Source organism: Methylotenera sp., assembly GCF_036401095.1.
Lineage (GTDB): Bacteria > Pseudomonadota > Gammaproteobacteria > Burkholderiales > Methylophilaceae > Methylotenera.
Genome location: NZ_DASWWA010000003.1, coordinates 519,043 through 576,713, shown reverse-complemented (window position 1 = coordinate 576,713; position 57,671 = coordinate 519,043). Strand labels below are relative to the sequence as shown.

The 57,671-nt window shown below is 43.1% G+C and carries 46 protein-coding genes and 3 tRNA genes (1 of these 49 running past the window's edge); 11 read left to right on the top strand and 38 right to left on the bottom strand.

Translation table 11 applies throughout. The features are described 5' to 3' along the window. Positions 1-5: 5 nt before the first annotated feature. Positions 6-81, top strand: a tRNA-Lys gene (locus tag VGD82_RS04485). A 20-nt stretch (positions 82-101) separates the two neighbouring features. On the opposite strand, the gene VGD82_RS04480 is transcribed toward VGD82_RS04485, so the two are convergent. From VGD82_RS04480 to VGD82_RS04425, 12 genes are all read right to left on the bottom strand, one after another. Next, positions 102-1,118: a site-specific integrase gene (locus tag VGD82_RS04480; protein ID WP_331019285.1), complete on the bottom strand. Its 1,017-nt coding sequence runs from the start codon at positions 1,116-1,118 to the stop codon at positions 102-104. After that, entirely contained in the window at positions 1,037-1,384 is a 348-nt protein-coding gene (locus tag VGD82_RS04475; RefSeq protein WP_331019247.1) for a helix-turn-helix domain-containing protein, read from the bottom strand. Before VGD82_RS04475 ends, VGD82_RS04480 begins: the two co-directional genes overlap by 82 nt. A gap of 2 nt (positions 1,385-1,386) precedes the next feature. Further along, on the bottom strand, positions 1,387-2,718 hold the full coding sequence (locus VGD82_RS04470; RefSeq protein WP_331019246.1) for a replication initiation factor: 1,332 nt from the start codon (positions 2,716-2,718) through the stop codon (positions 1,387-1,389). A 92-nt stretch (positions 2,719-2,810) separates the two neighbouring features. Continuing rightward, on the bottom strand, positions 2,811-3,584 hold the full coding sequence (locus VGD82_RS04465) for a hypothetical protein (RefSeq protein WP_331019245.1): 774 nt from the start codon (positions 3,582-3,584) through the stop codon (positions 2,811-2,813). A 68-nt stretch (positions 3,585-3,652) separates the two neighbouring features. Beyond that, the gene (locus tag VGD82_RS04460) at positions 3,653-5,083 is read right to left on the bottom strand and encodes a KAP family P-loop NTPase fold protein (RefSeq protein ID WP_331019244.1); all 1,431 of its coding nucleotides are present in this window, start codon (positions 5,081-5,083) and stop codon (positions 3,653-3,655) included. Positions 5,084-5,263: 180 nt separating this feature from the next. Further along, positions 5,264-6,427 (bottom strand): His-Xaa-Ser system radical SAM maturase HxsC, encoded by a 1,164-nt coding sequence (gene hxsC / locus VGD82_RS04455; protein WP_331019243.1) that lies wholly within the window; start codon positions 6,425-6,427, stop codon positions 5,264-5,266. Further along, positions 6,421-7,914, bottom strand: a complete 1,494-nt coding sequence (hxsB, locus tag VGD82_RS04450; RefSeq protein ID WP_331019242.1) for a His-Xaa-Ser system radical SAM maturase HxsB — start codon at positions 7,912-7,914, stop codon at positions 6,421-6,423. The genes hxsC and hxsB overlap by 7 nt, the downstream gene beginning before the upstream one ends. After that, entirely contained in the window at positions 7,874-8,176 is a 303-nt protein-coding gene (gene hxsD, locus VGD82_RS04445) for a His-Xaa-Ser system protein HxsD (protein ID WP_331019241.1), read from the bottom strand. Before hxsD ends, hxsB begins: the two co-directional genes overlap by 41 nt. Beyond that, positions 8,177-8,464 carry a His-Xaa-Ser repeat protein HxsA2 gene (hxsA2, locus tag VGD82_RS04440; protein ID WP_331019240.1) on the bottom strand — a complete coding sequence of 96 codons (288 nt, stop codon included), beginning with the start codon at positions 8,462-8,464 and terminating at the stop codon, positions 8,177-8,179. A gap of 548 nt (positions 8,465-9,012) precedes the next feature. Further along, positions 9,013-10,884 (bottom strand): two-component system response regulator, encoded by a 1,872-nt coding sequence (locus VGD82_RS04435; RefSeq protein WP_331019239.1) that lies wholly within the window; start codon positions 10,882-10,884, stop codon positions 9,013-9,015. Positions 10,885-10,904: 20 nt separating this feature from the next. Then, a complete protein-coding gene (locus tag VGD82_RS04430; RefSeq protein ID WP_331019238.1) occupies positions 10,905-11,273 on the bottom strand; it encodes a response regulator in 369 nt (122 codons plus the stop codon). After that, complete coding sequence (locus VGD82_RS04425; protein ID WP_331019237.1) at positions 11,270-13,807, bottom strand: PAS domain S-box protein; 2,538 nt, start codon at positions 13,805-13,807, stop codon at positions 11,270-11,272. The genes VGD82_RS04430 and VGD82_RS04425 overlap by 4 nt, the downstream gene beginning before the upstream one ends. A 527-nt stretch (positions 13,808-14,334) precedes the next feature. On the opposite strand from VGD82_RS04425, the gene VGD82_RS04420 reads away from it, so the two are divergent. Further along, positions 14,335-15,429 carry a diguanylate cyclase domain-containing protein gene (locus VGD82_RS04420; protein ID WP_331019236.1) on the top strand — a complete coding sequence of 365 codons (1,095 nt, stop codon included), beginning with the start codon at positions 14,335-14,337 and terminating at the stop codon, positions 15,427-15,429. Positions 15,430-15,836: 407 nt separating this feature from the next. Further along, positions 15,837-17,615, top strand: coding sequence for a monovalent cation:proton antiporter-2 (CPA2) family protein (locus VGD82_RS04415; RefSeq protein ID WP_331019235.1), 1,779 nt, complete (start codon positions 15,837-15,839; stop codon positions 17,613-17,615). Between the two features lie 6 nt (positions 17,616-17,621). Here the strand turns inward: VGD82_RS04415 and VGD82_RS04410 are convergent, their stop codons facing one another. Continuing rightward, a complete protein-coding gene (locus VGD82_RS04410; RefSeq protein WP_331019234.1) occupies positions 17,622-18,554 on the bottom strand; it encodes a LysR family transcriptional regulator in 933 nt (310 codons plus the stop codon). A gap of 121 nt (positions 18,555-18,675) precedes the next feature. On the opposite strand from VGD82_RS04410, the gene VGD82_RS04405 reads away from it, so the two are divergent. Both VGD82_RS04405 and VGD82_RS04400 read left to right on the top strand, forming a co-directional pair. After that, positions 18,676-18,909 (top strand): DUF2798 domain-containing protein, encoded by a 234-nt coding sequence (locus tag VGD82_RS04405; RefSeq protein ID WP_331019233.1) that lies wholly within the window; start codon positions 18,676-18,678, stop codon positions 18,907-18,909. 337 nt (positions 18,910-19,246) lie between these two features. Further along, positions 19,247-21,832: a chemotaxis protein CheW gene (locus VGD82_RS04400; RefSeq protein WP_331019232.1), complete on the top strand. Its 2,586-nt coding sequence runs from the start codon at positions 19,247-19,249 to the stop codon at positions 21,830-21,832. A 36-nt stretch (positions 21,833-21,868) separates the two neighbouring features. On the opposite strand, the gene VGD82_RS04395 is transcribed toward VGD82_RS04400, so the two are convergent. Further along, a complete protein-coding gene (locus VGD82_RS04395; RefSeq protein ID WP_331019231.1) occupies positions 21,869-25,036 on the bottom strand; it encodes an EAL domain-containing protein in 3,168 nt (1,055 codons plus the stop codon). A 208-nt stretch (positions 25,037-25,244) separates the two neighbouring features. Between VGD82_RS04395 and hrpA the strand changes: the two genes are divergently transcribed. Continuing rightward, positions 25,245-29,330, top strand: a complete 4,086-nt coding sequence (gene hrpA / locus VGD82_RS04390; protein ID WP_414684455.1) for an ATP-dependent RNA helicase HrpA — start codon at positions 25,245-25,247, stop codon at positions 29,328-29,330. Between the two features lie 5 nt (positions 29,331-29,335). Continuing rightward, positions 29,336-30,271: a hypothetical protein gene (locus VGD82_RS04385; RefSeq protein WP_331019230.1), complete on the top strand. Its 936-nt coding sequence runs from the start codon at positions 29,336-29,338 to the stop codon at positions 30,269-30,271. A gap of 77 nt (positions 30,272-30,348) precedes the next feature. Here VGD82_RS04385 and VGD82_RS04380 read toward each other — a convergent pair whose 3' ends face one another. Next, on the bottom strand, positions 30,349-30,939 hold the full coding sequence (locus VGD82_RS04380; protein WP_331019229.1) for a hypothetical protein: 591 nt from the start codon (positions 30,937-30,939) through the stop codon (positions 30,349-30,351). A gap of 194 nt (positions 30,940-31,133) precedes the next feature. On the opposite strand from VGD82_RS04380, the gene VGD82_RS04375 reads away from it, so the two are divergent. Together VGD82_RS04375 and VGD82_RS04370 are read left to right on the top strand one after the other, a co-directional pair. Further along, a complete protein-coding gene (locus tag VGD82_RS04375; RefSeq protein ID WP_331019228.1) occupies positions 31,134-32,936 on the top strand; it encodes a pyrroloquinoline quinone-dependent dehydrogenase in 1,803 nt (600 codons plus the stop codon). 15 nt (positions 32,937-32,951) lie between these two features. Further along, positions 32,952-33,593 carry an arylesterase gene (locus VGD82_RS04370; protein ID WP_331019227.1) on the top strand — a complete coding sequence of 214 codons (642 nt, stop codon included), beginning with the start codon at positions 32,952-32,954 and terminating at the stop codon, positions 33,591-33,593. A gap of 9 nt (positions 33,594-33,602) precedes the next feature. Here the strand turns inward: VGD82_RS04370 and VGD82_RS04365 are convergent, their stop codons facing one another. Both VGD82_RS04365 and VGD82_RS04360 read right to left on the bottom strand, forming a co-directional pair. Continuing rightward, on the bottom strand, positions 33,603-33,863 hold the full coding sequence (locus VGD82_RS04365; RefSeq protein WP_331019226.1) for a SemiSWEET transporter: 261 nt from the start codon (positions 33,861-33,863) through the stop codon (positions 33,603-33,605). Further along, the gene (locus tag VGD82_RS04360) at positions 33,863-34,795 is read right to left on the bottom strand and encodes a DUF808 domain-containing protein (protein WP_331019225.1); all 933 of its coding nucleotides are present in this window, start codon (positions 34,793-34,795) and stop codon (positions 33,863-33,865) included. The genes VGD82_RS04365 and VGD82_RS04360 overlap by 1 nt, the downstream gene beginning before the upstream one ends. A gap of 97 nt (positions 34,796-34,892) precedes the next feature. Between VGD82_RS04360 and VGD82_RS04355 the strand changes: the two genes are divergently transcribed. After that, positions 34,893-37,115, top strand: a complete 2,223-nt coding sequence (locus VGD82_RS04355; RefSeq protein ID WP_331019224.1) for a heavy metal translocating P-type ATPase — start codon at positions 34,893-34,895, stop codon at positions 37,113-37,115. A gap of 56 nt (positions 37,116-37,171) precedes the next feature. Here VGD82_RS04355 and VGD82_RS04350 read toward each other — a convergent pair whose 3' ends face one another. The 21 genes from VGD82_RS04350 to VGD82_RS04250 form a co-directional block, all read right to left on the bottom strand. After that, positions 37,172-38,515: a tetratricopeptide repeat protein gene (locus VGD82_RS04350; protein WP_331019223.1), complete on the bottom strand. Its 1,344-nt coding sequence runs from the start codon at positions 38,513-38,515 to the stop codon at positions 37,172-37,174. A 22-nt stretch (positions 38,516-38,537) separates the two neighbouring features. Continuing rightward, positions 38,538-39,458, bottom strand: a complete 921-nt coding sequence (locus tag VGD82_RS04345) for an ExeA family protein (RefSeq protein ID WP_331019222.1) — start codon at positions 39,456-39,458, stop codon at positions 38,538-38,540. Positions 39,459-39,461: 3 nt separating this feature from the next. Continuing rightward, on the bottom strand, positions 39,462-41,213 hold the full coding sequence (mshL, locus tag VGD82_RS04340) for a pilus (MSHA type) biogenesis protein MshL (protein WP_331019221.1): 1,752 nt from the start codon (positions 41,211-41,213) through the stop codon (positions 39,462-39,464). 44 nt (positions 41,214-41,257) lie between these two features. Continuing rightward, positions 41,258-41,653, bottom strand: a complete 396-nt coding sequence (locus VGD82_RS04335) for a hypothetical protein (RefSeq protein ID WP_331019220.1) — start codon at positions 41,651-41,653, stop codon at positions 41,258-41,260. A 2-nt stretch (positions 41,654-41,655) separates the two neighbouring features. Next, positions 41,656-42,363 carry an MSHA biogenesis protein MshJ gene (locus VGD82_RS04330; protein ID WP_331019219.1) on the bottom strand — a complete coding sequence of 236 codons (708 nt, stop codon included), beginning with the start codon at positions 42,361-42,363 and terminating at the stop codon, positions 41,656-41,658. A gap of 11 nt (positions 42,364-42,374) precedes the next feature. Next, positions 42,375-43,133, bottom strand: a complete 759-nt coding sequence (locus VGD82_RS04325) for a PilN domain-containing protein (RefSeq protein ID WP_331019218.1) — start codon at positions 43,131-43,133, stop codon at positions 42,375-42,377. Beyond that, positions 43,130-44,080 carry an agglutinin biogenesis protein MshI gene (locus VGD82_RS04320; protein ID WP_331019217.1) on the bottom strand — a complete coding sequence of 317 codons (951 nt, stop codon included), beginning with the start codon at positions 44,078-44,080 and terminating at the stop codon, positions 43,130-43,132. The genes VGD82_RS04325 and VGD82_RS04320 overlap by 4 nt, the downstream gene beginning before the upstream one ends. A gap of 162 nt (positions 44,081-44,242) precedes the next feature. Further along, positions 44,243-47,713 (bottom strand): DUF6701 domain-containing protein, encoded by a 3,471-nt coding sequence (locus VGD82_RS04315; RefSeq protein WP_331019216.1) that lies wholly within the window; start codon positions 47,711-47,713, stop codon positions 44,243-44,245. A 37-nt stretch (positions 47,714-47,750) separates the two neighbouring features. After that, positions 47,751-48,200, bottom strand: coding sequence for a hypothetical protein (locus VGD82_RS04310; RefSeq protein WP_331019215.1), 450 nt, complete (start codon positions 48,198-48,200; stop codon positions 47,751-47,753). After that, entirely contained in the window at positions 48,197-49,180 is a 984-nt protein-coding gene (locus VGD82_RS04305) for a type II secretion system protein (protein WP_331019214.1), read from the bottom strand. The genes VGD82_RS04310 and VGD82_RS04305 overlap by 4 nt, the downstream gene beginning before the upstream one ends. Further along, complete coding sequence (locus VGD82_RS04300) at positions 49,164-49,838, bottom strand: type IV pilus modification PilV family protein (protein ID WP_331019213.1); 675 nt, start codon at positions 49,836-49,838, stop codon at positions 49,164-49,166. Before VGD82_RS04300 ends, VGD82_RS04305 begins: the two co-directional genes overlap by 17 nt. Beyond that, complete coding sequence (locus VGD82_RS04295; RefSeq protein ID WP_331019212.1) at positions 49,828-50,286, bottom strand: pilus assembly FimT family protein; 459 nt, start codon at positions 50,284-50,286, stop codon at positions 49,828-49,830. Before VGD82_RS04295 ends, VGD82_RS04300 begins: the two co-directional genes overlap by 11 nt. A 66-nt stretch (positions 50,287-50,352) precedes the next feature. Beyond that, positions 50,353-50,802 carry a prepilin-type N-terminal cleavage/methylation domain-containing protein gene (locus VGD82_RS04290; RefSeq protein WP_331019211.1) on the bottom strand — a complete coding sequence of 150 codons (450 nt, stop codon included), beginning with the start codon at positions 50,800-50,802 and terminating at the stop codon, positions 50,353-50,355. A gap of 159 nt (positions 50,803-50,961) precedes the next feature. Next, positions 50,962-51,504: a prepilin-type N-terminal cleavage/methylation domain-containing protein gene (locus VGD82_RS04285; protein ID WP_331019210.1), complete on the bottom strand. Its 543-nt coding sequence runs from the start codon at positions 51,502-51,504 to the stop codon at positions 50,962-50,964. A 29-nt stretch (positions 51,505-51,533) separates the two neighbouring features. Beyond that, the gene (locus VGD82_RS04280) at positions 51,534-52,001 is read right to left on the bottom strand and encodes a hypothetical protein (RefSeq protein WP_331019209.1); all 468 of its coding nucleotides are present in this window, start codon (positions 51,999-52,001) and stop codon (positions 51,534-51,536) included. Positions 52,002-52,007: 6 nt separating this feature from the next. Next, a complete protein-coding gene (locus VGD82_RS04275) occupies positions 52,008-53,234 on the bottom strand; it encodes a type II secretion system F family protein (RefSeq protein WP_331019208.1) in 1,227 nt (408 codons plus the stop codon). 6 nt (positions 53,235-53,240) lie between these two features. Then, a complete protein-coding gene (locus VGD82_RS04270; protein ID WP_331019207.1) occupies positions 53,241-54,944 on the bottom strand; it encodes a GspE/PulE family protein in 1,704 nt (567 codons plus the stop codon). Positions 54,945-55,243: 299 nt separating this feature from the next. Then, positions 55,244-55,708 carry a YhcH/YjgK/YiaL family protein gene (locus tag VGD82_RS04265; protein WP_331019206.1) on the bottom strand — a complete coding sequence of 155 codons (465 nt, stop codon included), beginning with the start codon at positions 55,706-55,708 and terminating at the stop codon, positions 55,244-55,246. A 13-nt stretch (positions 55,709-55,721) separates the two neighbouring features. Continuing rightward, positions 55,722-57,077 carry a leucine-rich repeat-containing protein kinase family protein gene (locus VGD82_RS04260; RefSeq protein WP_331019205.1) on the bottom strand — a complete coding sequence of 452 codons (1,356 nt, stop codon included), beginning with the start codon at positions 57,075-57,077 and terminating at the stop codon, positions 55,722-55,724. Between the two features lie 120 nt (positions 57,078-57,197). Beyond that, positions 57,198-57,273: transfer RNA gene (locus tag VGD82_RS04255), tRNA-Asn, on the bottom strand. 52 nt (positions 57,274-57,325) lie between these two features. Then, positions 57,326-57,401 (bottom strand) — tRNA-Asn (locus VGD82_RS04250). Between the two features lie 74 nt (positions 57,402-57,475). On the opposite strand from VGD82_RS04250, the gene VGD82_RS04245 reads away from it, so the two are divergent. Continuing rightward, positions 57,476-57,671, top strand: partial view of an AsmA-like C-terminal region-containing protein gene (locus VGD82_RS04245; RefSeq protein ID WP_331019204.1) — the beginning only. It continues 1,139 nt past the right edge of the window; 196 of the gene's 1,335 nt are visible here — the first part of the coding sequence; the start codon lies at positions 57,476-57,478; its stop codon lies beyond the right edge, outside the window.

Genomic DNA, 57,671 nt, shown 5'->3' with positions numbered 1-57,671 from the left:
TATTTGGGAGATTAGCTCAGTTGGTAGAGCAGCGGACTCTTAATCCGTTTGTCGCGAGTTCGAGCCTCGCATCTCCTACCAATTAAATCAAAGGCTTATGCCTAAGCGCAGACCTTTTGATTCTCTTGACGTGACATAAACGTGACCAAATTCACCACGTTAGCCACACGCCCAGATTCAATCCTAGACGCAGCGACGGTTAATTGCTCCGTTGCAAACTTAGCATAACGATCCACCATCGAGCGTGACTTCCATCCGCCTAAGTCTTTCAACTCATCGCATGAAGTGCCAGCCTGACGATGCCATGATGCCCATGTATGCCTGAGATCGTGAAACCTTAAATCAGACAATCCTGCTTTTTCGATTGCAGCATACCAAGCATGATTCGTTATTGCCGTTTTAATCGGTTGTTTTTGATAGGTGAAGCAGTATTGGGGATGGTTTCCCTGTACTGACAACAATACTTCAATCGCATCCGAATTTAGCGGTACACCTCGCGGTGTTCCATTTTTAGTCTTGTCCAGCCAAGCCGTTTTACGTTCTAAATCGACCCGATGCCATTCAAGACTGGTAATCTCCCTAGCACGGCAACCAGTCGCTAAAGCAAAGCGAATTAAAGAAGTTAAGTGAGGAGGGGAGGCCGAAATCAATCGATCGGCTTCCTCACGCGTCAACCATCGATCGCGCTCTACCTCACCCGACAACAAACGGATTTTTGGCATTGAGTCGATCCACTGCCATTCATCCCTTGCCATACGCAATATTGCACGTGTGACGGCTAAATGGCGGTTGATGGTTGCAACTGCATTTCCGCGCTTCATTTCACCTTGTATGATGTTCCAGATCACGTCACCATTAATCTGGTTTAAAGAAAAGTCGCCTAAATATTCATGTAACCGACGACAAATCCCTTGGTAACCCTTTACATCACGCAAAGTTGCTTTAACTGCTAAAAACCTGACAACAGCTTCTTGCCATGAACGCTGGGGCTTAATGCCAAAGTGAAGTTCCCGATAACTATCTAGCTTTAATTTAGCTAAAAATGCTTCGGCTTCACTTCTTTGTTCAGTCCCAGTGCTTTGGCGTAATCTCTTGCCGTTAGGGAGCGTTGTACTAATCCACCAGTAGCGCGAGTCTTGCCGCCGATAGATTCCTTCTTGGGGTTGGTGCATATTAAATCCTTTCCAACCCGCCCTCGCTCGCTGCGCTTATATTCCTCCAACCAAAGATCCAAGTCAACTTTGTCATAAACGGTACGGCGACCAAATTTCACCGCTGGAATATCTAGTTCAGCTAAAAGTGTCATTCCAATACCAAGATAAGAGGCAGCTTCATCTTTAGAAAGACAACGCACAGCAGGTAAGGGCAGGTTGTTATCTTTCATTGTTATTCACCGTCCGAATATCTTCTATATTCATCGCTGGTTAGCTGATCTTCAACAAGCTGCTTGTTTAGGATGGAATTAAATCGCTTTGCTTTAACTGCAACACGCTCTTCCAGATAATCCTCAAAACTTGCCCCTGCATTCATTGCACGATTGTTTAAGTGATCAGATAAGCCGCGATAATAAGCCTCTACCCCTTCAAGCAAATCGGTAATGCCTTCACGTGCCATAAATGAAGAGATTGCACTAAACCCATAATCAAATAGGCGTTGGTTAGAAGGTATCCGCTGCTCAGTAAAGTGACGCGATAGCTCACCACCTTGAGTAGCAAAATCAACAGAAGAAAAATAAGCCCATAACGGATGAATAGGCCATCGTGATCGATTAGTATCACCAGCGCTAGGGATTGTGAGTTTTAGCCAGTCGGTTGTGGCATAACTCCAAAGTCCGTTTAAATTATCCAAAGTAACATTCAGGGCTTGCACATCAAATTGCACAAGTACATCACGCTTAATCTCAAACTCCAGACGCCATACTGGATTGTTTTTATTCCAGCCAGCTTCAACCCACAAAGGGATCAAATAGCCTTTATTACTTGTAATAATCTCTAGTGTCTTGTTATACAGCCGCGCAGACATACCGCTACCCATCCCGATAGACCACCCTGAGAACTCACCTTTAATCGCGTACTGATGGATTTTCTCAGATCGTGTGACCCAATCATCACGATGCCATGAATCCATATCTTCATTCGATGCGAAGTCCAGAAACAGATCAATACGGCTGGTTTTAGGTATGGACTCAAGGACACCCATCACATCTAGAACAGAAGTTAAATCATTAACCACATCATCAATAGACTTATGGGTTAAATACTCGCTGGAGATCTTAACGTAAGCCATAGGCATTGACTTTGCACGTTGGCGGGATAGTTGAATGCGAAAACAGTTATCTTCAAGAATGTAAGGAAACATGCCAGTTCCTTTATCCTTTACTTCAAAGATGTGATTGTTGACTGGGAATTGAGCTTGAGCCTGATCGGTAAGCTGGTCTGATTGTGCTAACTTTTTAAGGCGATCCAGTTTGTTTTCTTGATCCGTATGCAGGCTTCCCGCAAAAGATAGATAAAGACTATCAATACCCCATCTTAAGGGCTGAAAGTATTCATGATTGTATTTATTAGATACTCTGTTAGTAAGCGCCGTATCTAATCCAAGTTCATCGCTTGATCCGTCCGCCGCTGCGCGTGCGGGCGTGTCAGGCGAAGATCCTTGGATTTCCTCGTTAAAACTAACTGAGCTATTACCAGACTCTGACTGGTGATTCGGTTGCATATAAATTCCTTATCCATCGGCAGCCATGCAATTGCTTGCTGCAACGGATATGAACTTTATGCATGATGAAGTGCTTATGCAGCCATCTCATTTTAGGATTTGAAATGGTTCTTTGTTTTCTTATACTTACGAATTAGTTCGCTAACATTATGTTGCGCGTCACCTGTGTTTTTATAAATGCCAAGCGTTAAAACTAACTCATTAATTTGGCTATCAAGTAGATCTGGTGTTTCACTTTCACTCAAGATCTGCATTAACAATCTAAAATCATTTAAATATTTCGCTTGAGAGCCTGTTTTACCACTTAAGGCTAATTGGAGTTCGTGAATGAATTCTCGATCATCTAGAAGAATTGCTCTACAAAGTCGATCTTGAGTAGTGTCACAAGTAATAACATTAGGATCGATGCGAATAGCCTTGAACAACCACTCCTCAGAACCAGCAACTCTAGCTTTAACATCAGCAATAATGTCATTGATATATCGGCCGTAAATCACAACACACTCGAGTGAGCATGCTAAAGCCTCTAGAAGCGCTAATATTGGTTGAGGGTTCTCTGGTACAGGTGAGGGATCACTTTTAGCTTTCATGTCATCGAGGAAAGCTTGCTGAGGATCGTCTGTAGTAGTAAGTGCAACAAGATGTTCGCCTACATCACACTCAATGGCGAGTTTGGCAAGATGCTCAGCTATGGGTAGCTCATAAGCCCAAGACCATTTAAAAGGCTCAGCCATCTTTTCATTTAGCTTGTGTGGGTTATTCCGAAGGCCTGCAAGATACTTAGAGCGATCTTCCAGAACTTGTGGGAGAACGTTAATAAGCTCGTATACTTGCTCTGCGGTGAACTTACCGAATTCTTTTTGCATGATTCTTTGTTATTAAGATAATGGGTATTGAGTGAGAGTCCGATTTTATCTAACACAAGCAACATAACTTAAGTGATATGACCAGCTTGCTGTACAAGAATGGGGTATTTTGAAATGGAGGGAGATGTTAACCCTAGGTTTATTTCGCTGTTTATTGGGTGCATTATGAATTCCTCATGCGCATTTAGGCTTCTATTATAAAACTGACTCACTTCCTTCATCGGGCTAGCTGCAATCTCCCTATAAAAACTAATAATAGAATTGAAATCAACTGGATTTGGGTTTCTGTTGCTATAGTAGTCTGTCGACTCCTTAATCAGGCATATAAGACTAAAATTTTTAAAGTTATCAAAATTAAATAGATAAAGGTTTTTGTTTTTAAACATATACATAAGAACAAAAATTAAATACGGATAGTGTATTTTTTCATAAGAGGTTGTGAGTAATATAGACTTTAACTGGGTGCATATTTGATCCATATCTCGTAAGCCAAGACCAAAAGCCGTTGACACTTTTTCAAATAGGAATACATCCATACGATCAGTGTTATTCAGTTTAGCGTCAAAAGGAATAATAAATTTGTCTGAATTAATTCGATGATCAACAAAAAGCTGCTCTATATATTTAGATCGATCGGGTATGTTTAACGTATATTCTTGGGTAAAAAACCGCCTTAAATAATTAAGTGAATCAAAAGAGGATCCGTACACTGCATTTATTGAATTAGCTAGCTCATTTTTATTGGTAGCAACAATAAAAAAAACGCCGCTGGAATTAAAGATGTGTTTTATATTTTCTAGCAATTCAATCGCATATGTAGGTCGGCATCGGTCAAGTTCATCTACCAGAATATACATAGGTAATGAGTATTTTCCCGTTGCTTGCAATGATTTAGTTATTGCTTCTAGATTTTCTCTGAAAGTATCTATCAGTAGTTTTACCTGCTGGTGCTCATCTAATGATTTTTGAACAATTTTATCTAATAGAATTTCACTCTTATCACCTAACGGTTTGGCAATATCATCAGAATCTATATCTAAACCGCTAGCCAGTTTATCTTTAAATTCCTCAACTCCAAATCCTGAGATCTTTTTCACTAGTACATTCATTCCAATCCCAGCAATAACAGCTAATAATTTCTTACTGTTTGACAGGAAGTTACCTACTAGCTCTTCGCCTCTAGGGATGTCAGCTTGGTAACCTTTTAAAGACTGTTCTATTTCAGAGATAAAGCCTAGGAGTGGATTTTTTGAGTAGTCGTTTTTCCAAGCATCAAAATATAAAACTGGGTGATGGCTTTTGCTCAAGTCAGCCTTTAAATTCGCTAAAAAGAAAGTTTTTCCATACCCCCATGGTGCATTCAAGTTCAGAACAAAAGAGCCCTCATATTCGTCCTTACTACCTTCTGCATATAAAGCATTCAAGTAACTTCTTATGTAATCGGCTTCCTTTTTACGATCAAGCTTATCGGCAGGCCATACTGTGGTGTCTTGGTTCATTTATTGTGCCTTATTCTTTTTTTTAACATAGCAGGGGATAGGTAGATGGGTTCTGCATAGATTAGTAAATATTAATTAATGTCAAAACTAAACTGAATATTAGTAAATGAGAGGTGCAGGATATATAGCAGAATTTGATGTCTAAACAATACAAATGCTTACACAAAGAGAGTAGCCTATTTATAAGAACGGTTTTAAGTTGCTACTATATCCGTGTTTAATACCTGAAGAAAAAAAGCCACCGCATTCTGATTGTTTCTTGCACCCGTTGCACTCGATAGCATATTCATTTTTCCAATCAGATATTGATTTGCGATAGAACGGTAATACATCTTTATTGACTAGGCAAAGTTGATGGTTGTAAACAGATGTCGTAATACCGTATGTATTTAAAAGCTTCACAGCTTCACTTAGTGTGTCTTTGTAATCGTATGGGTCAATCCAAAGAGTTTCCAAGTTGGCTCGCGTGAATCCCATCATTTCTAACCCCATTAGCGCTACATGGTCTACAAATAAAAGATTTCGTCCAATGAATTCACATAGTTCAACCAGTCCATCAATTGATTGCTTATGAATTACAACCCTAATTTCAACTTTTTGATTAAATCGTTTTAAATTTAATATTCCTCTTATAGTCTCATCAAATGCTCCTTTAGCCTGCACTATGTAATCGTGTTTCGCTGGGTCTGACGAGTAAATTGGAATCCCAACCATCATGTCAAAGTGACTAATTTCAGCATATTGTTTAGCATAATGAATATCTTTAAAAGTTCTACCGTTTGATAGTATGTGTATGCCAGTGTTAGGAAGTTGGCTTTGCGTATGTCTTAACAGCTCAAGAAAGCGTTGCCCAAATAGTGTTGGCTCACCCCCAGTAAAGCCGATTTCTTTAGTCCACTTAGGCAATAAAGTGATTAGCTCAAAAGTTTCTTCAATTATGTATGAGTCATCTATGACTTTAGGTGGTTGGGAGCACATGAGGCAATAATGATTGCATTGCTCTGTAATTAAAAAGCTATTATTTGATGCTTTTGCTCTGAATAAGACCCTAGCATTGTTCTTTGTTGAAGAAATTCTAATAACATCGTCATGCCCTAAGTAACTAAAGTCATCAGTTAGGACTGTGTAAGTTGAATTACTTGGTGTTTTGTTTGTTAAGCTTGATGTTGAATCAAAAAATATATAGTGGGAAAAGCCTTCTGGTATATCTTCTGACTGAATGAGAAATGCTTTTTGCTTTCTCAAAACCAATGGTAAATTTGGATTGGTAGATACCGAATACAGCTTCGAGTTCGGACTGTTATCATTTTGAATCTCAATAACTTTTCCACCGAGCTTTAGCATTTGTTAGCCCAATCGATAAAAAGTGATTTTCTTTCTGAGTCATCTTCCATTATGTTGATTAAATGCTTGAACGTTGTCATGTTTCTTTTACAGAACTCGGATTCAGGTTTCCTCGCTAAGAAGTCTTTATGAATCGCATGATGGTAGACAGGTTCGGCACCACAATAGATTTCAAACGCACATTCAGAGCACATTGGAGCACTTAATGTAAAAGACTCGTCTAATGCATCTAACAATTTGTCAGATAAAATGATTTCTTCATAAGTATTAGTTAGAACGTTACCAAGTAAAAAAGTGGAGTCGCCCATTTCTGCAAGCATTCGACTTTCATCGGATGCATAGACGTTTCCATCGTAATTAAAGACAATTGCAGCTATGCCAATCCCCGCAGGATTCATTAAATCGACATAGCCAGGATCAGAAGAGGTCATCATCTTTTTAAGAACTAGGGCAGAGTAGTATTCAGAAAATTCAATCCCATTTTTATTAAGCTGGATAATATAGTCTAAGCCCTCTTTATAGAATTCTAGCCAACGCTCAGTGTTGTAAGACATGAATTTTCTTGTCTTAATTGCAAAGCCGTAAGGAGACAATGGTCTTAAAAATATTCCTTTAAAGCCCAGTTTGAGATACTCGTCGATAATGTCTTTAACTCTAGGTAAACTTTTATCTGTTGTAGTCATTAAAGCTGAAACTTGGTTGTAACCAAGAATAGCTCTTGTTTTTTGTAACCCATCTATAAAACGTTGATAGCTATCTTTATTGGGCCTTGGACGATTTGCATTGTGCAAGTCTTCTGGACCATCCAAAGAGGTGGAAATTACTATATTGTGTTCTTTGCAAAACACCAAAATTTCTTCTGTTATTAAAGATAGAGTGGTGGCAATTACAAAAGCTAGATTTCGTTGATGAACGGCATTAAGTTTTTTTGCGGTTGTAACTACATACTTAATCATTTCAAAATTTAATAGAGGTTCACCACCCTGAAACTCAATTTTTATTGCAGGTGAAGGTGACCTAAATACCATTGCCAATGATTTGTCTGCCATTTCAGTAGTCATGTCAAAGCTGGCTTTGTCCTCAGATTGCCGAGATACCTGACAATATGGGCAACTATGGTCGCATCTCAGAGTAACAACAAATATGTGTAGATTTGTGAAGTTAGCTAGTCTTGCGAATCTTGTGCGTAACTTTAATGCTAATAACTCGATCGGATAAGCTTCGTCAGGCTCTCTTATAAATTGTTTTGAGCGAAGTTTAGAATATAGGTTGTTAGTTGGAGATAGTTCATGATTAACAATATCTTGAAGCGACTTACTATCTATCGTCAGATATTCTCCAACTAAATTAGTAATTACATAACGGTCGTCTGATACTTTGTCGAAATTGAATGGCAGTAACTCATAGGTTCCTGATTCATTATTGTAAAATTGTATTGGTTGAAATTTACTCAACTTTTTGCAGGCCAGTGCTTGAGAATGCCACACTCAGGATAAGGTTGCGGATATCGTCAGTTTCAACTCTAATTTTTTCGCGAAGATGCTGGTCAAGCACCTCTTTTTTGAAATCATGTACTTTAGCGTTAAAGGCTTCTAGTGTCATATTGCCAGTAGACTCGATTTCACACTGAATTTGATTTTCAGTTAACGAAAAATTACATGCAAAATAACTAATGAAACGATAAGCTGCTTTCTGTAGTGTCAATACAGAGTAGATTCGCTCGTCAAAAATTACTACTAGATTATGCAACTAGTAACCCGATGAATGTGAACGATGTGAGCTGTGTGAACTATGTGACGAGTGTGAAGAGTGGTACGCGTACATTAAGCCTTGATCATTTTTTTGTAGGATAAAAGATAAAGCGTTTTTATCTTCAAAATTAAGGATATTTGGCGAACTTTTGGTGAGGTTTGGTTCAGTTACTGTATTCTTTGCCAGCAAAGGGTCTTTGTTTTCATTGACTGATGCTAACGCACTTTTTGAACCTAAAGCACTGGCTAGAACAGCTAATGGAACTAAAAATTTACGATTTTTCATAGTCGATCTCCCTTATTGCTATTGAACGTTGTGCCAATCTAACTATTTATATATATCATGTCAATAGTGTGTGAGAAATGTGCAGTGTCGGCCTATGCTTATGCGGTAGTAAATTCAAAAATACGTGACCGTTAAAATAAACCTTGGGCGAGTGCAAGCGATTGTTGGCGGGTTAATTTATATATATATCAATTGGTTATAACAACTCTTAATCCGTTTGTCGCGAGTTCGAGCCTCGCATCTCCTACCAATTAAATCAAAGGTTTGTGCTTATGTGCATGCCTTTTGACTTTTTGGATATGGTATAAACGTGTCCAAATTCACCTCGTTAGTCAGGTATCCAGACTCAACTCTAGCCTATGAGCGGCTAATTATTGCTCCGCTGTAAGTTTTAGTATGAGAGTTTCTGTTGAGCATGACTCGCATCTGCTTAACTCAATAGATTCATAAAAAGTGCGGCACGAATTGAGTTACTGATGAACTGGTCGGTGGGTGAGAAGTTACGCACAGACAACTCAGCTATCCTTCAATTAAATCTATGTTGTTTGTTAGGGCTGTGTTAAGTATGCCGTGTGCATCTGCTTTAATTTGTTTTCAAAAGAGTCCACAGGCAGAGGTTGGCTAAACAAGTAGCCCTGGCACAAATTGCATTTATTCTGCTCTAGAAATTTACGTTGAATTTCTGACTCTACGCCTTCTGCAATAACTTCAATGCCAAGATTGTTAGCCATGCCAATAATGGTTTGCACGACTACGGCATCTCTATTATTCATACACATATTGCGTATAAAAGACTGGTCGATTTTTAGCTGATCCAACGGAAGTTTGGTTAAGTAAGACAGTGATGAAAACCCAGTGCCAAAGTCATCCATCGAGAAAAGTACGCCATAAGATTTGAGTGCCTGCATCTTCATAATGGCTTCTTCTACATTGTCCAATACTAGACTTTCCGTGAGTTCTAGCTTGAGATTGCCTGGTTTAATTTGATGGCGACTTAGCATTTCAACCACACGCTCGACAAAACTTGGGTCGTGGAATTGGCATGCGCTCACGTTTACAGCCACTTGCAAATCTCTGGTCATAGGGTCGCTTTCCCAGCGCTTAATTTGGGCGCATGCTGTTTCCATTACCCAGTGACCGATTGGAATAATGAGCCCTGTTTCTTCAGTGAGTGGGATAAACTGTAACGGAGGTACCAGCCCTTTTTGAGGGTGTTGCCAACGAATAAGTGCCTCCGCACCATGCACATTGCCAGAGTGGTCAATTTGCATCTGATAATAGAGCCTGAACTGATTCCTCTTGATTGCTAGCCGTAAGTCGCTCTCTAGTGCGGCGCGAGCTTCTAAGGCCGCCTGCATGGTGGGGTCGTAAAAGCGTTGTGTGTTGCGTCCCGCGTTTTTTGCCTGATACATGGCGATGTCGGCTCTTTTTAGCAACTCATCTACCGTAAACTCTTGGTTGCGAAACAGGCAAACGCCAACACTGGTCGAGCTGTGATATAGATAGCTATCTAGGTAATAGGGCAGGTTAATAGTAGAGATTATTTTGGCGCAAACTGTCTCCGCTTGAACTGCGGCTTGGGATGAATCCTCGCTGAGGTCTTGCAGTATCACTACAAACTCATCACCACCTAATCTTGCCAAGGTGTCGCCTTCACGCATGCAGGTTTGCAGTCGCTTAGCAACCTCAACCAGTAATAAGTCGCCAACACTATGGCCTTTGGTATCGTTTAGTGTTTTAAAATGGTCTAAGTCAATAAAGAGCAAGGCGCCATGGTTATGGTGCCTGGCGCTCATTGCTAACGTGTGCTGTAGACGATCAATCAGCAGCAGTCTATTGGGCAGGTTCGTTAATAAATCATAATAGGCTAAATGTTGAATCTTATCTTCAGCTTCTTTTCTTCTGGCAATGTCTTGCTGCAAAATTTGATTAGCTTCTTCTAGTTGCAGCGTTTTCTCTTCTAGCTTACGAATCAGTATAACGCTGTAATCTTTTAGCGTATAGCTCTGGTCGCTATTCGCTGTGCTGGAGATGTCAGGCGTGGCCACTACGCCTTTGGTTTGAACCTCAATAAATCGCGCAATAAAATCTTCAGGCTCACAAGGCTTAAGAATAAAAGCATCCGCCCCAAGACTGAGCGCTAGCTTTTCATCTTCAGGCTCTGTGTATGTTGCGGTGTAAACGATAAACGGGATTTTTTTGAGCTTAGAGTCACTCTTCCAGTGGCGTAGCAGAGTGTAGCCATCCATAACCGGCATAAGTAAATCTGAGACAATAATCTGAGGTGGGTTCTGACGTGCTTTGACGAGTGCTTCAGCACCGTGGCGTGCCAGCTCAACAACGTACCCATTACCCGTTAGCAGTGCCTGTAGGTAATAAAGGTTCTCCTCCTTGTCGTCAACAATCAAAATATGCGTCATAAACTTCCTTGGACAACTCATCAAACGGTTAGATAAAGGGAAATCTCAGCTACAAAAGTTTCAGGGTTGATTGGTTTTTCAATATACCCATTACAGCCGGCGGCTAAGCATTTTTCACGGTCGCCAACCATAGCGTATGATGTGACAGCAATAATGGGAACTTGGTTTAATGATTCTATTTTTCGCAAAGCACTAGCAACAGCGTACCCATCCATCATTGGTAGTTGTATATCCAGCAGTATCAAGTCAGGTAATATTTTTTTTGTTAAATCAATGCCAGTTGCACCGTCAGCAGCGGTCACTACATTCATGCCATGCGTTTCTAAAAGAAAAGTGGTCAGGTAGCTATTCTGTTCATTATCTTCAATGAGTAGGATGGTTTTTTTCATGATTTGATCGCACCCCCCATTGGCAATAAAACAGTAAATTTGCTACCTACTGACCACTCACTCACAGCGGAGATTTGCCCCCCCATGAGCTCTAGCAGGCGCCTGCAGATGGCAAGCCCTAAACCAGTACCTTCGTGCAGGCGCGAAAGTCCACTGTCTATTTGGTGAAACGGCTGGAATAGCAAATCCAGATCGTCAGGCTTAATGCCTATGCCTGTATCAATGACACTTAGCTTTAAAAATGGAGCAGGGGCAGCGTCTGATGAGTCTTTGATGTCACTGACTAACTCCGCCTTAATGGTGATGCTGCCTTTTTCTGTGAATTTTGCAGCGTTGTTAACTAAATTGATTAGTATCTGTTCAAGTCGTCTGCGGTCGCTCACAATTTCACCTAGCTCATTACTAATTGAAGTACGAAGGAGTAAACCTTTCTTTTCTATCATTGGTGTTAGTGAGTTAACTACTCGTTCAATCAGTGCCACCAGATCAAAGGCTTCGGTACTCACCTCTAATTGACCAGCTTCAATTTTAGAAATATCTAGCACATCATTAATTAACTCAAGTAGATGTCTGGCACTACCTCTCACCATGCCTAGCTGCTTAGTTTGTTCAACATTTAATGGGCCAGCCATGCCTTGTAAAATAATACCGGTAAACCCGATAATTGAATTCAATGGTGTTCTTAGCTCATGCGACATCGTTGCTAAAAACGCTGATTTGATTTTATCTGCTGCTTCTGCTCGAACCAACGCAGTTTGTAATTCCTCTGTGCGTTCTTTAACGCGTTTTTCTAGGCTGGCATTCAGCTCGCGAATCTCTTGTTCGGCGAGCAGTCTCTCGGTAATGTCATTACCAATGCTAAGTATTTCCACCACTTGGCCTTCTGCATCCAGCACCACCTTATTTGTCCAGGAAACCCACACGCTTTCACCGTTGCTGCGTATGTTTTCGTTGATGTTCTGTTCAAATACTTTTGTATCTAAGCAGATCTGTTGCATCAAGTCTTGTAGATCACGCCCGGCGCTATCCGTATTAGGCACTATCGTCCCAATCACATGCTTACCGATGATTTCATCAAAACTATATCCAAAAAAATTCAGGCCAAACGAATTAAGGAAAGTGATATAGCCTTGCGCGTTCCAGCGCAAGATGATGCTGTTTGCTGACTCTACCAGCTCACCATATTTTTGCTCACTAGCATTGAGCCTTGACTCTGCATTTTTACGCTCACTAATGTCTATGCCCATGCCAACAAGACAGTCAGAACCCTTAAATGTAACGTTCCTACCTGTAAATAAATAAGGTGTTTTTTTACCGTCTTTTGATAATAGCGAAGCTTCTACAAATGCCTGTCCCTGGGTAAATACTTCAGATATTTTATGGGCAACGAGAGATTTTTCTTCAGGTGCAAAAAAATCTAGCGGATGCATTTTGGTGATTTCTTTATTGGAGTAGCCAGACACAGTCTGAAAGTTGTGGTTCCATCGTAAGAATCTACCTTCGTGATTGTAGAAGTAGAGGATGCCAGGCATGCTTTCAATCATCATGTCTGAAAATAATGATTCATTTTTAGCATTAAGCTCTGCTTCTTTACGCCTTTCCTCACGTGCTAAGTTTTCTAAAGAAAAAGAAATGTTGCCGGCAGCCTCTGCCAATAATGCAATTTCTTTATCGTGAAAGAACATGCTTTGATTGGTGTAAACGCTTAGGATGCCACTTACTTTGTCATTTGCTTGAATCGGAAATGCGGCAGAAGCACGAAAGCCTAAACGCACTAAATCTTCACACCAAATCTGCGTTGCCGGATCCTCAAGCATATTATTGCAAATATAGGGTTCATCGGAGCTAAAGGCTAAGTTAATTGGCCTTTTAACTGCACGTTTATGGTCTGCATAAATTTTGATGTTATTAAAGTAATCGCAATGTTCACCCCAAGATGCTACCGGAGTAAGTTGATGAGTTTTGCTATCATGCCAGCCAATCCATGCCATGTGAAAACCGCCTTCATCCACCAGCGTTTGGCATACTCTTTTAAATAACTCTTCTCTGGTGGGTAGCCAAATGATCGCCTGATTGATTTTAGTGAGAGCAGCATAAAGCCGGGATAGTTGAGATATTTCCCGTTGCTGCTCTTTTAGCACCGTAATATCTCGAATCAAACCGAGCAGGTTGCCATCTGGCATGGTGGTTGCCATGATTTCAGCACTGAAAACGGAACCATCTTTACGTCTTAGTAGCCATTCTCGCATGTAGTCTGATTGTGTTTGAATGGTATCCAGTGCGGACTGGATATGAGGAACTTCACTTTGTACTACGATATCTGTGGCATGCAGACCAATCAGTTCATCCCGGGTGTAGCCTAACATGTTACAGATGCTTGGGTTCGCATCCAGATAATAACTTTGGGCATCAGCAATAAGAATGCCGTCGGGCGCATATTCAAAGAGTGCCCGATAGCTCGCTTCACCAATCTGATGCGCTGATTGGCTACTGATTTCTCCGGTTGGTTCATTCTTAACACTATGTTTTGTCAAGATATTTCACTCTTTAGAGTTTTTTGTTTTTCAATTTTATAATCATCAAGAAAATAAAACCGTGCATGAGTAATAATCTACACGTAATTTTATTTAAGTGGAATAAGAAAACAGCATATATGCTTAATTATTATTAAGTTTTTTTCATACAGAAATGAATGTGAGTTGATTTAATCTGCATTAAACAAGCAGTGAACCATAAGAAATGGCGACACTCGAATAGTTAAATACAAACAACTTAAATATAAACAAGTAAACTTACTGCCAGACTTTAATTAAACTAATCCATAATGATCTGATGGTGCAAATGAATAATTGAGCGTAGCCTACATATACATTTTGCACATGTTTGGTGCGTTATGTATACTGTAATAGGTTGAATATTTTGATATTTTGTACGTTCTAACGTAATTTAGGCTGTTGTAGCTGCAGGTTTTCGTGCTTTCAGAAAGGGAGTCTCTATTCTAAATTACCGAAAACAGATTCTACTGCCACCGATTGTTGCATCAATCATACTGTTGATTGCAATGTCATGGGTCTTTTTTAGTGCGCAGAGCTTGTTAGTGTTAAGTGACCGCAAAGTTAAAGTTGCAGACACACGCTACGAAGTAGTCAAACTCATGAATACAATTGTGAATGCTGAAACCGGATTGCGAGGTTACCTCCTTACCGGTAGCGTGCAATTTCTCGAGCCGTACAATCGTGCAGCTAAAGATACGGCCTTGATATTCTCTCAAATCAAAAGCCGTGAAAAAAACTTTGCCGAATTCCCGCCAATCCTAATCACGCTCGATAAACTGATTAAGGAAAAATTCAGCGCTATCGAGTCTACGCTCCAAGTTCAACTCACAGCAGGGTCATACTCTCCTCATTTAAAATTTTCGACAGGTGCAAGCAATGTGCTTACTGATGAAATTGCCAACGAGGTGAATAAGCTTGATAAGATTTTGCGCGATGAAAATGATCGCATAGAAGTAACGCTGTCTTTAACCATTAATCGTTTGAAATTAGCTTCGCTAGTGGTTGTGTTCTTAATTATCAGCATACTGCTGGTTAATTATAAAAGGACTATCTCGCTGTTTGAGCATGCATCGTCTAGCCAGGAGTTGGCTGAGGAATTTGGTTATCTTGCCATGCATGATGCATTAACTCATTTGCCGAATAGAAGAAATTTTGAGCAATATCTCAAAAAATCTATTTCACAGACAGGGCGCAGTAAGCAAAAAATTGGTTTGTTATATATGGATCTTGATGGGTTTAAATTAATTAATGATCAATATGGGCATGATGCAGGTGATGATGCGTTGATTGGGGCTGTGGTCAAGATTAGTCACGTGTTGCGTGATTCTGATTTTATTGCACGGGTGGGCGGGGATGAGTTTGCGCTAGTGGCACATAACTTTAATGATGCGGATGAATTGTTAATTCTTGCTAATCGTATTATTAATGCACTCAAAGAACCGGTAATTTCAATAGCTGGCAATGATATTTTTATGGGGGTCAGCATAGGTGTTGCGATTTACCCTGACCAAGTTAAAAGTATTAAATCTTTAATTTCTGCCGCAGATGAGGCGATGTATAAAGCAAAATCAACAGGCAAAAACCAGGCAGTTCTCCATTAGTAACAGGCTTTTTTAAAACGCGACGCTTTTTTCTTTGTTAATCTCAAATTGTTGTTGGCTTTTACGCACTAATTGATAGCGTTATTTAGCATATCTTTAATCATGCTATTCCTTTTATGCCATGGGTTAGTTGGTATGAATTCTTACGACATTTCCAGTGTTTTATAATTTTATTTATCATTAATATTCATTATGTTAATAAATTTTATTAAAGTTAAATGCTAATATAATTTTAGTGATTTTTTATTACTTTGTTTAGCGGCCTTGATGCAGACTCATGAGGATTCATGTAACCTTGCGGAGCAGCGGTTTATTTAACGATTACAATCCAACTGATGCTGATACTGCATGGCAAATACCATGAACGTAGATGGATTCACATTTATTATAAAAAACGATTACTTCATATGGGCACTTCTAACTTTCTGATTCAAACGATGATTTATTTATCATCAGCCATACTGCTCGTGCCAATTTTTAAAAGATTAGGCTTGGGTTCTGTGCTGGGTTATTTAATCGCCGGTATTTTAATTGGGCCTTACGCTTTAAAGCTAATTCCTGATCCTGAGCATGTGCTGCATTTTGCTGAATTTGGTGTCGTGCTTATGCTGTTTCTGATTGGGCTGGAGCTAGAGTCTCAAAAGGTTTGGGAGCTGCGTAAGATATTATTCGGGCTAGGTGGGCTGCAAGTCGTTGGCACAATAGGTCTGGTCGCAATCGTTGCGCATATGATGCATTTTTCATGGCCTGTGGCTATCGTGATTGGTATGGGTGTGGCGATGTCATCTACTGCAATTGGGCTCACTGCACTGGCAGAGAAAAAACAGTTAAGCACTCCTGGCGGGCAGGCATCATTTGCAACATTATTATTCCAGGATTTGTCAGTCATTCCACTGTTTATGGTGCTTGCGTTTATTGCACCTGACAGTGGCCAATCTGGTTTTGATGTTTGGGCAGTGGCGAAAGCATTGGCTGTAATTGCCGCCATTATTATCGCTAGCAGAACCTTACTGCGGCCCATAATGCGCATAGTAGCGCAGACGGAAATTCGCGAGATTTTTGTAGCTTTCTCATTGCTCTTGGTGATTGGTGTATCACTAGCTATGCAGTCTGTGGGCTTATCTATGGCGCTAGGTACCTTCTTGGCGGGTGTACTGTTAGCAGATTCTGAGTACCGTTATGAGCTTAGGCTGGATATTGAACCGGTAAAAGGTTTGCTGCTAGGTTTGTTTTTTATTGCAGTTGGTATGTCTGTGGATTTATCGTTATTGGCAAACTCGCCATTGATGATACTTGGATTGGCTTTGCTAGTTGTAGTGGTAAAGATGGCTATATTGTTAGGCCTAGCGTATGTATTTAAATACTCGTTGAGAGATGGCTTGTTATATGGTGCTGCGCTCTCGCAAATTGGTGAGTTTGCGTTTGTGATATTTGGCATCGCCTTCACGCAAAACACTATTCCACGTGAGATTTACAATGTGCTGAATGCGATAGTCGCCGTATCCATGCTCATTACCCCCATCTTGTTATTGCTATATGATCGATTTTTAACACTGCAATGTGGCGAGCGCCCTAAAGATAGTATTGAGGAAAATAACACTGTAATCATTGCTGGGTTTGGTCGGTTTGGACAAATCGTTGGTAGGGTGTTGCTTGCAAAGGGAATTGCGGCGACCTTAATTGATAATGACCCGAATCAGGTTGACCTGATGCGTAAGTTTAAATGGCGCTGTTATTATGGCGATGCCTCCAGATTAGATTTGCTAGAGGAGGCGGGGATTGCTACCGCGAAGTTATTGGTGATTTCGGTGAATGACCCCGTGGCTGCAGTGCAAATTGGTAAGTTAGTCAAAGAGCGGTGGCCTAACCTTGCAGTCGTTACAAGAGCGCGTAGCAGAACCGATGCTTTTGATCTGCTTGATATCGGGCTTGATCCTATACGCGAGACTTTTTATTCATCATTAGTCGCTGCCAAGCAAGCTTTGTTAGCCCTGGGGGAAACGCCAGCCTCTGCTACAAAAATTATTAAACACTTTGAACGCCATGACACAGAGCAGCTTGAGGCTGCCCGCAACGTAAAGCACGATATGAATGCACTGCTGAGCATGTCAGAAAAAGGGCGCCAGGATCTTAAAGATTTACTCGCGCTAGAGATGGACGAGGCAGGAAAGCCTACTGCTAGTTAATTTATGCTAAATCACATCCCAAGAAGCGGGTAGGGCGGAAGTTAGGTGGTTGATGAAAGTTTTAACTTTTAACGTCATGGCGTGATGGTCACGAAAACAGGCGTAAAACTCCAGCGGTTCATTATCTGCATGCATGATGGAAGGGTTGCTTGTGTCTTGCTGAAACAATGAGATTAACTTTCCACTTTTAATCAGTGGATTAGCTATAAATGCAGCTAGTCTTGCAATGCCTGCGCCGGCAATGGCTAGTTCAGCCAGTGAGTTGATGTCGTTACTGATAATCGAAGGTTTAAGTTCAGGCTCAAAGCGTAGTTCGTCGCGCAGAAACCCCCAGTTTAGTAACCGCCCGCTGGTGGGCATACGAAACATCAGGCAGTCGTGTCGCTGCAAGTCCTCGGGCGTATGTGGCTCCCCTTTAAGAGCAATATAAGCAGGCGATGCGCAAAACAATACAGGAACGACGGCAATCCTTTTTGCAACCAAGCCAAGCTCTAATTGCTGTTTGAATCGGATGCTGATATCAATATCTTCTTTGACGTGATCAATATTCTGGTCTGTAAGAAGCAACTCTATCGATAGTTTTGGATACATGGCTGTAAATGATGGAATGATGGCCGAGAGTACATGTCGACCAAACGCCGCTGACGTTGCTATTCTCAGCCGCCCTTGAGGCTCACCTTGAAGCTCTGTCACTAAAGATTGTGCGTTCTCAATATCATTGATGACATGGCGCACTTTTTCATAATAAATCGCACCGACTTCCGTTAAAGCTAAACTGCGCGTTGTTCGTGTCAGCAAACGTGCGTTCAGTGACGCTTCAAGCCTAATAATATTTTGACTGGCTGCCGCTGGGGTAATGCCTTGCATACGCGCAGCAGCTGCAATACTCCCGCCTTCTATTGCTTTAACAAAGCTTTCTATGCTTCTTAGTGTATCCATATTGCTATCGATTTTTAGTGTTATTCGATAGTTTATATTTAAACTGAGGATAGTGTTAGTGCTCTATGCACGAGTTAAGTTAGGGATTAAAGTTGCATCCTAATCTTTATCTTCAAGGACTATGATGAAAATTCCTCACCGATATACCGGTTACGTGTTTGCATTTTTTATGGCTACTATCATGGCACTTTTGATGTGTACCATCATTGTTGCTGCCAATAGCGGTATCGGTGCTGGTTACTTGCAACGCTTAATTCATGCTTACACATTGGCCATGCCATCTGCGTTTGTATGCATACTTTTTGTAAGACCTATTGTGGTTAAATTAATGTCTTGGGTTGTTGAAGCGCAATAATTATCAGGGTGTTATTGAAGGCCTGCAAACTTGTTAACCGTGAATCACTAGTTTGCAGGCTATATTTTTCTGATATGATTAACAAAATGTAAGCATTTGTAACAAATTGTTTGGTGCGGGTATCCAACGGCGGATTGCTGCATTAAACAGATAGCGTAAGTTATTTGAGCCAACGTAGGCTCGTATTTAATTGGGTGTTTCAAGACAAAGGCGTCTTGATAATTGACTATTCTTTTTAAAGAGTTGGTCGGTTGTCATGCGCCTTTTTTTTCGTCTAAATTTTGTGTTAGTAATGATTCGGTTGCAGTGATGTTGATTGGATATAGAGGTAATTAGGATGAGCTATTACAAGGGCTTTGAAGTAGATGATCGTTTGTATGGAGTGATTCGCCATATGAATGGTGTTGAAAACTATCGTGATGATTTACAAAAGCAACAGGTAGCTTGGGATTACTTGTCGGTATTAGGGCAACTGGCAAAGTTGGACACTGAGCTATCTAAAACACGTAAAGAGTTTACCCAGTTGACCGGAACATTATTGAATCAATTGGGGCTGGAGTTACTGAATAAATCGGTGCGTCAATATGGATTTAAGGCGCAAGTGGCGATTAATATCATGATTCGCAATCTGTTTGAACGTACTGCGGATATCGGCTTTATTGCAACGGATGATGATGTTTGTGCGTATCTGCAACTGCTGGAGTCTGATCCCGAGTCTGGGATTTTAAATGAGAAACGCCAGTATTTATTAGACCGATTTGAGCAGTATGTTGCTAAATATTCTGTTTATCACAATATTATTTTGTTAGATACCAAAGGTAATGTGGTATTGCAGCTAGACCAGAGTAATCCTGTAGCGCAATCTAAAGACGCTTTAATTATGGAGTCATTGCATACGGAAAACGCTTATGTGGAAAATTTCAGGTATAGCGATTTATCACCTAATGAGCAAAATAGCCTAATTTACTCCTATCGCGTTGTATCACCAGATGATGGCCACGCCTTGGGGGTGATATGCCTGTGCTTTAAATTCAAAAATGAGTGTTATGGCATTTTTGCGGGTTTGTTAGCAAATGATCAATTGGCGATAGTTAGTTTACTCAATCAAGATGGTAGAGTCATTGCAAGCAGCTCTGACAAAGTAGCTTTAAACGCAAAGTTTAAACCAGCGTTAGAGCAAGATTATAGCTTGGTGAATTATGAAGGCGTTGAATACTTTTGCTGTGCAAGGCAAACCGACGGTTTCCAAGGCTATCATGGTTCTGGCTGGCTTGGGTTTGTGATGGTGCCCCTTAGAAAGATATTTAGCCAACAGTCTAATGTGGCAATAGATTTAGCTCCTGCATTGCTTGATTCTGTTATGCAGGGGGCATTATTTAATGCAGAGATTAAAAATATCCCAGTTAGCGCAAGCCAAATTCAGCGTGAGTTGAATCGATTAGTGTGGAACGGAAACGTACAGCAGGCTACAGATAAAAGCAGCAGTGATGCGGTAGTGTCTAAAGTGCTACTGAGCGAGATTAAACACACCGGCGTGTTAACCAAGCATATATTTGAGAACTCCATTGCGGATATTCAAAAAACCGTGATTGCGTCTGTGCTACAAGACAGCATGAATATGGCCGCACTCGCCATAGATATTATGGACCGCAATTTATACGAGCGCGCTAACGACTGCCGCTGGTGGGCACTTACCACAACATTTAGAAGTTTGATGAGCAAGCAGGCACTGCAAACACAAGATATAAGTGAAATACAGTCTGTGTTGCAATATATTAATAGCCTGTATACCGTTTATGGCAACATCATTATGTTTGATACACAAGGCAGGGTGATTGCTGTTTCTAACCCGCAGGAGCATAACTTACAGGGGCAGGTGTTAACAGAGCCGTGGGTGAAAAAAGCGCTGGCATTAAAATCAGCACAGGATTATGTAGTCTCAGATTTTATTGCTACTCCTTTGTATAACGCCTTACCTAGCTATATTTATGCGGCTGCTATCCATGCGATGGATGATGAGCAGGTGTTAGGTGGAATCGGTATTGTATTTGATGCGGCACCGCAGTTTTTAGCAATGCTGCGGGATGTACTGCCACAGGACAAATTAGAAAGTGTGCTGGAAGGGCAACTTGATTATAGTTTTGCGGTTTATACAGATGCTGATAAATCGGTGATTGCCTCTACCCGTAATACTGTCTTAGCTGGCGATTTGTTTGATATCAGCGATGACTTTTTTGCACTAGCACACGGGCAGTCTATGTGCAAAGTGGTGACATTAGAGCATAAGAACTACGCAGTAGGGTGCAGTAAATCGTCTGGTTATCGTGAATACAAAGGCACTGCCGACCACTACCAGCAAGAGGTATTTGCGTTTGTGCTGATTTATCTGGGCGAGGAAACACAATCGGTGCAGCAGGTAGCGTCGCTCAAACCTGTGTATGTGCAGCACTCTATGCATAACAGTATTTACAATTTGCAACTTGCTACATTTTATGTAGATAATAACTGGTTAGCACTGAGCGCCAACCAGGTCGCCAGTGCGATTCAAGTGGATACGCACCTGCCAATTTCAGGCGGTGAGCAAGATATAGTGGCGGGTTATTTGATGTATAGAGGTAACTCTCTGGCGCTTGTGCACACGTGCATGCTTTTAGGTGGCGCTAAGCCGGTGAATCAAAAAATTACAGAAGTAGTCGTTGTTAAAATTGATAGTGAATATATCGGGCTGGTTGTAGATGCACTGGGCGAAATGATGGACGTTGCGATGGAGCAGATCCGTCCAGTAGGAGCTGAGATATCCGCTTACAACCAGATAGTGAAGTCATTGGTGCTATCTAGCTCGCAGAATCTACAAGAGCCTATGTTGCAAATTATTGATGTTGAACAGCTGAGTCATTGCTTGCAGGAAACAGCCGAGGCTTAAGTTAACCGCAATCGCTTGTCTTTGTTTTGATATTAGCTAAAGCTTAGATAAAGATTTAAGTGCTGACTCAAATTCGTTTATAGGTACCGGTTTGCCAAGCAGATAGCCTTGGAAATGTGTACAGCCACTTTGGAATAAATAAGCACGTTGAGCTTCGGTTTCTACCCCTTCAGCAATCGTATCCAAACCAAGGCTTTGTGCCATCGCTATTATGGTGCGGATAATCACTCTGTTGCTTTCATCCACGGTGATGTCACGCACAAATGACTGATCAATTTTTAATTGATTAAGCGGCAAACGCTTGAGATACTGGAGTGAAGAGTAGCCTGTGCCAAAGTCATCGAGTGAGAACCGAACGCCAATTGTTTGTAATCTACTCATGATGCTGATCGTATCTTCAATCGAGTTAAGCAGCATGCTTTCCGTAATCTCAAGTTTTAGTAGATTAGGGTTGATAGCATACTTGTTAATTGTGTTTTGTACGGTAGCGGTGAAATCTACTTGATGCAACTGCTTGGCGCTTACATTCACAGATAAGACTAAATGTTGGGTGCGCGCGTCTTGCTGCCATTGTTTAAGTTGCGCACAGGCTGTATCTAGTACCCAAGAGCCGATAGGGATAATTAAATCGGTTTCCTCTGCCAGCGGTATAAATTTTGCTGGCGAAATTAACCCTAGCTCAGGGTGTGGCCAGCGGATAAGCGCTTCAGCGCCTATGGCTTGCCCGTGGCTGTCTAGCTGTATTTGGTAATACAACTGAAATTGCTGCTCATAGATAGCAAAATTTAAATCACGTTCAAGCTCAACACGTGCATTAATACTGGTTTGCATTTCTGGGTCAAAGAAGCATATTGCATTGCGCCCAAGCTTTTTAGCTTGGTACATGGCAATATCCGCTTGTTTAAGTAATTCATCTTGCGATTGTTCGTGATGATGAAACAGCGCGGCACCAATACTGCAAGTGATTTGGTGTTCGTACTCACCTAAGTGGTAGGGCTGGCTTAGTCGGTATAAAATCTTTTCCCCGATTAATTTGGTTTTAGACGCAGCTTCATCCAATTGCAGGCTTAGGTCTTCTAGCGTAATCACAAACTCGTCGCCACCTAGTCTGGCCACCGTATCACCTTCGCGCACGCAGTTATTTAACCTCTCCGCTACCTGAAGCAACAGCATATCGCCAACCGCATGCCCCAGTGAGTCATTAAGGTTTTTAAAGTTATCTAAATCTATAAATAATAATGCGCCTTTGTTTTGGCTACGAGCACTAGAGGCGAGAGCATGGTTTAAGCGGTCAATAAATAAGCGTCGATTAGGAAGGTGGGTAAGTGGGTCGTAAAAAGCTAATACTTCTATTTCTTTTGCGGCAGCCTTGTTAGAGGTAATGTCTGCCATCGTTGCTACATAATTAGTAACGATGCCATATTGGTCTTTGACTGCGGTAATTGTGAGGTATTCTGGGTAAGTTTCACCATTTTTACGTCGATTCCAAATTTCTCCGCTCCATGAGCCTTTATTTGTAATGCTTTCCCACATGTCGTTATAAAAACTTGCGTCACTCTTACCAGAGCTAAGGATGCGCGGGTTTTTGCCAATGACCTCATCAGCAGAATAGCCGGTAATAGCGCTAAATGCATGGTTAACGCGCAGAATGATATTGTTTGCATCTGTTACTATCATTCCCTCTTGCGCTTCAAATACGTATGCGGATATTTTTAGCTCATTTTCTATAGTTTTTCGTTCGGTAATGTTGTGGCTAATGCCTAGAACGCCAGTAACGTTCCCTTGTTCATCATAGATTGCAGTTTTTGTAGTTTCCAGTAGCTCAGAGTGACCATCATCGGCAAAAGTAATCCATTCTTCATTGATGCACGGTACGCTGCTTGCCATTGCTTTTCTGTCATTTTCTCTGAAAGAGTCCGCAAGCGTAATATCAACGAAATCGTAATCAGTTTTTCCGACAATCTCAGACTCTTTTTTTCCAAAGAACCTTTCAAAGCGAGAGTTACAAGTGAGGTATATCCCGTCAGGACTTTTTAGCCAGACTAAGTCGGGAATGGCGGTGAGTAGTCCCCTTAGGCGTGATTCGCTGTCCTGCAGTGCATGTCTGGAGAGTTGATGTTGTGTTGTGTCTCTTAGTACACCAATAATGCGTGTTGGCTCTCCAATTGCGTTACGGGCGACGGCTACTCCTTGTTCAAGTATCCATTTAATATTGCCGTTGTTATCAATAATGCGATGCTCACTGATGTAGGTTTTGGTTTTATTGTGTAAATAGTCGTGTACGCTTGAAAATACATAGGGCTTATCCTCCGGGTGGATGTTGCTCTCCCAGGTGTCCATGTCATTATTGATGATGCCGTGACTTAAACCATGTATTTCTGCCCATTTACTTGAGTAATACGTTTTATTGGTTTCTAGATTCCAATCCCAAACGCCGTCACTTGTCCCCTCTATTGCAAATCGCCATCTGTTTTCTGTTTCAATGCGTTTTGTCATTTCATCACGCAATGTTTTGAGTGTGTAAAACAAAATGCCAATACCAATCAGCAAGCTAATTAGCATGACGACTTGCGCCACTCCAACTTTCAACGACGCCAGCTTCTGTCGTTCATTTGATCTGTTTTGCACGGCAATATCAAATGCATGCAATTTTGAAGTCAGTAAATTAGTGAGGTGGTTGATGTTGCCTTCAGTAATGATAGAAATACTAGGACCAACGATAACTAAGCCGCCTTTAGTCGGTAAGATAGACTCAGACTCATTAATGGACTCTCTAAAAATCTCTTCGACGCTCTTAATCTGGCGTTGCATTTCAAGGTTTTGTCCCGCCATTTTCTTAATTGTGGACAATGACTGGAAAACATTGGAACGTATAGATTGCAGGTTTTCTAACAGACTAGGGGTTGGATTATGCAGATACTGAGTAATCAGAGATTTGTGGTCATAAAATCCGCTTTGCAGATTTTTAGATAGGTTCAGTAACTGATAGGTTTGCTCTAGCGTATATGCAGAGATTTTGCTTTGCTCTGTACTGGTGAGCATTGCCGCAGAGGAGATGATTAACATTCCTAGCGACAGCATGATATTAAAAACAATAAATTTGGGGTGTTTGAATGAAAGCTTTAAGGATAGACTTTCATTCATCATATTGCCTGCCTTTAATAAATACAACATGGCTGACGTTGCTAGTTTTTGTGCTGGCATTGGGTGCAGCGCCTAAAGTTCAAATAATTTTATTACCGTGGCTCAGGTTATTTTATTTTGCCTAGGCTTGGTTTGATATAAATCAATCCATATCTGTTTTGCTTTTAATTAAGGGAGTGGCTTTTTATTTCTTGCATTTGACGCTAACTTATTACAGATTAATGAATACAAAAATGACGTATTAAGCGCTATTTGCAAATGCTTTTGTATGATTGTTAAAGTAGAGCAGCACGGCATGATAAAATTTGCGCCTATGAATGTGAGTAAACCTGATAATTTAATTCCTGCTAATTTTGAACATGCGTTACATAGCTGTATGCTGGCTGATCGCCATGCATTGCGCCGTAAAATGCAGGAAATCAAATCGCTACAAAAACTTGCGGATGAAAAGTCACTAGCCAAAGCTCAGCGCATGGTCAATGAAGTCGTGCAAAAGATGCATGCCTCGCAGCAAAAGTATCAATTGCGTTTAGCGCAATTGCCTAAGCCAGAGTATCCGTTAGAACTTCCAGTGAGTGGAAAGCGTGATGAAATCGCAACTGCAATCACTAAGCACCAAGTGGTGATTGTGTGCGGTGAAACCGGCTCAGGTAAAACCACGCAGTTACCCAAAATTTGTTTAGAGCTCGGGCGCGGTGTTTCCGGATTCATCGGCCATACCCAGCCGCGCCGTATTGCCGCAAGGTCTGTCGCTAGCCGTATTGCACAAGAGCTAAAAACGCCATTAGGCGAAGCTGTCGGCTACAAGGTACGATTTAATGATAAGTTATCAGAATCTAGCTACGTTAAGCTGATGACAGATGGTATTTTGCTGGCAGAAACGCAGGGTGATAAGTTTCTAAATGCTTACGACACCATTATCATTGATGAGGCGCATGAGCGTAGCCTCAATATCGACTTTCTGCTGGGTTATCTTAAACAGCTGTTACCCAAACGCCCCGATTTAAAAGTGATTGTCACGTCAGCAACCATTGATGCCGATCGCTTTTCACAACACTTTAACGGCGCCCCTGTAATTGAAGTTTCTGGGCGCACTTTCCCCGTAGAAATCCGCTACCGTCCATTAGGCGCAGCCGGATTCCGCGCACGTGAAGTGGCCGAGGCAGAGAACGCTCAATTTGATTTAGATGATGAGACTGTTTTTGGCATTGCGCGCAAAGCGAAAACAGAAGCGCGTTGGCTGGAAGAAGACGACGAAGAAGAGGCGATTGAAGAAGCCATTTTAGATGCGGCCGATGATTTGCTGCGTCAGGGTGATGGCGATATTCTGGTGTTTTTACCAGGTGAGCGCGAGATTCGTGATGTAGCAGACCACTTACGCAAGTATCAAGGGCGCTCAGCCAAGCTTAAGCACATAGAAGTACTGCCTTTGTTTGCCCGTTTAAGCATTGAAGATCAGCAGAAGATATTTAGAAGCCATAGCAGCAGGCGCATTGTGCTGGCAACCAATGTGGCCGAAACTTCGCTGACAGTACCTGGCATTAAATACGTGATTGATGCAGGTCTGGCGCGGGTTAACCGCTATAGTACACGCGCAAAAGTTGAGCAGCTACAGATTGAAAAAATTAGTCAAGCCGCCGCTAAACAGCGTGCAGGGCGCTGTGGTCGGGTTTCAAACGGTATTTGTGTGCGGCTCTATTCCGAGCAGGATTTTAATGGCCGCCCAGAGTTTACTGAGCCAGAAATCTTACGCAGCTCACTGGCCGCAGTAATTTTGCGCATGGCTGCGTTGCGTTTAGGCGATGTAACCGAGTTTCCATTTATTGAAGCACCTTCATCACGTTTGATTGCCGATGGTTATTTGCTATTGCAGGAGCTTGGTGCGGTAGACTCGCGTCGCCAAATTACAGATACGGGTTTGCAATTAGCGAAACTACCTCTGGACCCGCGTGTAGGGCGCATGATACTTGCTGCCAAGCGCGAGCATTGCTTAAAAGAAATATTGATTATTGCCAGTGTGCTTAGCATACAAGACCCACGTGAGCGTCCAATGGATAAGCGCGAAGCGGCGGATAATGCACATGCCAAGTTTGCGGGTGAGGGCTCAGATTTTATGAGCTATCTCAAACTATGGGATTTCTTCGATAACGCACTCAAAACTAAAAAGTCGAATAAAGACTTGCTCAACCAATGTCATAGTAACTTCTTATCATTCTTACGCTTGAAAGAGTGGCGTGAGTTACACGGACAATTGCTAGATATTGTTTCCGAGATGGAATTTAAGCTCAATGAGCAAGAGGCTAACTTTGAGCAGATTCACAAAGCACTACTCGCAGGCTTGTTAGGTAATATTGGCTTTAAAGATGGTGATAGTGATTCATATGCGGGTGCACGCAGCATTCGCTTCCATGTTGCGCCAGGCTCAACGCTCAAAAAGACGCGTCCAAAGTGGGTAATGGCTGCCGAGCTGGTTGATACCTCTAAACTCTATGCGCGTGGTGTGGCAAAAATTGAGCCTGATTGGATAGAGCCACTGGCCAGAGGTCTTACCGATAGCCACTATTCAGACCCGCGCTGGGATAGAAAAATGGGTATGGTCAACGCATGGGAGCGCGTGAGCTTGTATGGCTTGACGATTATTCCAAAGCGCCGTGTGCATTATGGTCCGATTAACGCGGCTGAATCGCGTGAGATATTTATACGTGAAGCGCTTGCGAATGGCGAGTTTGACACTAAAGCTGCATTTTTTACCGCTAACGAGCGCTTGATTGCAGAGGTTGAAGAGTTGGAGCATAAAGCACGCCGTCAGGACGTGTTGGTGGATGAGCATAAACTTTTTGCTTTTTACGATGCCAAAATACCTGCTGATATTTTTAATGCCGCAAGTTTTGAAAAGTGGCGGGCAGACGCTGAAAAAGTATCACCAAGGCTGTTATACCTAACGCGTGATGATTTGATGCGCCATGGTGCAGATGCCATTACGGCCGTGCAATTTCCTGAGAAGGTCATGTTAGATGGTGTTGAAACTAATTTGAAGTATCGTTTTGAGCCGGGCCACGTGCTGGATGGCGTGACCGCAACGGTACCGCTCGCCTTATTGAATCAGTTAAATCCAGTGCAAACAGAGTGGCTAGTACCGGGCATGCTGCGCGAGAAAATCACTTATTTGATTAAAGCACTGCCTAAAACGTTTAGGCGTGTGTGTGTGCCTGTACCGGAGTTTGTCACCGGGTTTTTGGATGATGTAAACGAGCAGTTCTCACAACCAATGCTAGACGCGCTAGCCTCTTACATACAGCGTAAAACCACGCTTAAAATTAGCAAAGAAGATTGGAACCTGAGCGACATACCGCCACACCATTTAATGAATTTTAGTGTGCTGGATGATGGTGGCAGGGAACTGGCAATGGGGCGTGACTGGAATGCCCTGAAAAAGCAGCTGGGTTCAGCCGCGCAGCTTACCTTTAGAAATACTTCACCAGATATTGAAAAAACCGGTTTAAAACAGTGGGATTTTGGCGATTTGCCACAGACACTAAGTTTTGAACGAGATGGCCTAAAAGTGACAGGCTATCCCGCGCTAGAAGATGCGCATGACAGTATCGCGGTTAAGCTGTTTGATACAGAGCGCGAGGCTGCGCTTAGCCATCGCAAAGGTGTGTGCCGCCTGATGCGTTTTGAGCTAAAAGAGCAGATGAAGCAGCTGGAAAAAAGCCTACCAAACTTTAATCAGTATGCGATGGTCTTGCGTAATGTGATGTCGGCAGATGATTTGCGTGAGGATATGATTTTAGCGATTGCAGACCGTGCCTTTATTGGTGAAGATGATTTGCCGCGCACCAACGCAGAGTTTATGGTGTTAAAGCAACGTGCCAGAACGCGTTTGCCAGCTGTGACGCAAGCGGTGGCTCGGCAAGCGCAGGCTATTGCCACTGAGTATCAGTTGTTGGTGCAAAAGCAAAGCCAAATGGCAACTACCGCCAATAGGCTAAAGCGTGATTTAGAGCAACAAATTGGCTTGCTAGTGTACAAAGGATGTTTTTACCAAACACCTTGGGAGCAATTGCAGCACATCCCTCGTTATTTAAAAGCGCTGCGACTACGTATCGAGAAGCATCCGGCTAACCCGGATCGCGATGGTAAAAATGCGGCAAGCGTTGGCTTGGTTTGGCAAAAATGGCAAGATAAAGTCAATGCTTTGAATACTGCACATTTAGATGTTCCACAGCATTTGCAGGATTTTAGATGGTTAATTGAAGAACTGCGTGTATCTTTGTTTGCGCAAGAGCTTAAAACACCGTTCCCCGTGTCGCTCAAGCGGCTTGAAAAAACTTGGGCAGACATGCGCTTTTAATCTCCATGTATTCAGATCAAATTAATAACAATCAGGTTGAAGAAAACTTTGATGAGTTTTTAGCGCGAGCGCTCAAATTCAAGCCTGTTAACGAGCAACTGATACGCGTGAATATCAGCCGTAATACTTTACTCGCGATTGTTATTTCTATCTTGGTTCATTTGGCTATTTTCTTTCTCGCACCAAAAGTTCAGTTTGATCAGCCACCGGCTAGCACAGCCAGCACTATTGAAGTTAGCTTAGCGCCGCCTAAGCGTGCACCAGCCGCTGCAGTAGCGCCGCAGCCTAAAGCAGAACCTCCGGTTAAAGTTGAGCCCAAGGTAGAGCCTGTAAAAAGCAAACCAATAGTAAAACCAAAGCAAAAAGTGATTGCAAATATACCAACCACGATTGCTGATTCAAGCTTAAAGGTGCCAGATGCACCTAAGCCACCGCCGCCGGTGCCGGAGAATAAGCTGGACCCTGCTAAGTTCCCAGATATGGCCTCTTACATGAAGGCGGTGCAGGCGAGCAGGCAGGGCACTGAGTATGACGCAGCACGGCAAAATGCGGAGGCAATAGCTAAAGAGCGAGGGCCGAGTGCCGAGCAACTTAGAGATGAGCGCATTAAAAACAACTTTAAAAGTGGTACTAACGGTATTTTTGAAATTACCAGCAGAAGCTCACGTCACGCGACTTTTGCCTTTAAAGGCTGGACTAATGATTATAGCAACGCCAAGCTTCAGTACTTTGAGGTGGAGGCTAGCAGCGGCCAAGATATTCGCTTGATGATTGTGAAACGGATGATTGCACTAATCCGTGAGCATTATCAGGGCGATTTTACTTGGGAGTCACATCGACTTGCGCGTTCGGTCACCCAATCTGCACGCTTAGAGGACAATGCCGGTTTGGAAGACTTCTTAATGATGGAGTTTTTTGGTAGTAATTACCGAAATAACTAAGGGATTAAATCTAGTGTTTAATCCCTTAGTTTCGTTGCGCTTTTTGAGCTTGGTTTTCTTTTAACTTCCTTCGCTATTCATTTTTTTTCGTTATTCAAGGCGCGTCTGTATTCTTCTAGCCTTTCCTGATAATGCTCAGCATCACCATAGTCAATAAAGCGCGAATAGCGTGAGTGCGTGCCTAATATCTTTCTGGCGTGCTTAATCGGGCAAAAGTATTGTTCTGTGCGCGCCACAATTTCACTTATGTAGGCGATCATGCCGCTCCCATAAGCGCAGTAGGTGCAATGAAATTTTTCAATAAAGTTTAGGTACTGTAATTGTTGCCTGTCGTAAATAATATAATCAGCCCGGCGTACTTTTTTAATGCCATAAATCGGAAAGCAGGTTAACTGGTAAAACGTGATGAAAATGTCGGTTATGACCAATGGAATAATCATGGCGTAAATGATAGGTCCGGTAATCAGGTTTTGTGGGCGATTAGTGATAAGCCACATAAAAAAGTTTCTCTTAAGACGCTTATGGGTGTCTTTAATTGACTTTTCAAACTCCACACGCTTTCCTTTGATTTGGAAGAATATAGTGGACTGTTGTTCATTTAGAGCGCTACGCAAGTCATCTTCAAGTTCGGTAATTTGATTTAGTAATTGTTGAATCCGTTCGTTCATGCAAATCCCTTGTGTAGTTAAATGGCTTATATAAGTTACAGTAAATATTTCTCCCTGTTAACGAGTATAGCGCTATATCGGTTAATTAGCAGAGTTATACTAATTTGCCATAGCTTGCGTTGGCAAAAGGTATACACATCTGTATACTTTAAAATTGAGTATTGCCAATTTAAGCTAAATTAAGGATGCTTTTTATGTATAAGCGATTGAGTGTTAAGCAGTTAAAGCCTGTCGTTAGTGTGTTATTGATAGCAACTACAGTTTTAGTGAGCGCATGTTCTGGTTTGGAAAATCAGCACTCATCATCCACACAAAAAGATTGGCCTATACATGGCGGCGATTACACCAACCAGCGTTTATCACCCCTGACCCAAATTAACACACAAACCGTTAACATGCTGTCGTTAGCCTGGTCGTTTAAAACCGGCGTATCCGCTAGCTTTCAAGCTACCCCTATCGTGCAGGGTGGCATCATGTATGTTGCTTTACCTTTTAATCACGTAGCTGCACTTGATGCAAAGACCGGTAAGCAGATTTGGCGTTACGAGCACACCCGAAAAGCTGATTGGAAAATGTGTTGCGGCCCTGCTAATCGTGGTGTGGCTGTGAGCGATGGCAAGGTATTTATTGGCACTGTGGATGCAAGGCTCATTGCATTGGATGCAAAATCCGGGCGTAAGTTATGGGACATTGATGTCGCTGAAGATACTGCACTAACTGAAAATACAGGCTTACTCAGCAAAGCTGATGCTAAAAGTAAAAAAGAAATGTACGGCGGCACTGGAATTGGCATTGCAATGGCACCTGTTGTATACCACGGCAAGGTGATTGTAGGCGTTACCGGTGTTGGTTATGGGTTGCACATAGACCAGCCAAGAATAGATGCACCATTAGGTGCCGTTGTCGGGGTGAGTGGTCAATATGGACGTCCTGGTTTCTTAGCCGCCTATGATGTAGATAATGGCGAAAAGGTATGGCAGTTTGACACCATCCCATCTCAAGGCTGGGAGGGTAAGTTTGCAGAAACCACCTCTGATGGCGTATCGCTTAATCGTGATATTGCGGCTGAGAAAGAAAATCTGAAAACTCACCAAGATGCCTGGAAATTTGGCGGCGGCTCTGCTTGGACCACACCGGCTATTGATACCAAAACCAATACCTTGTTTTTTGGTACCGGCAATCCTTCGCCACAGATGAATGATGTATCACGCCCGGGTGATAATTTGTATACCGTATCTCTGGTTGCTTTAAATACCGAAACCGGCAAGATTAAATGGCATTACCAGCAAGTGCCGCATGATATTTGGGGCTACGATGTAGCAAGCCCCCCCGTGCTGTTTGATTACGTAAAAAATGGTAAAAAAATTGCTGCTGTTGGTCAGGCTGGTAAAACCGGCTGGTACTACGTGAACGACAGGCAAACTGGCGCATTGTTGAGCAAGTCTGAAGCTTTTGTGCCGCAGCATAATATGTTCACCAAGCCAACGAAAGAGGGTACCGTATTGTATCCAGGCATTTTAGGTGGCTCAAACTGGAGCCCAAGTGCATTGGATGAAAGCAGCCAAACCAGCTATGTGGCTGGTATACATGCACCCATTAAATATACCTTAGTAGAAGAGCCAGCTAAGGGAAATTTACCAGCCATACAATATGTTTCGTCTGAGCCAACCAATGATGCACGCTGGGGTGTGCTATCAGCTATTAATTTAAGCACAGGTAAAATGCGCTGGCAGGTGAAAACAGAGCAGCCGTTAATGGGTGGTCTGTTGGTTACACGCGGTGGGCTAGTATTTATGGGGGAAGGTAATGGCTATTTTAAAGCTTATAACAGCCAGACTGGCCAGCGAGTTTGGCAATCAAAAGCCACTGCAGGCGTTAATGCCCCGCCTATTAGCTATGAGGTTGATGGCGTACAGTATGTAGCAGTAGTGGCTGGCGGTAATGCTATTTTTGGCTTTCCTGCTGGAGATGAGATTTTGGTTTACGCACTCCATTAATGCATAGGACATTCAATGATTAAACGCTTCTTGCTTGCTGCAGCTTTACTTTTGCTGGCAGCCTGCGACTCTGCCCCGCAGTTTACTTCACTTTCATCCAATGCCAATGTTGTCATTTTGGGAGATAGCCTAACTTACGGCACAGGTGCCGCAAGTGGTGAGGATTATGTGAGCCTGCTCAGCACTAGCACAGGGTGGAATATCATGAATGCTGGTGTGCCTGGTAACACCTCTGCGGATGGTTTAGATCGGTTAGACGCATTGTTAGAGTCGCATGATGATGGCTCGCAGAAAATTGATTTGCTGATTGTTGAGCTAGGTGGCAATGATTTTTTGCGCCATATACCTGAAACAGAAACTGTGCGTAACTTAAGTGCAATTTTGGCTAAAAGCAAAGCTCGCAATATTAATACTGTGTTAATTGCTATCCCAAAGTTTAGTCCGATAGGGGCAGCTTTAGGCAGCCTAGAAGACCATCCATTGTATGAAAAGCTGGCGGAGCAAACCAACACGCCATTGGTAGAGGATGTGTTTTCTGATGTGTTAGCAAAAAATAGCCTGAAAGCAGATCCGGTGCACCCTAATGCAGACGGCTACCGCATAGTGGCTAGTGGTTTAAAAAGCGCTTTATCAGATTTTGGTTTGTTAAAGCACTAAAGATACTGCTTAATTTGAGTGAGTGATTTTTAGATATAGCACTACACACGCCAACATGAAGGTGATGCTGTTGGCAATAATAATCGGCCAGCACATCATCAGAATGCCGTAAACCAGCCAGCCAAATACGCCTAAGCTAAATATGCTGTACATAGGCAGTGATACGCCAGACAAGTCTCTGGTTTTCCAAGAGTGTATTGCTTGTGGTACAAAGGCAAATGTTGTTAAAAATGCTGATAAATAACCAATAAAATCTGTCATGTTCAACATTAGCTTGCCTTAGCAACTGGCAATAGTTTTTTTACAGCTAGCATTACCACTAAGGCTGCAATGCCTGCAACTACACCAAATAGCCCATTTAATAAGGTTGGGGTGATGCTTTGCAGAATGCTACCGCTTATGCTATTACCTATATGCTCAATCGCGTGATGTACTGCCGGAATGCCGTGAACCAAAATTGCACCGCCTACCAAGAACATAGCAGCAGTGCCAACGACTGATAAAGTTTTCATCATGTGTGGCGCAAACCATAAAATGCCGAAACCAAGTTTACGTTTTAAGCTGGCCATTATGCTGTGGCCTTTGCGGCTTGCTAGATATAAACCACCATCATCCAGTTTTACAATCCCTGCAACTAAGCCATAAACGCCAACCGTCATTATCACAGCAATCCCAGTCAGCACTAATATTTGCTGCGTAAAGGCTGCTGTTGCCACTGTACCTAAAGTAATCACAATGATTTCAGCGGAGAGTACAAAGTCTGTGCGAATTGCGCCTTTGATTTTTTCTGCTTCCAGTACTTCTAAGGTTTTGCTCTCGTCTAGGCCTATCATCTTTTTCGGATCATGATGTACGGTTTCTTCAGCATGAAAAAACTTATGGAATAGCTTTTCAACGCCTTCAAAGCACAAAAATAAACCACCTAGCATGAGTAGTGGGGTGACCAGCCAATTCGCTAGAGCGCTAATCACCAGCGCCAATGGTACTAAAATAATTTTGTTAACAGCAGAGCCTTTAGCAACAGCCCAAACCACGGGCAACTCTCTATCTGCGTTCACACCAGCCACTTGCTGCGCATTAAGCGCCAAGTCGTCTCCTAATACACCCGCAGTTTTTTTTGCCGCGACTTTAGTCATGACAGATACATCATCTAAAATGGTTGCGATATCATCAATCAGCGTTAATAGACTTGCCCCGGCCATGATTGCTCGTTTCTACACAAAAGTTAAAGGTGAATTGGATTGAGGAGGATTATAATAGATTACCAACATAATCCATCTTTACTGATACTAAAAAATCATGGTTAATCAAGCAAATAGTGAACGGACCTTAGCAATTAAAGGCATGACTTGTGCATCTTGCGCGAGCCGTGTTGAAAAAGCACTACTTAAAGTGTCAGGGGTGGTGAGTGCTGAGGTTAACCTCGCTTTAGAAACCGCCCAAGTTGCTACTGTAGACAAGGTCTCAACAAAACAGTTAATCGATGCGGTGGTTGCGGCAGGTTACCAAGCCCAATCATTAGTCGCAGAACAAGATAGGGTTGAACATCTGGCAAGTGCCGATAAACAGCACCAATGGTGGCCGAGCGCACTTGCTGCTACTTTCTCGCTTCCACTGGTGATTGCAATGGTTGCCCAATGGCTAGGTTGGGACGGTCAACTATCTGGCTCGCTGCAATGGCTTTTAGCAACACCTGTGCAGTTCTGGTTAGGCTGGCGTTTTTATCAGGCAGGCTGGCATGCACTCAAGGCTAGAGCTGGCAATATGGATTTGCTGGTTGCCATCGGCACCTCCGCGGCCTATGGCTTGAGCGTTTATTTGTTATTTTTCCCGTCTCACAGCGGTGCTTCGCACCACTTGTATTTTGAGTCTTCTACGATTGTGATTACCTTGGTGTTGTTTGGGAAATGGCTGGAAAGCCGTGCAAAATCGCAAACAACAAAAGCAATCCGTGCGCTTAATACCTTAAGGCCAGAGTTTGCTACAGTTGTTGTAGCCGATGGGCAAGCACAGCAAGTCCCGATTGCGATAGTAAAAGTAGGTGACGTGGTTTTGGTGCGCCCTGGTGAGCGAATTGCTGTGGACGGCAATATACAGCAAGGTGACAGCCAAGTGGATGAATCTTTAATTACGGGTGAAAGCCTGCCTGTAGCTAAAAGGGTTGGCGACAAGGTCACTGGCGGCGCGATGAATGGTGAAGGCGCGCTATATGTTAAAACTACAGCGGTAGGTGCTGAAACAGTGCTAGCACGCATCGTACGGTTGGTTGAGTCTGCACAAGCAAAGAAAGCCCCGATTCAGCGCTTGGTGGATAAAGTAAGCGCAGTGTTTGTGCCAATTGTGTTGGTCATTGCGCTACTAACTCTGCTGCTATGGGGCTTATACAATGGTAACTGGGAGGCTGCCATTATCAATGCGGTAACCGTGCTTGTTATTGCCTGCCCATGTGCGCTGGGCTTGGCAACGCCAACCGCCATTATGGTGGGTACCGGAGTTGCTGCACAGCATGGAATTTTAATTAAAGATGCTGAAGCGCTTGAACTTGCCCATGCAATTAAAACCGTGGCGTTTGATAAAACAGGCACCTTGACAGAGGGGCACCCTAAATTGATTACCATGCACGCCACAGCCAAGGAGAGCGAAGCTCAAGATGACGACCAATTGCTGATGTTAGCAGCAAGCTTACAGGCTGGTAGCGAGCACCCATTAGCAAAAGCGGTGACGAATGCTGCCAATGTCAAAGGTTTGTCGTTGCAGTTGGCACATGGTTTACAGGCAATCGCAGGCAAAGGCGTGGTGGGGGAGGTTAATGGGCATAAACTGTATATTGGAAGCTCACGTTTGATGGATGACTTAAAGGTCAATCTTTCTAAATATAAAGAACATGCGCTGCTGCTGGAGCAAGCCGGACACAGTGTTTCATGGATAGCACAAGCGAGGACGCTAGATAACTTTGCACCCAAACTTTTAGGCTTTTTCGCATTTGGTGACACAATAAAACCCACAGCACAGAAAGCAATTGCAGATTTATCACAGGCAGGTATAGAAACTGTGCTGATATCGGGCGATAACCAAGGCAGTGCGTCTAATGTAGCTAGCCAATTAGGTATTACACAATATTATGCGCAAGTGTTGCCGGATGAAAAAGCAGCCATCGTAGCTGAACTGAAACAAAATGGGCTAGTTGCAATGGTCGGTGACGGCTTAAATGACGCACCAGCCCTTGCCGCAGCAGATGTTGGTGTTGCAATGTCTAGCGGTACGGATGTCGCTATGCATACCTCTGGCATTACATTAATGCGCGGCGACCCAGCTTTGATTGCGCAAGCGATTGATATTTCTAAACGCACTTACCAGAAAATTAGACAGAATCTATTTTGGGCATTTATCTATAACGTGGTGGGCATTCCGCTGGCGGCCATGGGCATATTAAGCCCGGTATTAGCTGGTGCGGCGATGGCATTAAGTAGCGTGAGTGTGATTTCTAATGCGCTATTACTTAAGTTATGGCGCCCGTCGTAACTCGGTGAATCTACCGAGCTTGATCGCGCTAGGTCTTTACCGCTGGCTGGTATTTTTTACTTGTTTAGGTTTTGTTGGATTTTTTTGAGTTGCTGATCAACAAAGCTGGCAAGAGCGGGGCTGAGTGAACCTATTTGTTGCGCTCTAGAAAATGCCTGCTGTGCATTTTCTAGCTTGCCTACGGCTTGTAAAGAAATGCCTAAACCCACCAATGTATTGGTTTTTACACTGTTGCTATTGTTTTCAATTGAAATGGCTTTGGTATAGTGGGTAATCGCCGCATCATGCTGGCCGCTACGCTGTAACAATGTAGCGAGAAAAGCATAATAATCTGCGCGGTTAGCTGCATAGGGCAAGCCTTGATCTAAAGTACTTAAAGCCGCAGTCTGGTCGCCAGAACTTACTTGCAGGCGGGCTAAGGCGATGCGGAACTCATTTTGTTCTGGACTGATTTGCAAACCTGTATTCAGTACATCTTTGGCGTCGTTCAGCCTTTTGTTATCTAGCAACAAGCTTGCAAGAGTTAGTCTAGCCTCGTGATGTGCAGGGTTAAACTCTAGCGCTTTTGCTAAATAAGCCTCCGACTCCGACACTCTGCCTTGCTGTAAATAAATGAGCGCCTGCTGATAGTTGCTATTAGCCGTTTGCTCTGGGCTCATTTTTTTATTAATATTAGGCTGTTTATTGGCAAGTGCTGCTGTGCTTACATTCTTATTGCTAAAGCTTTTTTCGGCCTCACTTTTTACAGACTCCTTGACTGCAGACTCTTTAAATTCAGACTCTTTTATTGGTGTCTGTTTTATTTGCGACGCTACTGCGCTGACTTTCTCTGCTTCTATCAGTGCTGGGTTGCTTTTTTTTTGTAGGCTGGCATCTGTGTTTTTTGCCGGCTGGTCTTTGATTGTCTGCGGGTTGAGTTTAAGTGTTCTCTCAAATAAGTTAGCTGGCGGCTCATTGGGGTTGACTAAGGTATTTGTGACTGGAGTGCTAACAATAGGACCGCTTACGTCAGACTCGCCTGCGGTGCCTAAAGCATCATTTGTTGGCTGGTTTTTCGCCGCGGCTGGTGCTTCCGGTAATGTTACTGCAGTTGCCGATTTGTCCTGTATAGGCTGACCAAACTTTGATGCTTCAAACTTCACCGTTGGCTTGTTATTATCATTGTTGCTAGCTTGATTAAAACCTAGCATTTCTTTAATACGGGCCAGCTGTCCAGGGTTTGAAAGTAAAGCGTAGCCAATTGCGATGGTAATCAGGCTAACACCAATAATATAAATATATTTGCTGCCACTTTTTTTGGTGTAAGCGCCAAACTGTGGGGTAATTGAAGGTTGTTGAATCTCAGTGGATGTTGCACCACGTTGTTCAAGGTCTTTCAGCATTTGATTGATTAAACTCATTGATTGTCTTTTTTATTGAGATTTAATATGGCTTAAGATTGTTAATGAAAATAAATAGTACTAAGCCAAATGCGCCCAGCAGCATGGTTAATGAGAGGCTTTTTAAACCTAGGTTTCGCCATGTTGTGTAGACAGACTCTGTGTCCGACGCGGCAGCCAGTACCGCGCGCATGTCTACTTGATGTTTGCCTTTACCATAAGTGGCCAATAAAGCTTTATGTGCCAATATGTTAATTAGCCTAGGTACGCCTTTGGAGTAATAATACATTAAATATAAAGCGGTACGGCTAAACATACGGCTACCTTTATAGCCGGCAATCGTTAGGCGGTGGTTCAGATAGTATGCCATTTCATCGCGGTTTAGCAGGTCCAGTTGGTATGCAAAAGTTATTCTTTGTTTCAGTTGTCGTATAGAAGCATGATTGAGTTTATCTTCTAGTTCCGGCTGCCCAAAAATGACCACTTGCAGTAATTTTCTTTTTTCCGTTTCAAGGTTGCTGAGTAAGCGTAGCGCCTCTAAAGTTTCTATCGGCATGGCTTGTACTTCATCAAGGCAGACCACAACTTTAATATTGTCACGCGCAAAGTTTAATAATGCATGAGTTAGTGCATTGAGTATCACGTGTTGTGTTATTTGCGTATCAGTGGGCAAACTGATGTTTAGTTCCTCGGCCAGCACCATTAAAAGGGATTGTGGCTCCAGATAAGGGTTAGGTACGTACGCTATTTTATAGCTTTGATCTAAGCTGGACATAAGCTTGCGGCATAGTAGGGTTTTGCCTGTGCCAACTTCACCGGTGATTTTAATAAACCCCTCACCGGTGGTTACTGCGAATATGACGGTATTTAAAGCATCTTGATAGCTCGCAGATGCAAAATAATAGCTTGTGTCTGGTGTAATGCTAAAAGGAAACTCATTAAGCCCGAAATGTTGCAGGTACATGGGTTATTGACCCTCGGTTCCTGTGTCTCGCTTGCGCATATCTTCAATGCGCTGCTTGCTTGATAACATGTCGTTTGACCAGCTATCTTGACCTTGAACAACAGATGCTTTTAGCAAAATAACCAGCTCAGTTTTTGTTTTAGCGGCACTTTGTTGACGGAAAGCGGCGCCTACACCTTTAACATCACCCAAACCCGGCACTTTAGATTTTGTGCTGGATGCGCTTTCTGTCATCAAGCCACCAATCACTATCACGCGGCCGTCACGAGTGCGGACAATGCTGTCAGTCTCACTAATGTTGCTAGATGCCAATGGTAGGTTGATTTGGCCGGCAGTGCCGCCTAATGTTACTTGCTTGTTGACGGTAGAAACCTGGCTGATAGAAGGGTGCATGTGCAGGATGATGTTGTCATCTTTATCTATCTGCGGTGTTACGTCCAAAGTGATTCCGGAGAAAAATGGTTGTAATATCACTTCTGGTACTGTAGTGGTAGCGCCTACTGATGCGGTTGTATTAGAAGAAATACCCGTTACAAAAAATTCATCGGTACCGACTTTGAGCACGGCTTTTTGATTGTTAATCGAAGAAATGCGTGGGCTAGATAATACTTGTACGTCACCCTGTGTTTCTAAGAAGGATAGCAGGGTGGAAAAGTTAGCGCCTTGCAGTGCAATTGCAAACAATGGGCCGCCTAATGCTGTTGTTGCGGCATTGGCGATTACGTTGCCATTGGCAGCAGCTAAATCACCACTGATTAGGTTGCCATTACCGCTGCTCGCGAGTTGCGTGTTTGCATTAATGTTGCCCACGATACCAGTGTTGGAGCCACTACGCCCAAATATTGACCAGTTCACGCCGCTTTGGGATTGGTCATTTAATTGCACGTTAAGGATTTTTGCTTCAAGTATCACTTGTCGCTCAATTGATACCTGCATTAGGTTTAAAAAGGACTCAACATTACGGATCTCGTTCGGCATCGCTCGCACGACAATCACACCTGACTGCAAGTTAACAATAATGCGGCGGCCATTCTCGTTGCCAACAATCCCGTTTAATGACTCTGTTAAATCACGCCAAAAATCGTTATTAGATGTGGTGTTAATGCTTGAGCTGGTAAAGGTGCGGTTATTGTTGGCACCGCTACCTATGTTGTTTGATACTTGTGAAGTGCCGCCTGTGTTGTTAGCACCTTGCTGGTTGTTTTGACTGCCGCCGCTAATAGAGCCAGATGTCACGCGGATATCAGATGCACCTTTACGTTGCCCTACAATGTAGTTTACTTGGAATACACGGGTCTGCATTGATTGCTGCTCAATAAAGATGCGTGAGCCATCTACTTTATATTCGTAACCGTATAGCTCCCTTAAAGCGTCTAATGCTTCAAATACGGTGACATCTTTTAAATTAACCGAAATATCACCTTTGATGTCAGGGTGAACCAACATGCTGTAACGTGTACCGCCTACAATTCCCATCAAAACCTGGTTGGCTGGTGCGTTGTTAATGACTAAATCAAAACGTTGTTCCAGTTTTTTTGCTGTAGCTTTGGGGATTTCGATCTTTAATGGCGGCAGTAGGGCATCATTGATTTCTACTGGCGTAGCAGTCTTGGTTGGCTTTGTTTCAGCGCTAAGCGTTAATTCATCTTTAATTGTATTTAAGGTACTTTGATCATGCGGTTGCAAAAAACCAGCGCAGCTAGTGAGTAGCATTACAATCAATAGTGGAGATAGTCGTATTGCAATTGTCGGCATGTTGTTCTCGTTTAGTTCATTTTGTCTATATTGAGCAGTCATTGTTACTTGGCGTGACTGCCTTTTTTAGCAAAGCTAGCCTGACCGTTAGCCGGCAGTATTTTCTTCTCTATAGCGTAATCCATCGTTAACACTTTCAAAGTATTGTCTGGATTGCGTAGAACGGCCTCTCGTTCATTAAGTCTGATTAATGTCGCGCCTTCATATTTCTTTCCCAGCATTACTTTTTGGCCGTTAATAATTGCCGCATGGTGATTTGCACCGAGGATGATTGATTGTAACACGGGGCCATCAAGCAAACCGCTACCGTCAGTGCTATGAGCCTGATTATAAAAGGCTGCAGGCGGTTGGGTTGGATCTTTCAGCGTATCGGCGTAGACTGGCGTCAGTGTAAACAAGCCTATTGCTCCGATGCAGCATAATTGGTTTAAAGTGTTCATGCTTATATGCTCAGCCATGTTTTATCTAAGCTCAATGTATATACCGTTAGTTTAAGCTGGCTGTTCGGAAATGACTTTACAGCAAGCTCACCACGGCTCCACAACACGTGCCAATGCATATTTTCTATGGCAGTAACATATTCCAGCAAATCTAAATAACGGCCCTCGACTGTAATTTCCACACCATGCTTAAATAAGGTGCTTTCCTGTGTGGTTACTAGATTCTGTGCAACTTGGTTAGGAGTGGTTTGTCCTGTGCTGCCATCAGTGGTTTGTGGCGACTGCTCTACCAGATTCTGCGGTGGTAGCGTATTTAGCGCGATTAGTTTTAATTTACCATTTTTAGATAATAAATCCCGTAATAACTCAGGCATCTTATCTGGGCTAATCAAGCTAACATTGATCTGGCTTTGTGCAGACTTAAGCATTTGCACCTGCGTTTGCAACTCAGTAATTCGCAGTTTGTTTTGTGCGTCAGGGTCAATCGGAGGTTTGTTTTTGTACAAGTTTACTTGTTGCTGTAACTCTTGCGCCAGCGCCCGGTCTGTTGAAATTTCAGTCAACAATCTTTTTTTGCTAGTCTCTACTGAGTCTAGCAATAGCATATGTATCAAGGTGTATGTAAGTAATGCTGCCGCACCAAACACCATCAAGCGCTCGCGCTGATTAAGAGCCTCAATTTTGCTGGAGAGCAGTAACCATTTTGCCATGAAAGCAGCTTTCAAGGTTTACCTCCAGTTGTTGGTGTTGGGTTTGCGTTATTAAGTGGGCTACTATTTTGTGTGGTCAATGTGTTATCTAGTTTAGACTCTAATAAGAACTCAATGTAATTAGGCTCGTTTGTAATGGTTAATGTGTTGTTCTTTGTGTTAGTTTTTTCTGCCGCTATTTCTGGCTTGATAGCTATGGTTGGCGCTGGTGTATTAGCTGTTTTAGGCACGCTGATATTTAAGCCAGAAAATAATTTACCCTTTAACGCAGGCTCGTTGCTTAAGCCATTAATGTACTGTGGCACTAAATCACCACGCAGTGCACGGCCTTGAATATTCAGTGTGTCGGTTTGACTATCTATACTAAAGCCCGTTAGCCACAAGCCTTCAATGTTTTGTTTGGCAAATGCGCGCATTAATGCTGCGTAACTATTTGCAGGTGTGTTGCTTGATTGGTTAAGTGTATTAAGTATCTGTTGCTGTACTTTTTCGCTTTCTTCAAGCGCCGCAATTTGCTTTTCAAGAGCAGTGTCTTTATCACGTGGTGTGTGTAATGCCGTGATTGCTTTAAGTTCATTTTGTGTTTTGATTAACTCGTTAGCAGCTTGCTGGCGCTGCAAACTTAGAGTGCTAACTTCGCTTTTAACATAGCTGTAATAAGCTAGCATTGCGACTGTGATTACACCTAGCATAGCAGCCATGCTATTAAGTGTTAAAAACTGTTTTTGCTTGATTAAGGCAAGGTTAATGAGGTTAATCTGTTGACTCACAGTTCGCCCCCGTCGCGTAGTGCAGCACCCAATACAGGGAAGAACAAGGATTGAGACTCTAAAGTGTTGAGTTTTGCGCCACCTTCAAAGTCAAAAATATCAGCTAAATCCAAACGCTCAACTTTAATATATAAATAAGAGCTGAGGTAATCATAAAAGTCCTCACGCCCAACAAAGGGGGAGAGGACTAATCTGTTAATTGCAAGTTGCGGAAACTGACGTTCAAAGTTATCCAGAGAGCGCTGAATTTCTAACGCAAATCGCTCAAAAATATTAGATTTTTGCTCGCTATTTTCGCTAGAAATGGCGTCTGTGTTTAACTCAATCTGTCTGGCGTGGTATAGCGCTTTATTAGCTGTAAAGGTAAGCAAGCCTCCATTAGCATTGATAGACAACAAAGCTAGGCCTCGATTCTCCTCTTCAATACATGCTGCGATATTTCTTTGCGCCATCTCTGGAATATCAATGACCTCTAAGCCAGATTTGGTAATGTCTGCAAATGGCTGCATATAGTTGCTAATTACACTATTTTTGGCTGACACTGCATACACATAGGATTGCCGGTTTAATTTAGTGTCATCAAAAGGGATGTGGATCACATCTACCGTTGCTTGTTCAACGGCATAATCTATCATGTCTTTAAGCTTCCAGCCAATTGCCTGTTTTAATTCATTATAAGGAACGTTGGGTTTTTCAATCTGAAATATTTGGTACTCGCCTTGCTTCATTAGCAAAGCGCAATGAAAGGTATTTAAATCTAGGTCAGCATCTGCTGTAATGGACTCAATATCGAAAGCTTCTTTGGTGTTGTTTAATTGTGAAAGTGTCATTTTTACCAAAGGCTTACGGTCACGTGTTTGAACCACGTGAGCAAGTTGCGTGCTGCGCACTGAGTGCTCGATACACAGCCATCCTTGCGATTTTTTCTTAGTAAAAAACTTCATCATGAGCGCTTAATCTATACCAAAATTTCTTGTCGTTTTTAAACAGTATATACTACATTAAGTTGTGTGTCGTAACTTATTGTAATATATGATTTATTGATGATTTTTTTCTTAATTTTCAATTTGTTTGATTAAACGTGCGTTTATTTAATTTAGATACTAGGGTCAGAATCTCTCTCGTATGTAAATAATTGGGGTTTTATAAGAGCCGAATGTGGCGCGTGCGCTAGGGTTAGTGTTTCCTGACCCTGTCCAGTTAAATCTAAGCCAAGCGGGTGCGGTTGCAGTTACATCCATTGAGCCTGTATTGCCAGCACCCGGCGTTCTGAGAATTAGATTAAAGTTGCCATTGCCTGGAGGCTCTCTGAACCGTTTGGATGCAATACCTGCAGTAGAGCAGCCTAAACCACTATTGCCTGGGCTGCCGCTATCTATAACACACACTTCACTAGGTATTAGCCCATCCGCTGGGTTAGGATCAGTTAAGATTAAACTCACCCCCGTGGTACATGCATCATTACTATTCAGCACCCACGAACCATTGTTCCAGTACTGCGCTACCATTGGCATTGGTAAATCTAGCAGTTCAGAGCCGTAGGCATTCTGCATACGTATACGGCCACTGCGTACCAAGGTGCTGCCTTCTATGATGCCAGATGCAGAACTTACGGCATCTGTATCAATAGCCCTTAGTTTAATGGTTGCTGGTGAGGTAAGAGCGCTGTTAAATGTATAGTTTGGGGTAGGGTTAGCAATGCCTTGTGAAAAAGCAGTTGCAAGTATACTGTTGTTTAAAAGTGAGCCGGTTGTAACTGCGTTACCATCGCTCAATGTTGTGGTCTTGGAGAAGTTAGGGCTGGTATTTGCTGTGCCGTCATAATTCTGCGTTACATTCCCAAGCGCGTTCATTGCCTTAACTTGCACACTAAATGGCTGCGCAGAGTAAGTAAAGTTTCCTGCATTACACCCTTGTGTGACGATGGTATCAAAATGATCAGGGATGAAGCGGCCAACATTACCAGCACCATTGCATGAGGTGCCGCTATTGCCAGTGTTACTGCTTGCCGTTATACCGGAACCTAAATAGTTGCCACTGGTTAAAGTTGCCGTGATATCTCCGTTGCCAACCTCAGTCCATTTTAGCGTAGTGGCTGTTGCTGCGCCGTTTGTAAATGTGCCTAATGAACCTGTAAAGCTGCCGCTGACCGAATTTACGCCAGATGGCTGGCATTTGTTAAAACTCAGTGTAGCGCCTTCTGCTGTGCTTTCTTTACCAAAATTGGGGGTAGTAGCACTTGCCGAGTTTTGAGCAGTAACTGTAACGCCAAAGTTACTGCCAGCTTTAATCGGAGCGGCAGTAATGGCTGAAAATGCAAAAGCGGCAGGCGCTGCAATAAAGTTATCAGACCCCGTCATATTTAACCCACCAGTGGTGATTTTGGCGGTGAGTGCCATATTGCCTACATCTGCATATTGCACCGTAGTGGTGGCAGCACCACTAGCATTAAAGCTTAAGCTGACATTTTGGCCGCTAGTGTCACAGGCCGCTGCTGTGCTATTGCCGGAGTTTAGTGCTTTATTGCCAACCCTCACTGGCATAGTGCCTGTGGCTGGGTTGCTGTAGCTACAAGTGAAATTGATGTTTCTGTTAACGCTGGCAAATGCGGGCGTACACGTTAGGCTATTATTAGATTTTCTAACTGCACTGATGGTAACAGTTTGGCTGACCTCTGAAACATGATTCAACACATCAAATAAAAAACCAGCTTCTAAAAAAGTAAGGTTGCTGTCACAGGTAGATCCAAAGGTATAGTCTTGAGGAAGACAAATCGCACCTGCGCCGCTTGCCTCACTGATAAGGCCTGATGCTAAGTTGATATTAAGCGTTTCGTTAAAGCCGTTGGTTAAGCCTAGCGTGATACGAGATTCATTACTGAAGGTGTAGTTAGCTGTTCCATTACCGGTATCGTTAACAGGGTTAATGGTTGATATGCTGGACCAAGTGCCATGGCTGGTACTGGTTGCAATTTGCATGGTGGTGCCAGCTAGGCTAAATAGCGCATGGGTTGCATCATGGGCTTCTACTACGACATTTGCTGGGTTGCAACCAACAACTTGTCCGCTATGTACAATGTGAAAGTGGTCTAGTGATGTACAAGTTGTGCGTACAATATTCATATCCGCGTCAGCTTGTGTTGCACTAATATCTCTGGAATATATATACACCTCATCAATAGTGCCGTTAGCGCCATTTGGCGTGCCAGTATTGGGTGTAACGCCAGATGTGCGGTTGTCGCCAATATAGATTGAGCTTAAGTTTGTAATATTGCCACTGGAGGTCGAGCGATATGGTGTGGTGGTATTGGTTGTTTCTAACACACCATCAAGAAATATCTGTAAAACCGTCTGATTACTACCAGGCTTGATGTTCCAACTCACTCCCACATGATGCCAGGTGTTAGCGGCAAAATTACGGCTCGTTGAGGTTTCTGCAGTAAGAACTGTGCCTGCACTGTCGGTAATTGCAAACCTTAATCTGCCATTTGCTAGCTTCATAAAGAAAAAAGGCTGCGCTGCAATTTTAGTTGCATCAAAAAATGTTGCATTCGAAGATCCGGCGTTCCACACTACATTCGATTTGTACCACATGTCTACCGAGCCAGTGTTGCCCGGCACAATAGGCGTAGCAATTGCATCTATTGTTGTATTGGATGTGTTATTGGTAAAGCTGCCACCACGGCAAAGTTTACCTGCGGCTACATTAGTAACCAGTCCAACCACAGATGCATTTTGGCTATTGCCAGATGTGTCTTTAACTTCATTGGGGGTGTTAGCCCAAATGCTTTCATCAAATCGATATTCGGCAGTTTTTGGGTCTAACTGGTTTGCTGGGTACCATAAGATAGAGGTGCCATTGGTGGTGTCGATAAATGCCTGATTGTAGGAGTATTGCGTGGAGTCGGTAGTGCTTAACTGTACGCCTACAGTAGCGGCGGAGCCTGTGCTACTGCCGGTTGTGTAGTTGTATTTGAAGTTGCCGTTAACGCCGGTATTGCTTTCATAAAGTACAACCTGAAAGTTGTAGCGCGTAGTGGTGTTGTACAGCTTTACATTTACCCATGAAATCACAAAACGATCTTGATTCGTTACCGGGTCAGTAATGAGCTCATACTTTACAGAAGCGCCAGTTGTATTGTTCCCAGTGCCAGCAACGATATCTGTCCAGTAAGGCAGCATAATGTTGGTTGGTATACCTTGCGAGCAGCCAGTAAATGCCAGCGCATTTGATGTGATAGGAAGTGCTAAGTTTGAATAGTTGCGATGGTAGCCTGAAGTGTCGCCACCAAAATTTAAGATGCCGTTGGAGTAAATTCTGACACTAGTGTAATCAACACCACCAAACGTGAACTTAAACCCTGACGGAAAGCTAATGTCTGCCCAGTCATCATCACCTAGAGGGTAAGTGGTACAGGCTGGCGAAGTTCCAGTGGCATGCCAAGCAACGGTAGTGGCGGTAGCTGAAGGGGTGTCATAACTAAAACTATCATTTCTGTATGCATAAGTTGCAGCATGCGCAGGGCTACTTATTAATGATAGCGCTAAGCTTAATATTAAAATAAGAAACCGAAAGTTCATTAATAATTAATCCAAATTACCATCAATATTATTTTTTCTAATTGCACTGGCTGGCTGGTGTGGTGTCAGTTGCACGGCACTTGCTTACGGTTGCTTGCAAGCGGCGCTCACTGTATTCAATTGTACCAGCAACCCCAGAGCTTGCCGTGGATGTGATCTCAAAGACACGAATAGTGCGATCTGTACCTTGTTCAAAGTAATCTACAGATTGAGTGCATGTAATAGCTACCACGTAGGACTCAATATTAATGTTGGCTGGAGCAGGGCAGTTCACCAGATTTGCTGTGCCCGGTGCCAGTACTTGAAATATTGCCAACTCCAGCCCTGCACGCGCCGCCTGGTAAGCTTGAGAGCCTTGTGTATCTTGCCTAGAGGTTGCCTGTTGTATGCTGCTTATATTTAAAGCATAAGCACCTAGCGCAGCCAAAATGACCAGCAAGAAGATGGCGGCAGGCAGCAAAAATCCACGTGCGTAGTGTTTATTCATGGTGAGTTAGCCACATTGATTTGATGCATCAGCGTTACTCTGGCTGTGTCCTCTGTAAGGCTGATATTGACAGAAACAATGCCTGACCTTTGCAATACGCCAGCTGTGTAGGTGATTTGGCAGTTGGCTAAATTATTGGCAAGTTGACTGCGCTGAACGCCAGATAAACCATCAAGCGCGGCAATGCTGGCAGGCTGAGCCGCCTGAAACGCATAACCTTGATATCGCCACAATATGCGATTAGTCATATCACATGCATAAGTCACTGGCGTAGCGACCACTTGAAAACGGCTAGAAGGTGAAGCAAGTGGAAAGCTGCTGCCTGTAAAGGTCAAAATGGTGCCATTAGTCGTAGCATTGAGTGTGCGTCTGCTGGTACCTGCGTAAACATCAGACCCTGGAATACCTAAGTTGTAGATGACTAATGACTGATTGTTTGTAACAGTCATTGGCACGCCTAATACATCAAAATTGTTGTCAGTAGGGATTGAGAAATCTAAAGGGTTATCAGTAGCAGGCGCATTGCCCACAGACGCTCGGTAGCGCCCGGCGAGCTCTACTGGTGTAAACTCGAGTAGGCTATCAGCACCGTTGGTCGTGATTCTTACACTATTTGGCAGAGCATTTCTGATGTCTCTAGACATACGGCGTAAAGCTGTGTCAGCACGGTCTGATAAGCTTGCGCGTCGTTCACTATCAAAAAAAGACTGGGTAGGGTTGCCAATAAATAATGCTACGCCACCGGCAAGTATGCCAACAATTGTAATTACAACTACCAACTCAACCAATGTGAAGCCCTGAGTAACGGCAAAGTGATTGCTGGCTGTGCGTTTAGGCTTAACTGTCATTTTAGTTGCCAATGGCTTTTTAGCTGTTAAGCGCTGACCGGCCTGCAATGCGCAGTGAGCAGACCCATGCGCCTGTAGCTTAAGCACAGGTAAGTCGTTATGTTTGAGTTGGCTCTTATATATTGGGCGCATAGCGAACTCTGTAACCTGATAATGTGACCACGGTGTTGGCCGGGCCTGTGACGCGCACGCTAACTCTTAGTGCAGCATCGTTGTTTAGGCCTAAAGTCGCGCCGTCTCGGGTAATGGTGACAGCTGCCGCATATGCATCTAAACCTGCAATTGGCGTGTTACTGTCGGGACCGCAAATGCCAGCACACTGAGCATTCGGCATGGTAAAGCCACCATAATCTGCAACATTGTCAAAAGGGTCTATATTGCTGTAGCGATTTTCACTGTTAGGGAACGGCCCGGTAATAGCTCCAGCGCCAGCGGGGTTTGTATCCTGTGTTTGTGTAGTGCAATCGGTGGTGCTGGTTGCGGCTGATGCATTAGCATCATCTGGGTCGCAAAGTGTAAAAGGCTGCTGCTGAATTTCTAACAATAGTGATTCTGCAATTGATAAAGCTTGTTTTCTTACTAGCGGGTCTGCGCTATTACGCCCGGTGACTTCCAGTACTTTTAGCACGCCGGCTAATGCTACGCCCATAATTACAATAAATACCACCAGTTCGACCAAAGTAACCCCTCGTTGTACAATTCCAACTTGCGCCACAGTAGGTGATCCGAACGGTTTTAATGGAGCAGCTTTACGAGTAAGCGGTGCTAGATGGTCAGGCTTATCGGACATAACCGGTTTCTGCTTCTACTGTAATGGTACGTGCAGGCTCTAAGGTCACTGCATTTTGAATTTGGAAGGTTGCAACAGCATTTGGTGATGGGCTACCTAAGCCGTCAAAGCCAATTACAGCAGTACTGGCTGTCACTATGACATTGTTGGGTAGCACTTTAACATATGCGGCTCGTGTGGCAGGGTCGAGTACAGGAGTGCTGCAATTGTTGGTGTAGCCTAAACAGATGGTTCTAGTTGTGGTATCAATATTAGTGAAAACTGTGGTGCGCTGTGCGATGGCTGTTTTTTGTGCATAGACTAAAGCTGACATCAGGGTGCCATAAGCACCCCTTGCATCAAAAGCGTCTCTACCAATAAAACGCGGAGCAGCAATTGCGGCAATTAAGCCTGTAATCACAATCACTGCTACTAGTTCTACAACAGTAAAGCCTCTTAATTGACGCATGCTCGAGCGAATATACGTTGCATTAGTGCCTAAAGTAGTTAGCTTAAGCGGCTATTAGGAAAGCAACTAACAACCAGTGGTTGTTACAGTCACTGCACCGGTAGCATCATTGTAACTTGCTTGGCATGTTGCGTTGCCGCCATTAGTTGGTTGAAATGTTGCAGTTGGTGCGGCATAGACAACATTAAATCCATCGGTAGATGAAATTGCGCGACCAATGCCTGCAGTAGTACTTACAGGAATTCCACTCCCAGCCGTAACAGTAACGTTTGAGCCAGCACCTGTAGCACCTACCATATCCACTGTTGTTGCAGTGTTATTGCCTGTAGCAAAGTATCGTGCTTGTGCAACACCTACAGCAGCGCGCAATCCACCTGCCATACCGTTAACCGCAGAAATCCGTGCATCAGCAGTAAGGTTGATAAATCTAGGCAAAGCAGTCGCAGCCAAAATACCTAAAATGACAATCACCACTACTAACTCAACTAGGGTGAAACCAGATTGTTGTTGTTTCATTGTTAAAACTCCTTAATACGTTACGGGGTGTTAAATAATTTTTTATAAATTTAAGATATTTATGCTTGTAACCATTAAATAAAATCCCTACTAAGTATTTAACGGGTATTTATCTAAATAATGTAGAGCGCCTCTTAAATTTCTTAGGGGTTGTTACAGTTAGCAACCAGTCGGATCAATTGGCGTAATCACTGGCGCACCATTGGCCGCTGCTTCAGTATAAGTGAACTGGCATTGTGCAGGGGTAGGTGCACCTTGGATTTGGAACGTACCAACGCCACCGGTACCGATGTAGTTGTAGCCATCTGCTTGTAGTTGTGTCTGGGTTGGGTTAAATGTAGTTGTAAGGCCTGCGGCTGACAGTACACCGGCAGTGCCAAAATCTGAAGCTGCTGGATATGCATTTACTAGGTTAATAATGCCATTTTCAGTACATACGGTGCCGGTTGCTCCGTTGCTGTTGTTTGCAGTGCCTCCGCCTGGGCAAGCTGTTGTGTCAGCGATATTGTTTCTGGCCAATACTGTTGCATGGGCTAATGCTGCCGCTGCGGCAACACTGCCTCTGGCTGCATTTAGTTTTGCGATGCGGGCATCTCGCTGTAGGTTAGTGAATCTAGGCAAGGCAACTGCTGCCAAAATACCAAGAATAATAATCACCACAATTAATTCAATGAGGGTAAAACCTTTAATTTTGCTAGGCATTATTATTTCCTTTTTTTAACAAAAATGATTTAGTTTGTTACTTGCGCTAAATCCAAACCGCCAGCACTCAATTTTGATGAGCTGCTTTTGCTTGCGGTGTTGATCAGTGCATACCGAACTTCGGTAGCATCGCTATGCACATATACTAACTGTTTTCTATTGATATCGAAATACCAAACCGTATATAAACCGTGCGGTTTGGCTGATATTTCTCCAATATAGTTTTTGGGCTGCTCGCTAATAAACCGCATCGGGTTAGTGTTTACCAGCGCTTTTATATTAATTGACTGATGAGATACTTGTTTATGTACCCAGCTTTCTGCAATGGCCAATCTTATATTATTAAGCTCGGCGTCTCTGGTCATCTGCTCAATTGACACCTGCGCCCGGTTCAAACTGTTAAGCAACAATGTTGCCAATATACTAATCACTGTCAAAGTGATGGCAAAATCAAACCGGTGCGCACCAGCACTGTGCTTTTTTAACAAAACAAGCACGGAGTATTAGCCTTTGTGCAGTGCAATGTTGCCAAGGTCCCATATTGGTAAGAATATGCCTAGTGCCAGAATCAATACCATGACCCCTAAGAATACGATTAAGATGGGTTCAATCTGAGCGCCTAGGGTTTTAATTTCATATTCAACATCACGCTGATACATGTCGGCAATTTCTTCCATGAGATCATCTAGCGAGCCGGACTCTTCACCCACTGCAATCATTTGCAGTACGATAGGGTTAAACACTCCGCTATTGGTTGCGGTGCGTAATATGCTTTCGCCACGCTCCACGCCTTCTCGCATTTGATCGATACGGCTACCTACATAATCGTTATCTGTCGTTTGTGCCACAAGTTTTAACCCGTTGGTAATCGGCACACCACTTTTGCTAGAGAGCGCAAAACTTCTGGCAAAGCGAGCCATGGTCGCTTTGTGCACAATTTTGCCGGCAATAGGTATTTTTAATTTAAAGCTATCCCAGTTAAGTTTGCCTACGCTAGTGGCCGTATATGAGCGAAATAAAAATGCCGCACCAGCCACTAGGGCTAATAAATAGGGCCACGATGCCTGCATAAAGCCCGAGAATACTAACAAGCCTCTCGTCATCAAAGGTAGCTCAGCGCCAAAGCTTTCAAACACTTTAGCAAAGGCTGGGATAACAAATAAGTTCACCACCACAATGGCGACTGCCATCGCAATCACCACAAAAGTAGGGTAGCGCAACGCGGCTTTAATTTGGTCGCGCATAAACCGTTCAAACTCTAGGTGTTCAAATAACCTATAAAATACGCTATCCAATAAACCAGTACTTTCGCCTACGCGCACCATGCTTACGTAAAAGCTGGAAAAAACCTTAGGGTGCTGTGCCAGCGCTACAGATAGCTCACGGCCGCCTGCTAAGCTTTCACGTACATTGCCTATTACTAAAGAAAAAGCCTTGTTTTGTGTGGACGCTTGCAAGCCGTTAAGTGCATTCATAATAGGAATGCCGGCTTTAAGTAAGGTATACATTTGCCGGCTAAACAGCATGACATCTAGTGTGCTAATTTTCTCCTGAAATAAACTGAGGTTTATTTCTTTGGATGTTGCTTTTGCAGATTGGGACTTAATTTCTATGGGGGTGATATTGAGGCTAGATAGCTGTGAGGCGACATTGCTGCTGTCTGTACTTTCCAAGGTGCCTTCTACCAATGCACCTTGGCTGTCTCTACCTTTGTAAGCAAACAATGGCATGCTACTTTATTCCTCAAACTGATTGTTGATGCGCATAGCTTCAGCAATCGTTGTACGCTTGGCTAGCACTAGGTCAATTGCGCTTTTACGTAACGTTTTACCAGCCATGTTTTGGCGGCCTAATTTAATGAATTGATTAGGGTCGCTATGACTGGCCGCATCAACTAGGTCGTTATTCATCTCTAGTAGCTCATACACGCCAAGTCGGCCTTGGTAGCCAGTGCCGTTGCAAAGGCTGCAGCCTTTGCCGTGCGCATATTGGTGTTTTTCGGTTTCATGGCCTATTTCATATCGCAGCCATGCATGCTCAAACGGTAACGGTTCGTAGGGTTCTGTGCATCCTTCGCACAGCAGGCGAACTAAGCGCTGGGCAACAACGCCGACGATTGAGGTTGCTACCATGTAACGGGGCACACCCATATCAATCATTCTAATTAGGGTGCTGGTGGCATCATTAGTGTGTAATGTTGATAACACTAAATGGCCAGTCATCGCGGCCCTAAGGCCGATTTGTGCTGTTTCCTGATCGCGCATCTCACCCACAAGAATAATGTCAGGGTCTTGCCGCAAGGCTGATCGCAATACGCGTGAGAAGTCTAAATCAATTTTTTCGTTAACTTGTACTTGGTTGATGCCGGGTAAGCGATATTCAACCGGATCTTCAACGGTAATAATTTTGTTAGCAGAAGAGTTACGCTCATTGAGTGCGGCATACAGTGTGGTTGTTTTACCGCTACCAGTTGGGCCAGTTACCAGCACCATACCGCTAGGGCGGTGAATTAACTTACGGAAACGCTCCAGCATATCTGGCGGCATGCCTAGCTTATCTAATGCGAAGTTGCTGCTATTTTGAATTAGCAGACGCATCACAACAGATTCACCATACTGCGTAGGCATGGTGGATATACGCACATCAACAGGTTGCTGTTTAACTTTTAATGCAAAGCGGCCATCTTGCGGTAGGCGTTTTTCTGAAATATCCAGACTAGACATTAACTTTAGGCGCAACACTAGGGCAGAGGTGATTTTCAATTCCGCCTCTGTTTGCAAGTGCATGACGCCATCAATCCTAAACCGTATGTGCAGCTTGTTTTCTTGCGGTTCAATATGGATATCTGATGCGCGAACTTGCACTGCATCTTCAAAAATGGTTTGTAATAGCTTAACAACTGGCGCCTCTTCACTGTTGCCAGTGATGCCTAGTGCAGCAAAGTCAATGGCGGTGTCGCCTAGGTCTTGCCCAAGCTCCATCGCTAAGTTTGAGATCTCGTCGGTACGGCGATAGCTGCGGTCAATCAATTGCAGAAGCGCATTTTCTTGCACAACTGCAAGCTCAATGTCCTTATGCAGAATGCGAACGATTTCATCGTAGGCAAACAGGTCTGTTGGGTCAACCATGCCAACCAAATAGGTGGCGCCCCTATCTTCCAAAACGGCACTGCGGAAGCGTCTAGCTTGCGCTTCTGGCAATTTGTTAATTACCTCGGTTTTGGTGCTAAATTGCTGAATATTGATGTAAGGAATTTTTAATTGATGTGCGAGCGCTTCAGAAATTTGTGTTTCTGTCACATAGCCGCTGTCTACAAAAATACGGCCAAGTTTACGGCCAGTGCGTTTTTGCTCTTCTAGCGATTTATTTAAGTCGTCAGCAGAAATCAGATTTTGCTGAACTAACACTTCACCAAGGCGAATCTTTTCAGGACGTGCCATTTAAACCTCAAGTTTATTCATTTATTAATTTTTTGTTTTGTGACGATTGGTTATTCAACTTGGCACGTAATTGAATTTTTCCTGAGCATACATAAATTTACTCTTACTATTTATATACGCTGTATATTGCACCGAACGTATTGAATGTGCAATAAGCCCAGTGGTATTTATCGTCATGTGCATGGAATATAGGTCTGCGTGATGCACTATATATTATTCAGTCTGTATTTAGCCTTTTATGCAGTGATTAAACGCAGGCCATGGTAAACGCATCACGTTAGTGACGATGGCAAGTAGACTTACATTCTACTTTCAGGATTGACTGCTATTTTAAACACCGCTTTATGGATGCTACCTGTACCAACTAATGCAGTATGTGCATCTTCAGGAAAGAAAATACAAAAAGAGTTTGCTGGTGTAGCGACCCATGCGGTTGGCATCGTATTAAATAGCTGCACATCGTAATCAGGATTGTAATTGCTCACAGGGTTTTGGCAGTCGGGCAAAGACTTCCAGCCCATTTCATCCAAACCATCTAGCACTAATTGAATATCAATATATTTGCGGTGGCATTCTAGTTGTGTGGATTCTCTACTCCGGCCTTGCACTCGTTCAATAATGACAAATAAATCATCGCCAGCAACAGGGTGTTTGCCGGGCATCAGCGCGTGTAGATTTGTGCTTTGTATATAGTCAAATACCGTTGCAAATAAAGGGTGTAAAGTAACGTAGCGATGCGCGTTTGTAATCGTATCTAAAATCATTAAGAATCAACCTTTATTGATTAATAACTGCTGAATTGTTTTCCCGCTGGGCTAGTGCCGTCAAACTGCGTGTTATCTCACTAAAAAGAGGTCGCATACTTACTTCTGGCTGAGCACAGCGTTGCTGAAGTATACCTAAAGCATCTGTGATGTGCTGATTTTCAGGTTGAGCGTGGCAACGCTCAAGCAGTTCTTCAAGCAAGCAAGCAAAGGCGCGCACTTCTATGCGCTCCAAGCTAGCTGCCAGTTGCACATCATGTTGAGGGGTAAACGAGGCTGCGCCAAAATCTCCCAGCAAACAATCGCCGTGCTCGTTCCAAAGAATATTATGCGCATATAAGTCACCATGTATGATGCCTTGCATATGAAGATGTTGCGCCGCACTGGCAATGCCTAGGGCAATGCTGAGAAGACAAGGTAAACTAAACCTGATTTGTTCTGCGTAACAGTCACGCGTGCATGACTCTAAGCTGGGTGGTCCTGCAAGATTTACGAAACTAGGCGGGACTAAAGACATCAGCAACCCAGATTTTACAGCAGGGTGCCCGGTTACATTGCCAATGATTGGAATCAGCGCAGCGTGTGCACCGGCTGCGATGCTCGCAGATTTTTCACTGCTTGGTAAGCCGTCGCTGGTGACCTTACCTTTAAATATTTTCACGGCAACAGGTGAGGTTAAGGCTTTTAGCTGATGGGTAGCATGGTAAATAGTACCAGACGCACCTTCACCTAGTTGCTGCTGAACATCAAGACTGTGCCAATCAATCTGCGGAATCTTTTGATTGCTGATTGCTGCAGCTTCATATGCTTTAGTAAGTGAATTTCCTGCGTAAGCTAACCAAGCAAGGCGAGGTAACGAAACTAGCCAATAAGGCAAGGTTGTAAATTGATTTGCTGAAATACGGAGTAGTTCTAATTGAGTGCAATTGGCCATGGATGCCGGTAGCTCCCGTAGCATATTTCCAGCGAGCATTAGTTTTTGCAGCGCTTTGCAATTACCTAACTCATCAGGTAATTCGCTAATTTTATTGTCAGTTAAAATCAGCCAACGTAATTTCGTTGGTAAAGCGGATGCTGATACCTTACTAATATGATTGGATTTGAAGCCAACCATTTCAAGATTAGGGCAGCGGCCTAACACCTCTGGCAGTTCGGTAAAGTTGTTTTCTGAACAAAAGATAATGCGCAACTTACTCAGGCTAGGCAAGTCATCGGGCAGGTTGGTTAGAGAGTTGTTTGATAAATTAAGTATCTCTAAAGAGTCACTCAATTGAAAGATTTCTCTAGGGAACTCAGTTAACTGGCAAGCAAGATCAAGGCGTTTAATGCCGGTTAGTTTGCCATCGCGTAATAAAGAAAGGGGGTGCATTATTAATGATATATCCAGATTAATTTATTCTGGCCTAGTGAACACGATCTGGATTAGTTGAGCTTAGCATAAGCGTCAGAAAATAAAAAAGCCCTGCATCTCTGCAAGGCTTCGTATATTTGGCTCCTCAACCTGGGCTCGAACCAGGGACCTACGGATTAACAGTCCGGCGCTCTACCGACTGAGCTATTGAGGAATCGGTGGTGTCACTTGAAATCAAGCCTTGCGACTATGCAAAGCAAAAATTTTGGCTCCTCAACCTGGGCTCGAACCAGGGACCTACGGATTAACAGTCCGGCGCTCTACCGACTGAGCTATTGAGGAATCGGTGAAGGCGCTATAATACTTACCGAGCGCCCTTTGGTCAATCGCTACTAGCTAATTTTTAGGTTATTTTCATGAAAAAAAATAAAAAAATATTAATCGGAATTTTTATCTTAATTAGCGTGTTGATTATTCTACCTTTTTTCATTCCCATTAAAACCTACCTAAATGAAGCAGAAAAGCTAGCAAGCGACCAATTAGGGGTGCCAGTGACGATTGAATTAGGTCGATTGCTGTTGCTGCCTAGTCCGCGCGTTGTTATCAGTGGTG

Bases quoted from the DNA above. Each gene is read 5' to 3' on its own strand.
- VGD82_RS04300 (WP_331019213.1), bottom strand. From the start codon at position 49,838: ATGTCCGATAAGCCTGACCATCTAGCACCGCTTACTCGTAAAGCTGCT.
- VGD82_RS04395 (WP_331019231.1), bottom strand. From the start codon at position 25,036: ATGCCAGCACAAAAACTAGCAACGTCAGCCATGTTGTATTTATTAAAG.
- VGD82_RS04410 (WP_331019234.1), bottom strand. From the start codon at position 18,554: ATGGATACACTAAGAAGCATAGAAAGCTTTGTTAAAGCAATAGAAGGC.
- VGD82_RS04310 (WP_331019215.1), bottom strand. From the start codon at position 48,200: ATGAATAAACACTACGCACGTGGATTTTTGCTGCCTGCCGCCATCTTC.
- hxsC (WP_331019243.1), bottom strand. From the start codon at position 6,427: ATGCTAAAGCTCGGTGGAAAAGTTATTGAGATTCAAAATGATAACAGT.
- VGD82_RS04460 (WP_331019244.1), bottom strand. From the start codon at position 5,083: ATGAACCAAGACACCACAGTATGGCCTGCCGATAAGCTTGATCGTAAA.
- VGD82_RS04475 (WP_331019247.1), bottom strand. From the start codon at position 1,384: ATGAAAGATAACAACCTGCCCTTACCTGCTGTGCGTTGTCTTTCTAAA.
- VGD82_RS04295 (WP_331019212.1), bottom strand. From the start codon at position 50,286: ATGCGTCAATTAAGAGGCTTTACTGTTGTAGAACTAGTAGCAGTGATT.
- hxsA2 (WP_331019240.1), bottom strand. From the start codon at position 8,464: ATGAAAAATCGTAAATTTTTAGTTCCATTAGCTGTTCTAGCCAGTGCT.
- hrpA (WP_414684455.1), top strand. From the start codon at position 25,245: ATGATTGTTAAAGTAGAGCAGCACGGCATGATAAAATTTGCGCCTATG.
- VGD82_RS04465 (WP_331019245.1), bottom strand. From the start codon at position 3,584: ATGCAAAAAGAATTCGGTAAGTTCACCGCAGAGCAAGTATACGAGCTT.
- VGD82_RS04275 (WP_331019208.1), bottom strand. From the start codon at position 53,234: ATGCCATTGTTTGCTTACAAAGGTAGAGACAGCCAAGGTGCATTGGTA.
- VGD82_RS04315 (WP_331019216.1), bottom strand. From the start codon at position 47,713: ATGAACTTTCGGTTTCTTATTTTAATATTAAGCTTAGCGCTATCATTA.
- VGD82_RS04285 (WP_331019210.1), bottom strand. From the start codon at position 51,504: ATGCCTAGCAAAATTAAAGGTTTTACCCTCATTGAATTAATTGTGGTG.
- VGD82_RS04260 (WP_331019205.1), bottom strand. From the start codon at position 57,077: ATGCACCCCCTTTCTTTATTACGCGATGGCAAACTAACCGGCATTAAA.
- VGD82_RS04380 (WP_331019229.1), bottom strand. From the start codon at position 30,939: ATGAACGAACGGATTCAACAATTACTAAATCAAATTACCGAACTTGAA.
- VGD82_RS04335 (WP_331019220.1), bottom strand. From the start codon at position 41,653: ATGAACACTTTAAACCAATTATGCTGCATCGGAGCAATAGGCTTGTTT.
- VGD82_RS04290 (WP_331019211.1), bottom strand. From the start codon at position 50,802: ATGAAACAACAACAATCTGGTTTCACCCTAGTTGAGTTAGTAGTGGTG.
- VGD82_RS04370 (WP_331019227.1), top strand. From the start codon at position 32,952: ATGATTAAACGCTTCTTGCTTGCTGCAGCTTTACTTTTGCTGGCAGCC.
- VGD82_RS04330 (WP_331019219.1), bottom strand. From the start codon at position 42,363: ATGGCAAAATGGTTACTGCTCTCCAGCAAAATTGAGGCTCTTAATCAG.
- VGD82_RS04265 (WP_331019206.1), bottom strand. From the start codon at position 55,708: ATGATTTTAGATACGATTACAAACGCGCATCGCTACGTTACTTTACAC.
- VGD82_RS04360 (WP_331019225.1), bottom strand. From the start codon at position 34,795: ATGGCCGGGGCAAGTCTATTAACGCTGATTGATGATATCGCAACCATT.
- VGD82_RS04385 (WP_331019230.1), top strand. From the start codon at position 29,336: ATGTATTCAGATCAAATTAATAACAATCAGGTTGAAGAAAACTTTGAT.
- VGD82_RS04355 (WP_331019224.1), top strand. From the start codon at position 34,893: ATGGTTAATCAAGCAAATAGTGAACGGACCTTAGCAATTAAAGGCATG.
- VGD82_RS04375 (WP_331019228.1), top strand. From the start codon at position 31,134: ATGTATAAGCGATTGAGTGTTAAGCAGTTAAAGCCTGTCGTTAGTGTG.
- VGD82_RS04345 (WP_331019222.1), bottom strand. From the start codon at position 39,458: ATGTACCTGCAACATTTCGGGCTTAATGAGTTTCCTTTTAGCATTACA.
- VGD82_RS04350 (WP_331019223.1), bottom strand. From the start codon at position 38,515: ATGAGTTTAATCAATCAAATGCTGAAAGACCTTGAACAACGTGGTGCA.
- VGD82_RS04270 (WP_331019207.1), bottom strand. From the start codon at position 54,944: ATGGCACGTCCTGAAAAGATTCGCCTTGGTGAAGTGTTAGTTCAGCAA.
- mshL (WP_331019221.1), bottom strand. From the start codon at position 41,213: ATGCCGACAATTGCAATACGACTATCTCCACTATTGATTGTAATGCTA.
- VGD82_RS04365 (WP_331019226.1), bottom strand. From the start codon at position 33,863: ATGTTGAACATGACAGATTTTATTGGTTATTTATCAGCATTTTTAACA.
- VGD82_RS04470 (WP_331019246.1), bottom strand. From the start codon at position 2,718: ATGCAACCGAATCACCAGTCAGAGTCTGGTAATAGCTCAGTTAGTTTT.
- VGD82_RS04405 (WP_331019233.1), top strand. From the start codon at position 18,676: ATGATGAAAATTCCTCACCGATATACCGGTTACGTGTTTGCATTTTTT.
- VGD82_RS04415 (WP_331019235.1), top strand. From the start codon at position 15,837: ATGGGCACTTCTAACTTTCTGATTCAAACGATGATTTATTTATCATCA.
- VGD82_RS04435 (WP_331019239.1), bottom strand. From the start codon at position 10,884: ATGACGCATATTTTGATTGTTGACGACAAGGAGGAGAACCTTTATTAC.
- VGD82_RS04305 (WP_331019214.1), bottom strand. From the start codon at position 49,180: ATGCGCCCAATATATAAGAGCCAACTCAAACATAACGACTTACCTGTG.
- VGD82_RS04320 (WP_331019217.1), bottom strand. From the start codon at position 44,080: ATGATGAAGTTTTTTACTAAGAAAAAATCGCAAGGATGGCTGTGTATC.
- VGD82_RS04400 (WP_331019232.1), top strand. From the start codon at position 19,247: ATGAGCTATTACAAGGGCTTTGAAGTAGATGATCGTTTGTATGGAGTG.
- VGD82_RS04430 (WP_331019238.1), bottom strand. From the start codon at position 11,273: ATGAAAAAAACCATCCTACTCATTGAAGATAATGAACAGAATAGCTAC.
- VGD82_RS04420 (WP_331019236.1), top strand. From the start codon at position 14,335: ATGTCATGGGTCTTTTTTAGTGCGCAGAGCTTGTTAGTGTTAAGTGAC.